34 protein-coding genes and 1 tRNA gene are annotated in these 56,947 nt (G+C 43.7%); 22 read left to right on the top strand and 13 right to left on the bottom strand.

Going from position 1 to position 56,947, the window contains the following annotated elements:
* A partial coding sequence (locus tag H524_RS0104015; RefSeq protein WP_027939294.1) for a transposase occupies positions 1-266 on the bottom strand: 266 nt, incomplete at its 3' end.
* 130 nt (positions 267-396) lie between these two features.
* Entirely contained in the window at positions 397-2,127 is a 1,731-nt protein-coding gene (locus tag H524_RS16375) for an AI-2E family transporter (RefSeq protein WP_052338901.1), read from the bottom strand.
* Between the two features lie 485 nt (positions 2,128-2,612).
* Between H524_RS16375 and H524_RS0104000 the strand changes: the two genes are divergently transcribed.
* Complete coding sequence (locus H524_RS0104000; protein WP_052338900.1) at positions 2,613-4,124, top strand: M48 family metalloprotease; 1,512 nt, start codon at positions 2,613-2,615, stop codon at positions 4,122-4,124.
* A gap of 113 nt (positions 4,125-4,237) precedes the next feature.
* Here H524_RS0104000 and H524_RS14185 read toward each other — a convergent pair whose 3' ends face one another.
* Positions 4,238-6,283: a DUF2066 domain-containing protein gene (locus H524_RS14185; protein ID WP_044121451.1), complete on the bottom strand. Its 2,046-nt coding sequence runs from the start codon at positions 6,281-6,283 to the stop codon at positions 4,238-4,240.
* 567 nt (positions 6,284-6,850) lie between these two features.
* Between H524_RS14185 and purM the strand changes: the two genes are divergently transcribed.
* The 3 genes from purM (at position 6,851) to H524_RS0103975 (ending at position 10,682) form a co-directional block, all read left to right on the top strand.
* Positions 6,851-7,903: a phosphoribosylformylglycinamidine cyclo-ligase gene (gene purM, locus H524_RS0103990; protein ID WP_027939292.1), complete on the top strand. Its 1,053-nt coding sequence runs from the start codon at positions 6,851-6,853 to the stop codon at positions 7,901-7,903.
* A gap of 943 nt (positions 7,904-8,846) precedes the next feature.
* Complete coding sequence (locus H524_RS0103985) at positions 8,847-9,320, top strand: hypothetical protein (protein WP_027939291.1); 474 nt, start codon at positions 8,847-8,849, stop codon at positions 9,318-9,320.
* A gap of 513 nt (positions 9,321-9,833) precedes the next feature.
* The gene (locus tag H524_RS0103975) at positions 9,834-10,682 is read left to right on the top strand and encodes a PM1101 family membrane protein (RefSeq protein ID WP_027939290.1); all 849 of its coding nucleotides are present in this window, start codon (positions 9,834-9,836) and stop codon (positions 10,680-10,682) included.
* A gap of 266 nt (positions 10,683-10,948) precedes the next feature.
* Here the strand turns inward: H524_RS0103975 and gmhA are convergent, their stop codons facing one another.
* Positions 10,949-11,542, bottom strand: coding sequence for a D-sedoheptulose 7-phosphate isomerase (gmhA, locus tag H524_RS0103965; RefSeq protein ID WP_027939289.1), 594 nt, complete (start codon positions 11,540-11,542; stop codon positions 10,949-10,951).
* Between the two features lie 404 nt (positions 11,543-11,946).
* Positions 11,947-12,870, bottom strand: a complete 924-nt coding sequence (gene dnaQ, locus H524_RS16370) for a DNA polymerase III subunit epsilon (RefSeq protein WP_052338899.1) — start codon at positions 12,868-12,870, stop codon at positions 11,947-11,949.
* A gap of 1,022 nt (positions 12,871-13,892) precedes the next feature.
* Here dnaQ and rnhA point away from each other — a divergent pair.
* Positions 13,893-14,357: a ribonuclease HI gene (rnhA, locus tag H524_RS0103955; RefSeq protein ID WP_027939288.1), complete on the top strand. Its 465-nt coding sequence runs from the start codon at positions 13,893-13,895 to the stop codon at positions 14,355-14,357.
* Between the two features lie 873 nt (positions 14,358-15,230).
* Positions 15,231-16,277: a transglycosylase SLT domain-containing protein gene (locus H524_RS0103950; RefSeq protein ID WP_169726126.1), complete on the top strand. Its 1,047-nt coding sequence runs from the start codon at positions 15,231-15,233 to the stop codon at positions 16,275-16,277.
* A gap of 384 nt (positions 16,278-16,661) precedes the next feature.
* Here the strand turns inward: H524_RS0103950 and H524_RS0103940 are convergent, their stop codons facing one another.
* The 3 genes from H524_RS0103940 to H524_RS0103930 form a co-directional block, all read right to left on the bottom strand.
* Complete coding sequence (locus tag H524_RS0103940; protein ID WP_027939285.1) at positions 16,662-17,696, bottom strand: LysR family transcriptional regulator; 1,035 nt, start codon at positions 17,694-17,696, stop codon at positions 16,662-16,664.
* A 324-nt stretch (positions 17,697-18,020) separates the two neighbouring features.
* Entirely contained in the window at positions 18,021-20,234 is a 2,214-nt protein-coding gene (gene ligA / locus H524_RS0103935; protein WP_044121450.1) for an NAD-dependent DNA ligase LigA, read from the bottom strand.
* Positions 20,235-20,548: 314 nt separating this feature from the next.
* On the bottom strand, positions 20,549-21,400 hold the full coding sequence (locus H524_RS0103930; RefSeq protein WP_027939283.1) for a cell division protein ZipA C-terminal FtsZ-binding domain-containing protein: 852 nt from the start codon (positions 21,398-21,400) through the stop codon (positions 20,549-20,551).
* Positions 21,401-21,930: 530 nt separating this feature from the next.
* On the opposite strand from H524_RS0103930, the gene cysZ reads away from it, so the two are divergent.
* The 3 genes from cysZ (at position 21,931) to H524_RS14175 (ending at position 25,282) form a co-directional block, all read left to right on the top strand.
* Positions 21,931-22,713 carry a sulfate transporter CysZ gene (gene cysZ / locus H524_RS0103925; RefSeq protein WP_052338898.1) on the top strand — a complete coding sequence of 261 codons (783 nt, stop codon included), beginning with the start codon at positions 21,931-21,933 and terminating at the stop codon, positions 22,711-22,713.
* A 210-nt stretch (positions 22,714-22,923) separates the two neighbouring features.
* On the top strand, positions 22,924-24,648 hold the full coding sequence (locus H524_RS0103920) for a putative PEP-binding protein (RefSeq protein ID WP_027939281.1): 1,725 nt from the start codon (positions 22,924-22,926) through the stop codon (positions 24,646-24,648).
* 88 nt (positions 24,649-24,736) lie between these two features.
* Positions 24,737-25,282, top strand: a complete 546-nt coding sequence (locus H524_RS14175) for a PTS sugar transporter subunit IIA (protein ID WP_052338897.1) — start codon at positions 24,737-24,739, stop codon at positions 25,280-25,282.
* A gap of 609 nt (positions 25,283-25,891) precedes the next feature.
* Here H524_RS14175 and pntB read toward each other — a convergent pair.
* A complete protein-coding gene (gene pntB / locus H524_RS0103905; RefSeq protein ID WP_027939280.1) occupies positions 25,892-27,397 on the bottom strand; it encodes a Re/Si-specific NAD(P)(+) transhydrogenase subunit beta in 1,506 nt (501 codons plus the stop codon).
* 20 nt (positions 27,398-27,417) lie between these two features.
* The gene (locus H524_RS0103900; RefSeq protein WP_027939279.1) at positions 27,418-28,956 is read right to left on the bottom strand and encodes a Re/Si-specific NAD(P)(+) transhydrogenase subunit alpha; all 1,539 of its coding nucleotides are present in this window, start codon (positions 28,954-28,956) and stop codon (positions 27,418-27,420) included.
* A gap of 1,539 nt (positions 28,957-30,495) precedes the next feature.
* Here H524_RS0103900 and queA point away from each other — a divergent pair.
* The 5 genes from queA to secF all read left to right on the top strand — a co-directional run bounded on the left by queA (position 30,496) and on the right by secF (position 37,343).
* Positions 30,496-31,635, top strand: a complete 1,140-nt coding sequence (gene queA / locus H524_RS14170) for a tRNA preQ1(34) S-adenosylmethionine ribosyltransferase-isomerase QueA (protein ID WP_044121448.1) — start codon at positions 30,496-30,498, stop codon at positions 31,633-31,635.
* Between the two features lie 25 nt (positions 31,636-31,660).
* Positions 31,661-32,782: a tRNA guanosine(34) transglycosylase Tgt gene (gene tgt, locus H524_RS0103890; RefSeq protein ID WP_027939278.1), complete on the top strand. Its 1,122-nt coding sequence runs from the start codon at positions 31,661-31,663 to the stop codon at positions 32,780-32,782.
* A 695-nt stretch (positions 32,783-33,477) separates the two neighbouring features.
* The gene (yajC, locus tag H524_RS0103885) at positions 33,478-33,813 is read left to right on the top strand and encodes a preprotein translocase subunit YajC (protein ID WP_027939277.1); all 336 of its coding nucleotides are present in this window, start codon (positions 33,478-33,480) and stop codon (positions 33,811-33,813) included.
* Positions 33,814-34,502: 689 nt separating this feature from the next.
* Positions 34,503-36,383 (top strand): protein translocase subunit SecD, encoded by a 1,881-nt coding sequence (gene secD, locus H524_RS0103880; RefSeq protein ID WP_027939276.1) that lies wholly within the window; start codon positions 34,503-34,505, stop codon positions 36,381-36,383.
* A 15-nt stretch (positions 36,384-36,398) separates the two neighbouring features.
* Positions 36,399-37,343: a protein translocase subunit SecF gene (gene secF / locus H524_RS0103875; RefSeq protein WP_027939275.1), complete on the top strand. Its 945-nt coding sequence runs from the start codon at positions 36,399-36,401 to the stop codon at positions 37,341-37,343.
* Positions 37,344-37,556: 213 nt separating this feature from the next.
* On the opposite strand, the gene smpB is transcribed toward secF, so the two are convergent.
* A complete protein-coding gene (gene smpB, locus H524_RS0103870) occupies positions 37,557-38,036 on the bottom strand; it encodes an SsrA-binding protein SmpB (protein WP_027939274.1) in 480 nt (159 codons plus the stop codon).
* Positions 38,037-39,201: 1,165 nt separating this feature from the next.
* Here smpB and H524_RS0103860 point away from each other — a divergent pair.
* Entirely contained in the window at positions 39,202-41,034 is a 1,833-nt protein-coding gene (locus tag H524_RS0103860; protein WP_027939272.1) for a methyl-accepting chemotaxis protein, read from the top strand.
* Between the two features lie 511 nt (positions 41,035-41,545).
* Entirely contained in the window at positions 41,546-41,815 is a 270-nt protein-coding gene (gene rpsO, locus H524_RS0103855) for a 30S ribosomal protein S15 (protein WP_027939271.1), read from the top strand.
* Between the two features lie 257 nt (positions 41,816-42,072).
* Here the strand turns inward: rpsO and H524_RS0103850 are convergent, their stop codons facing one another.
* The gene (locus H524_RS0103850) at positions 42,073-43,674 is read right to left on the bottom strand and encodes a sugar porter family MFS transporter (RefSeq protein WP_044121446.1); all 1,602 of its coding nucleotides are present in this window, start codon (positions 43,672-43,674) and stop codon (positions 42,073-42,075) included.
* Between the two features lie 1,266 nt (positions 43,675-44,940).
* Between H524_RS0103850 and pnp the strand changes: the two genes are divergently transcribed.
* The 6 genes from pnp (at position 44,941) to H524_RS0103820 (ending at position 56,145) form a co-directional block, all read left to right on the top strand.
* Entirely contained in the window at positions 44,941-47,100 is a 2,160-nt protein-coding gene (pnp, locus tag H524_RS0103845) for a polyribonucleotide nucleotidyltransferase (RefSeq protein ID WP_027939269.1), read from the top strand.
* Between the two features lie 847 nt (positions 47,101-47,947).
* Positions 47,948-49,330 carry a sodium-dependent transporter gene (locus tag H524_RS0103840; protein ID WP_027939268.1) on the top strand — a complete coding sequence of 461 codons (1,383 nt, stop codon included), beginning with the start codon at positions 47,948-47,950 and terminating at the stop codon, positions 49,328-49,330.
* A gap of 331 nt (positions 49,331-49,661) precedes the next feature.
* Entirely contained in the window at positions 49,662-51,032 is a 1,371-nt protein-coding gene (locus H524_RS0103835) for a sodium-dependent transporter (RefSeq protein WP_027939267.1), read from the top strand.
* A 425-nt stretch (positions 51,033-51,457) separates the two neighbouring features.
* Entirely contained in the window at positions 51,458-52,834 is a 1,377-nt protein-coding gene (locus tag H524_RS0103830) for a sodium-dependent transporter (RefSeq protein ID WP_027939266.1), read from the top strand.
* 703 nt (positions 52,835-53,537) lie between these two features.
* Positions 53,538-55,610 carry a transglycosylase SLT domain-containing protein gene (locus tag H524_RS16365; RefSeq protein WP_052338896.1) on the top strand — a complete coding sequence of 691 codons (2,073 nt, stop codon included), beginning with the start codon at positions 53,538-53,540 and terminating at the stop codon, positions 55,608-55,610.
* A 452-nt stretch (positions 55,611-56,062) separates the two neighbouring features.
* Positions 56,063-56,145 (top strand) — tRNA-Leu (locus H524_RS0103820).
* Positions 56,146-56,735: 590 nt separating this feature from the next.
* Here H524_RS0103820 and H524_RS14160 read toward each other — a convergent pair.
* The coding region (locus H524_RS14160) for a hypothetical protein (protein ID WP_044121445.1) at positions 56,736-56,947 on the bottom strand (212 nt) is incomplete at its 5' end.

Genomic DNA, 56,947 nt, shown 5'->3' with positions numbered 1-56,947 from the left:
CCGCAGTCTAAACCCTCGATTCTAGACAACAAATACAGCGCGAGAGCACCTTCATCGGTGAGAGTGCCTGGAGCAGAAGATTTCAGATCTTCTTGAGAAGCAGCATCTTTGCTAACAGACATGGCTGTAGCAAGAATTTGGGGGTCAGCGAGCCAGTTGCGTACTGACTGATCAGATACACAATGCTCTTTGGCCACTTCATTTACCTGCTTGCCTGAGAGCGCATCAGTAACAACCTTAACGCGAAACTCATTGGAAAAAGTCATAGGGAAAACCTCACAAGGAAATCCGCCCTATTATAATAGTTTCGTAAGGTGAAACCAAAAGGTCATCTTGAAAACTAGATTAACACATAGGGTTACAGGCGCTTTTTTTGTTCATGAAGAAGAAAGAATATTAGATACGATCCTTATCGTTAGACTTATCTGGCTCAGAAAAGTTCTTCTCAATATTCTTAATGCCTATCTCTCTTAAAGTAAGTACCGCTTCTTGTGCTGCATCCTCAGCTTTTTGCGGGTTGCCAAATTCATCATGTGGGTCGTTATTCGGCCAACCTGTAATCAGTGTTTTGACAAAAGTAGCCAGTGGAATAGCGAAGAACACTCCCCAAAAACCCCATAAATTACCAAAGATTAAAATGGCAGAGAGGATGGAGAAAGCATCTAAGTTCATTGCCTTAGAGAAGAGCATAGGGGTAAGTACGTTACTATCTAACAGCTGAATAACAGTGTAGATAACTAAAACCCATAAGAGCTCTGGGCTAAAGCCAAATTGGAATACAGCCACCATAACTACAGGCACTGCAATTACTACTGCACCTACATAAGGGATCACCACCGATAAGCCAACGCCTACGCCAAGCAAGAGCGCGTAGTTCATGCCCATGAGAATAAAGGCCACGCTATTAGCTGCAGCAATGATGACAATGTGCAGGATCTTGCCACGAATATAGCCTGAGATCTGGGCTTGCATGCTTGGCCAGAACTGACGCATCAGCTGCTGATTGTTTGGCAGAATGAAAGTCAGTGCACGCTTTTGTAGTTGTCTCTTGTTGTAGAGCATTAAGAAAGTAAAGATAGGCACAATGATGGCGTAAACGAGCCAAGTAAAGGCGTTTACAACTGATGGCATCAATTGTGTTCTCATTAAGTCAGCGATCTTATTGGTAGCTGCTACACGAATACGGCTGACATACTCCTCTAAAGTTGCAATTGTGAGCATGGATGGCATTGGCTCAGGTAAGTTGTTTAAGACTTCATTAAGCTCATGTGCCACACGAATATCAAAATCGTTAACAGTGAGGTTTATCTGTCCATCGCTACTAGTCACAGTGCCTAGAGAGTGCGTATTGTTAGCACCTTTGATGAACTTGATCTGATAGCCATCAGGATTAGTGTAGGTATGAGTGCTATTAGCTGCAGTGTTTTGGTGTGATTGAACTTCTGTTCCATGTGCACTTGCTACATGCTTAGCGCCATCTTGCTCAGTATTGGAGATGTAAATGATGGTGGTATCAGGGGTTACCTGAGGAGTGCTATGCGCTGTATCCTCCTTGGCATTACTTACATCTTTGTTATCGCTATTATTGCTCTCTTGCGAGGTATTAACTTGTGCATTTAGAGTGCTTTCATGTGCAGTTTGGGCAGGATCATCTGCCATGCTTTGAGCAGGATCATCTGCCATGCTTTGAGCAAGAGATTGGGTCTTGTCATCAACAGCATTCGTTTTATTTTCTGAGCCACTTAAGATGCTGCCAGTAAAGCTTTGCTGATCATATACAGCCTGTTTTTCAGGATCTACAGTGCTAAACGATACAATCGAGTTATAAAGCTCAGCACCCTGTTTAATCACATTAGGAGCTACTAACACGCATATGGTGATGAAGAAGGAGCTAAAGATGGTCATGACTATGCATGAACCGATCTTGCGTCCGATACCAAAGCGTCTTTTGAGTTTTTCAACTGGCCAGTCTAGACAGAATGCTAGACACAGAGCCACCACTAATGGGCCTACGAGCCACATAAAGTAGTAGACAGTGATAAATGTAGCTATGAGCACTACTGCAAATTCAATGGTGCCAGGCTGTGAGAAGTGTCGTTGATACCAATGCTTTAAGAGAGATAACATGCCGAGCTTTTGGCCTCTAGTTTTTCAACAACAATAGAGCTAGCGCATGGTTGTTGATAAATAGCCCTGATAGGCTGTGAAATGATAATTAATCTTAACAGGAACATAGTCTAGCGTAGCCATCTGATAAATCCTAGCTTTCTAAGAACTCTAAGACAAATAATTACTCATTTCTTTAAGCTTGTTAAGCCCCGACTCATATCCAACCTGACAATTGAGCCCAAGCGTAGCCTTTTTTAGGGAGCACAAAGCCTTTAACTTATTTTTATTGCTGTTAATTGCTCTTGCTTGATGCATGCTAAAGCTAAGCTAAGCATGTGTAGGTACAATGATGTGGTGTTTAACTATGACTTTGCGGTATGTTTTATTAGCACAGTTTAGTGACACCATGGTTATGTTCTCTAAAGTAGACTGGAGTCAACTTTTGGGCAGAGCGCTTTCTTTTTTAAGCGGGATCATTTATAAGCTGATATTAGGATTTGCTTATGCAGCAACGTTATTTATCAGGCCGTAAAGGCATTTTAAGAAAGGCTGGACAAAGTCTGTCTGCTGCAGCACTTGTGGTGCTGTTATCAGGTGGAGCTTATAACGTGTCCTATGCCAACGAAAGCGAAATCCTTATTCCTCAGATCGGTACAGCCGGCGTAATGGGTATCTCCGTACAAAAAGAAATGGCCATTGGTGATTTCTTTATGCGTACTGCTCGTAGCAATATGAATGTGCTCGATGATCCGGTGATGAGCGAGTACGTGACCTCTCTTGGTAATCGTTTGCTTGCTCATGCAGATGGCGTGAACTTTCCATTTGAGTTTTTCATGGTAAGAAACAACACGCTCAATGCATCTGCATTCTTAGGCGGTAAAGTTGCAATCAACACTGGTTTGTTTAACTACGCCAAGACTGAAGATGAGTTTGCCTCGGTTATTGCCCACGAAATCTCCCACGTAACCCAAAGACATATTGCCCGCTTTGTCGAATTAGCTACTGCATCTTCACGCCTGTCAACAGCAGGTATCATCGGCGCGGTGGCCATGTCGATTATTAATCCCGCTTTCGGTGTGGCAGCCATGACTACGGCTGTGGGTGCACAAATGCAAAGCCGCATCAACTTCACTCGTGATAATGAGTATGAGGCTGATCGTGTAGGCATTAGTCTTATGTATAAGGCAGGACTCAATCCTAAGGGTACGGTTGACCTCTTTAGAACCATGCTCTCACAGCAAGGTAATATTAATCCAGCATTTACCTTACTTATCGATCACCCGCTTAATGATATCCGTTTAGCTGAGGCGCAAAACCGTGTGACTCAATATGAGCGTCGTAACTATTCGCAAAATCCTGATTACGACATGGCAAGAGCACGTGTGGCAGTTAGATATAGTGGAGTATCAGGAGAGCAGCAATTAAAAACTCTTAAGCAAGCTCTCATGCAAAATGGCGAGCATAATTCAGCGGTCTATCAGAATTATGCCCTGTCTTTAGTTTGTTTGGAGCTCAAGCAATTAGATGAAGCACGATCATATTTGACTCATCTGCCATCTAAGTTACAAAACAACATCTTCGTGCTTGATGTAAAAACTGATATCGATCTTAAGGATGGTAATAGTGGCGCTGCTATTGAAAGACTGCAGCAGGCTTATCGCTACAAACCAAATAATCAGGCTGTAGTGATTAACTTAGCCTATGCCTATATAGAGAGTAATCAGTTTGCCAAGGCTAAGAACATTTTAGATAAGTATCTACGTAACAAGCCAAATGATGCTTTGGCGGTCTCTTTAATTGAGAAGGCATATTCAGCACTTAATGATAAGTGTTCTGCAATGCAATCACGTGCCGAGCTCTATGCAATCAGTGGCGGCTATTCACAGGCTATTGGTATGTATAACCGTTCCTTACAAGAATGTAGCGATAGACTCACTCGTGAGCGCATTAAGGCACGTGTCTCTCAAATCGTGATACAGCGTTCTTTTGATGAAGAGCTCATTAAGGGCCTCTAAAGATGCAATGAGCATATAGCCGTACTACCTCGCAATGTATAGCGACATAATGAAAAACCCCGCAATGCGGGGTTTTTCGTTTAGATGCTTTGTTTAGCGTCAAGGGTGTGTGCTTACATATCAGCGCCCTGAATAGCAGGGGTGCTACGGCTTGGTAAACCATCACCAACGCCCACCTCACTGTCTTTGCGTATGTTGGATGGATGAGCTGGACGGACTAAGTCAGGATTGATGCGGCTGTTTGGACGAACATCAGTGGAAGTGCCCACAAAAGTATCGTTGCTTGGGCGCACTGATACATTCTTAACAAAGTCGAAAGTCCATGGGGCTAAGTACTTAAACTCACCAGAGCGACGCATAGTAGCAGCAAGGTTATCTGGCTCTGAGTTAGTAGCAACTTCAAAGACTAAAAGACCATTGTCAAAGCCGATCACACGAGTATCGCCGTCAAAACCATAAGTGATGAAGATATTTCTGATCTCTTTAATATCCTGCAAACTACGTACATTGGAAATACGCATACGTACATAGCCATCACCTGGGCCGATCATGTCGATATCTACATTGTTCTTAGATAAAGCGCTTGGCTCATCAGACTCAGTTTGATTGGATTGATAGGTCATTAAGGCGCGGGCGATGTCACCGGCACCTAAGGCTGCTACCTCATCCATCAGACCTGAAATGGCTGACTGCGCAATTAAAGTACCGTCTTTGTAAAAGAGGTTCCACTTGAAGGTCATGCCACTTTCATTAGGCACGGAACTAATTGCAGCAGCAATGAAGTAATCAGCACCATAGCGAGCTGAGGCTGCAGCTAACACATCATCACGATGATCTAATACTGTGTTGACCGATACCTTTTGGATCTCCTCGATATCTAAGACTGGGAAGATCATACGGTATTTATACTCAGGAGCAGCGCCTAAGATCGCGGAGGCAAATGGGCTTAAGTTTTGACCGCTCACGAGGCTCATATTAGTGCCACCGCTAGAACCATCTAAACCAGCCATCCATACTAAGATAGGGTTAGACAGGCCGTTCCATGATGGAGTGCCCTTCTTTTTAATAATGCTCTGAGCCATAGGCACGCTAAAGCGCAGCACGAGGTTGCCATCAGCATCAGTGGTGAAGCTACGTAAGGCAGGAGCAACATCATCAATGGTGAGATTAGTTGAGCGGCCCATACCTAATGTAAGGCTGCTCTCTAAGCTCTTGAAGCCTTCGACTACAGCAGCGTCAAAGTCAGTAAGCATAGTGACACTGACTTCTTGGATCTGATCATTTGGATTGCCAGTGCCACCATCTGCTGCCTTTTGCTCTTGAGCTTGGTTTTCAAAGGTAAAGCCAGGCTCAGCTGGAGTAAATGCACCCTGACCATTTGGGTTATTGGTTGCAGGATAAAGTTGATCATTTACCTGTGCGCGGTTGGAAATTTCGGTCTTGCTCTGAGTTTGCAGATCCTCAGTAACAGTAGGGCCACCGCGAGTTGCTACAGGGACAGGGGCCTGAGCGTTAGCAGCAGGCGCATTGATGCTACCTTGAGGTGCTGCATTGCCAATAGTTGCATTTGCAGCTGGTGCAATCGCAGCCGCTGCCGAGGCAGCAGGTGCTGGAGCCGGAGCATTGGCATTCGGTGCTGCAGGTGCTACAGCAGGTGCATTGGCAGCAGGTGCTGGAGCCGCCATCGTTTGTGCCGGTGCACTAATCAGCGGTGCAGCTGCAGGCGCTACAGCGGGTGCAGGAGCTAAAGTGGCAGGGGCAGCTGCAGGTGCAGGTGCAGGAGACGCTGCTGGAGCTTTGGCCACAGGTGCATCGTCAGGAATATAAGGCTTAACTTGGCCGGCTACTGGGGCACTTTTCACTGTAGCACTTTTCACTGGGGCACTTTTAGCTTGAGCTGCAGCAGGTGAAGCACTGTTTACTTGAGCTGCAGCAGGTTGGGCGCTGTTTAATTGTGCGGGTGCTGTAGCTGCGTTTTGCGCTGCAGGGGTAGCGATATTAATGGTGTAGTTACGAGGCTGAACCTTAGTTTGTACAGCCTGCATACCTTGATCAGAGCTAATGGTGACATTGTTCTCAGCGGCATGTGCTATGGCGCAGACGTTGCCGAGCATGAGAGCTGCAGAACCTGCAAGCAGTGAAAACTTTTTGTTGAGCATTCAGATGCATCCTCTAAGTATCAGTGTGCCTGCTAAAGCAGACATGCCATGACTCATAAACAAGATCTTAGCCTGATTGTGAGTCTGTGTGATCTAAGATCTTAAAGATCAAGATCATTGTAGAGCTATTGTTACAGCTTAGATATAGCAAGATCTGTTCTAAGTGTATGTGTGATTGATGAAGTTAGTGATCTTAGCACATGCGCATAAGTGCATGGCGTGGTTTAAGTCACTATGCTTAATTATTCTGATCTATGGGCTATGAGAATCCTAAGAAAAGATCTTCATGGCTTGGTACAGAAGAACTCAAAGAAAAGCCCCTTTAGGCATGGGTACATGCCTGTCAGTGGAAGATAAGATCTTATGGATCATAGATGAGATCGTTTCTAAGATCGTTAAAAGATCTCCTTAAGATCGCCTGAATAACTGATGTTTAAGGCAAAGATCGCCGCTAAAACAGCCATAAAAAGGCCTTAGAAAGGCATTTTTTAGCTAATCAGGATGAGAATGGGGCGATTTCCTGTATAATCAAGCATCCATTTGTTTTTGAGGTAACTGAGGCAAAAAATGGCTGAGAACTTAACCTACAAGGATGCTGGTGTTGATATCGATGCTGGTGAGGAACTGGTAGAGCGTATTAAGGGCCCTGTTAAGCGTACCACCCGTCCAGAAGTAATTGGCGGCTTAGGTGGCTTCGGTGCTTTAACTCGCATTCCTCAGGGCTACAAGGAGCCTGTATTAGTTTCTGGCACTGACGGTGTTGGTACCAAGTTACGTCTGGCTATCGATCTTAAGCGTCATGATACTGTAGGCCGTGACCTCGTAGCTATGTGCGTTAACGATCTTATCGTTCAGGGTGCAGAGCCACTCTTATTCCTCGATTACTATGCAACTGGCAAGCTCGACGTAGACGTGGCTGCTTCTGTTGTAACCGGTATTGCTAATGGCTGTGAAATGGCAGGCTGCGCTTTAGTCGGCGGTGAGACTGCTGAAATGCCTGGCATGTATGAGACTGGTGACTACGACTTAGCTGGTTTTAGCGTAGGTGTAGTTGAGGCCTCCAAGATCATCGACGGCTCTAAGGTAAAATCTGGCGACACCATCGTTGCTATCTCTTCAAGTGGTCCACACTCTAATGGCTACTCTTTAATCCGTCACATCTTAAAGCTTGCAAACGTAAACCCAGATGCAGATAAGCTCCCATCAGGTCAGTCAGTTGCTGATGCTGTTATGGCTCCTACCCGCATCTATGTAAAGCCTCTGCTCAACCTCATTAAGAATGTTGATGTTCACGCAATGGCTCACATCACTGGCGGCGGCTTCTGGGAGAACATCCCACGCGTTCTGCCAGATAACACTGTTGCTACTATCGATGCTGCAACTTGGCAGTGGCCTGAGATCTTCGACTTCTTAAAGGCTAAGGGCAATGTTTCAACCTACGAAATGTATCGCACCTTTAACTGCGGTGTAGGTATGCTTGTGATCGTAGATGCTGCTGAGGCTGATAAGACTGTAGAGCTTCTTAACGCTGCTGGTGAGAAGGCATGGGTTGCTGGTCAAATTACCGCACGTGCTAATGCAGATGATAAGCAGGTTGAAATTCTCAACATGCAGGCTTAAGCTATACACATAAAGCACACTCTTGCCAGGAGGTGTGCACGAATAGGCTTTACTCGCTTTGAACGGCGGTAAAGCCTTTTTTATGCCCTTTTCATAGCATTTGCCCTATCAGCTCCCCTCTTCTAGTCGATAAATATCCCCTCTAAAGGCGCAACTAAGCCATTTTTCAATAAGCGAATAGCCGCGTTGGTATATTTACTTTCCTAATTTTAAAAATCCCATAAATAAGCGTTTTTTATATTTTTACGGTTAACAAGTAGTCATCTTGAGGCAGCTGACTTCAATTGACCTCAGTGCTCTTTAAATTGCTCTAAAAAGTGCATTAATCGCTCGAAAATCATCTTAAAATGTAAACATAAATGTGTATATATTAAATTACTTGTAATACAACTTAGAAAATATTTTCACGTGATCTTGCTCTGATCTCTGAAACATATAGGCAAAACTAAGATCTTAAAGTCAGATCTGAGATCTTGAGATCTCAAAATGATAGGTGACTTGATCGGTCAGATCTTGATAAGGGATCATGGCTATGATCTTAAAAGATCAAAATAAACGATCTTGAAAAACGATCTTGAGACTTTTTAAGATCGTGAGCTATCTACATGCCTTGGATCTCAAAACTCAGCAAAAGAACTTTTATATTGCCTCATTTTATGAGCTTGATGGGGGCAAACGCTCAGTATTTCTGATAATCTTGCCATTAAGTGTAATGTTCTTGTTTCTGGCGATCTTAAGCACTATAGCCTTATGTAAGTCATATTAAGGAGTTTGAAGATCATAAGAGCTATCAACACCTTACCTTTTTAGATGACATTTAACCCCACTATTTTCATCTGTCATCAATGTCACGCCAGATTGAAGATCACGCTTTTGTCGCTGAATTAGTTCAGCTAAGCACACTTGTGCAGCGGATATACGCTAGTTAATAGCGGAGGTGAATATGTCTGGATACAAGAGTGTCACCAATAGCACCGACCTTGCTCTCGCTTTATACGAAGATGCTAGAGAAATGGTTTTATCAGGCCCTTTAGCATCAGGTATTTATCATGGTTGTAAGAGCATCCGCCGTCTTAGGATTTGTGTTGTGCTGTTTGGCATTTTAGGATTAGGTTGTGTGTACTATCCTCAAGTGTTGCTGCCGGCATTGCTCGTATTTCCTGTGCTAATGGCAATATTCGTGTTGCCTCTTATCTACCTTAGCTTTGCTAACGTGTCACCAGGTATGGTCAATCGTGTGCGACGTCGCTACTTAGTTTTAAACTTTGATCCTGGAATGCAAAGTCTGCATCTTAAGAACCGTTGTGCTCGCTTTGAGGGAGATAATGTTGAGATCCCTCGTCGTCGACCAAGGGTTTGCCCGATGTATACCATTAATCCTCAAAGACATAAGTCTAAGGGCGTACATACTGCATAGAGAGGAAAGCCTATTTTATTGGCTTGTAGTTATAGCTGAGGATCATCACCCAAGATCTTAGTTAACTTACTTTTTTGTTCGCACAGTCAAAGCATAGGGACTTTATTAGCGCTCACAACGCAAGTTGTGGGCGCTAATAGTTTGTGGGCTACATAGATCTTGTGATCAAGACTGAGATCTTATGATCAAGTGATACCATCGCAAGCAACTTAATATCAGAATTTATTGTAAGAATGCCATGATAAGTGATGGTAATTAAGAACTCTAGATCACAACCCTACGATCTTATGCAAGATCGGCATCATCACCACAAGTGTACTTCCATGTAACTGTCGTCATTGCATCTGTGCTTATGGCGATGGAAGGCCGTTATTTTGCTGTTGCATGCCATGCAATAGAATATTATGTAGCTATGCTTAAGCTAAGTCTTTTACTAGACAATAGCCTAAAAATGATGAGTGAAAAGGGCAGTGCTCAATAATTTGTATAGCATTTGTTCAACGGAAGGTGCTAATGCCAAAATCACAAGAGTCCTCTGCGGCAGAGGCTAAAAGTAGACTGCATAAAGTGTTTGGTCGAAACAAGAAAGATGCTAGTGAAAATACAGAGGATCAGAAGGTAGAACAAGATCATGCAGCAAATGCTCAGGATCATAGTGGCAGTCAAGGTACTGCAGCTGATGATATTGAGTTAGTAGAGTGTGAGATCGTTGCAGATGCAGCAGCTGATGCTAAAGAAAAGGGCTTTGGACAGAAGATTGCTAAAAGTACAGCCAACTTACGTGATCACATTACATCTGGCTTTGCCAAGAAAGTAAAGAAAGTTAAGGTTGAGCATGATTCTGAGCTAAAAGATCGCTCTAAAAGTGCAGTTGATGCCGACGCTGAGGAAGTCATCGTGGTTGTTCCTGATAACCGTGCCTTAGTCGTTGTGCATACTAAAGAGGAACTTAATGAAGCCCAAAAGAGCGGTGCAGAGCGTATCTTAGTTAAGGGTGAGCTGGGTAAGAAGTTGCATACCTCCTTTAAAGCATTACGCTCAATTGGCTCATCCTCTTTAAATACCTTAGCTCTGGTAATTAGTGGAGCTGCCTTATTTGCTCCTTTTACTGGTGGCGTCTCTTTGGGCGCTGCAGGTACAGTGATGGGGACAGTAGGCGCTGCGCTAACCGCAACCGCAATTGCAGCGATTTCTGCAATTGGTCTTGCGCTAGTGATTGCCGTGTTTAAAGGTTATGAGGAAGTGCGTCTTGGTGGCGGAGGCATGGAGCTAGTCATCAAGAAAGGCAAGAAGAAAGATGGCGAGCCGGGTAATGAAACAACCGATACCGCCGATGAAAAGGCCGCAGCTGCCGATCAATGATAGGTTCGCTACTGGCGATAAAAAGGTTTCAGCCGATGAATAGGTTGCAGCTGATGAATAGGTTGCAGCCGATGAATAGGCTGCTGCTGATGGCAACCACGCATAAAACGAGGCATCTTATGCGCCTAAGTGAAGTCTAGATAGAAGTAGCTTGTCTAAAGGCCATGCTCCATACAAAAGATTAGATGGGGCTTACCTCTGCCCAAAGCAAAAGAGCCAGGCTTAAGGATAAGTCTGGCTCTTTTGGTTATATGCCTTAGATGGCATTAGTAGTGGGTATCAGTGATGATAGCTTCGATACCGCGAATGAAAATATGGATGATGGTGGTGTGTACTTCCTGAATACGATCAGCATAGCCACTGTGTGGCACGATCAGAGGGATATCGCACATATCCTTAAGAGTGCCGCCATCTTTACCTAAGAGGCAAATGCTCTTCATGCCCTTGTCTTTACATACCTTGCAGGCTTCAATAATGTTCTTTGAGTTGCCTGAGGTAGAAATGCCTAAGAAGATATCACCTTGAGCGCCTACGCCTTGTACAAAGCGAGAGAAGATGTAGTCAAAGCCGTAATCATTACCAACACAAGTGATATGGCTAGGATCGCAGATAGCAATAGCAGGCAGTGATGGGCGATCACCACGATAACGGCCAGTTAGTTCTTCTGCAAAGTGCATGGCATCGCACATGCTGCCGCCATTACCAGCGCTAATTACTTTACCGCCATTACTAATGCTCTGAGCCATCAGCTCAATAGCTTGTTCAATCTTTTCTACAGCACCTTCACTTTGGAGATAGTTATCTACAGTGTTGCGTGACTCTTCTAGATCTTTGCGGATATCAAAATCAATGCGTGACAAAGTCTTGTCTCCATGTGATGAGCTTGGATAAATTCCTGCACTTCTCTTTTGTAAGAGATTATGTGCCTCATTAAGATGATTATCCTAATGAGATAAGTATAAGGTCATTAGTTAGTTGTATGCAACTAACTTAAAGTGCATGCATATGAGCGCTTTTCTCATTGCGCAGTGCCAAGACAATGCTCTTGTGAGCCTATAGCTAAGCATAGTGCTAAGGCTATCCGATAAACTGCCTATAGCTAAGGATAGTGCCTAGGCAATTCGATAAACGTCTAGTAGCTAAGGACAGTGCTAAGGCAATGTGATACACGGCCAATAGCTAAGGACAGTGCTAAGGCAATGTGATACACGGCCAATAGCTAAGGACAGTGTGGGGTATTGGTTGTTAATAACAGTTATAGAGCTTAAGCTTGGCCAAGTACGCGGGCCTTCCACTCATTGTAGGCCTGCAGATCTTCAGCTTCGAGTGCTTCAAGGGCTTTGGTGAGCTTTTCATCTAAGAAGCGTTGCATTAGCTCGGCTTTTTGCGCACTAACACGGGCTTTGTATTCTTTCTTGCCTTCATCTTCACCTTTTTCAAGATAAGGGAAGGTGAACTCTTTAGACCAATTAGAGCCAGCAAGAGGATTGCCGTTCTCATCAGCGCCAGTTTTTACCGCTTGACCAAGACTTAACATGGTAGAGAGGTTTTTAGCGTGGCGACAGTCTTCAACATTCATGACCTTAAACTTAAAGCCTTGAGGTCGTTTCCAAGTGCCGCTAGTGCCTTTAGAACTCTCGATCTTTAAGTCAAAGGTAGACTGACCACCTGTCATAGCAAGATAAACTTCAGCCAGCAGCTCAGCGTCAAGTAACGCGCCGTGTTGTACACGGTGTTTGTTACTTACGCCAAAGATGTTACATAAGTTATCTAAGTTAACTAAGTGACCAGGGTGGAGCTTTCTTGCCAAGCTAACAGTATCAGTAACTGTAGCAATATCAGTGGTCTTTTCAGTAAGACCCATTAAAGAAAACTCTTTATCCATAAAGGAAGTATCGAACTTAGCGTTATGGATTAAGAGCTCAGAGCCACGGATGAAGTCAATAAAGTCATGGGCAATATCAGAAAACTTAGGCTTGCCTTTGAGCATGTCCCAAGTATAGCCGTGAACCTTGGTTGCCTCTTCATCAATAGGACGTTCAGGATCTAGGTAGACCTGTAAATGTCGGCCGGTGATCTTACGATCGATGATCTCAACACAACCGATTTCAATAATACGGTGATCTCCAGGAGTTCCGTCATCAGACTTACCTGTAGTTTCGGTATCGAGTGCAACCTGTCGTTTCACAAAGCCTCCGCAGCTTGGCAAATAACTTAATGTACAGATGTATTGTACCAAATGCCTACATCAGCATTGCATGATCTGTAAACATCAATCTTATCCATCTTATATAAGCTTATGCTTGCCTTTGTCTATGAAAGAACATGCCTCTGCCTAGAGGGCAAATGGTGAGGCAAGGGAGCAAAATATGTCTTATTATGTGTGTAATATAAAATGTGCAATACTGTAGGCAGCAAAACCATATAATCCACGGGCTTTGTCGCTCAGTGGTGGCAAGCAAAATGTGGGTATTGCAAAGTTACAATTTTTTTGCTTTTGTTATCGGATACGATATATATCGGGTTTTATCTGTTTTATAGTGTCTAAAAAAGAGTGCTTTCGTGAAACGTTCACCAAAATGAATACAAAAGAGGGCATTGGCGATAAAGTTGATCAGATAAACGATCTTTTTTTCAAAAAAGTTCCCAAGTTGATCTGACGATTCTTTGAAAATATGATGTATATCTCATTTTAAACGCGATAGATAAGCGCTTAGTGTCTTTAAATGACCTAAGTTTTGTATCTAGACTAGATACGTTATTTTGTTTTTATGAGTTGCGATAAAACGTTATATATAAGCCATTTGTCTTGTATACTAGTGATAGCATTAAGCGGCGCATTTTATAGCGTTTTGTTAGGGTAATAGAGTGTCTTTTGTTATAATGCAAACCGATTCAATGGGGTGTTACTTTTAACACAACCTTTAGAGCCTTTTAATGGCAAAAGTTGACCACGTTTATTAAAACTGAGCTTGGTGCCCACGATTTAGTAAATGCAGGGAAACATCTTGCTAAACCCAAAAACGCCTAACGCGTTTTGTGAGCATATTGAATCTTTAAACTGGGTTTTTCACCGCATAAAAGCTGATGTAGAGCTTTGGTATCGCTCCAGCTACCCTTTTTAAGGTTGCGGACGTCGCCTGATGGCTGTGGTATTGCCGTTTGGCGTGGTTATAGGTCCGATGCGGAATCTTTTTATGAGAGTATCGGATGAAAGAAGTTTTTGTTTTCACTGACGGTTCTTGTCTTGGCAATCCTGGCCCTGGTGGCTATGGTGCGGTACTAAAGTATAAGAACATGGTGAAAGAGCTGTCTAACGGTTATGAAAGAACCACTAACAATCGCATGGAAATCCTTGCAGTTGTAGCAGCTCTAGGCTGTCTAAGAGAGCCTTGTGCGGTACATATTACTACCGACAGTCAATACGTTAAGAATGGTATCTCTTCTTGGATACATGGCTGGAAGAGAAATGGGTGGCTTACTTCAACTAAGCAACCTGTGAAGAATGTTGAGTTATGGAAGCAGCTTGATGAGCTGGTTGCAAGACACAATGTTCAGTGGCATTGGGTTAAAGGTCATTCAGGTCACGCTGAGAATGAACGCTGCGATGAACTTGCCCGTACTGCTGCTTCAGGTCAAAACGCTCCTTTACAAAAGGACGATACCACCCCTTAAAGATATGGTTACAGTATCTTTTCCTTTCTTAAGGTGTTGAAACTCTAAAGCTTTACAAAAGACTTTACTAAGGGAATTAAGCTCTTGGATGATCCATATTTGGTTCATCACCTGTTACGCATGCAGGATAAGAGCATTTCAATGAGGAACCTAATCGAGGTTTCCTGTCTTTCAATTGGATTTTAGTCGCATCGTGCGACTTGGTTTAATTTAAGGCTTAGTTAGTTTAACGATTAGTTGGGCTCTTGCATTAAACCACTATTAGCTTGAGGGCAGCTCTGCTCTTATTAAATGAGCAGACACACAGTCTCAAGCACGCATGTACAGTTCATTACGCGAATTTTCAGCTTCAATAACAATCACAAGCTGTTTACAAGCTGCTTAGCTCATTGCGCTAAAGCACTTAGGGTAGTTTTTTTTCTAAAACATGCCTTTAGTGCAAAACATGCAGGGATTTGAATACAAATGAAAGGTTTGCATTCAAAACTTTTTACCGTGTATGTAAAGGTGCTTGTGTAGCTAAAAGAGTTTAATTTCGCGCCAATGCTGATACAACCAGGTGTTCTAGCGTAAATCTAGAGCTTGAAAGTTACTTTTAAGCTAAAAAATAGCTTGCGCTAAGTTTGTCATGTTTTTTCAAGACTAAGATGCGACAAACCAAAAGAGCACGAGGTTCTCAAAGTTCAAATTCACAGTACTTAATGGTCAAACTTCTTTTGCCAAGTACTGATTGAAAAAGCTTTGGGATGCTTTTTTTACAGTCCTTATCTTCTCTTTTGGGTCGAGTTACGTGCTCACCTTAATGCGTTTTCAAAGAGATAAATTGGACTGCTGCGTGTTAAACAAATGGCATTTATGCCAAGTGATGGTGGAATGATTAAGAAAACCTTTATTGTTTTTCTCAGCTCAATCCTGTTCTTTGTCGCCGGCTGTACTACTGATAGCTATATCGACAAGAAATCTTCTGAATCTGAAGTAGCAAATGTAACTGAAGCTACTCAAGTAACTAAGAGCGCTGAAGAGCTCTTATTTAACCCATCTAAGGATTACGGCTCCTTATGGGAGAGCGATCTCTTTGCTGATGATCGTTTTACTTTAAAGATTAAGCTTAGTGACTCTGAAAAGCGTGAAGCTAAGAAACTGGCCCGTTCCTTTGAGTCTCATATGGATCGCGCCAAGATCTTTATGCATTACCTGCTCACTGAGCTTGAGGCTCGCAATCTGCCAGCCGAGCTTGCAGCTGTTCCTCTTGTAGAGAGCGGCTTTAAGGTTCGTGCTCGCTCCTATGCTGGTGCCCACGGCCCATGGCAGTTTATGCGCCGTACTGGTAAGAGCTTTGGCCTTAAAGTCACCTCTCATTATGACGAGTTTTACGACTTTGTTACTTCTACTCAGGCCTCTTTATCTTATTTAGAGCACCTGTACAAAGAGCTCAACCAAGATTGGGAATTAGCTTTAATTGGCTACAATCAGGGTGAGTTTGGCGTAAAGAAGGCAATTCGTGCAGCTAAGCGTAATGGCGTTAAGAACTTAAGTGCTGAGAATTTACCACTGACTCGTGGTGCTCGTACTTACTTAAAGCGCTTTAGAGCCTATGCAGCAATCTTACAAGAGCCTGAGGCTTTCGGTGTATCACACCCTGAGGTAGATAACCGTATCGCTTTCAAGCGTGTTGCAATTGGCGATCGCGTGCACTCCATGTCAGAGGCTGCTAAGATCGCAGGTGTTGAACTTGATGATTTAAAGCACCTCAATGCAGGTTTCTTAACCGACTCTTTAAAGTCTGAGAGCCACCGTGGTCTGTTAATTCCATCAGAGCATGCTCTGCAGTTTGAGCAGGCTTTAGGCTTAGTAAGCGGCTCTCCTGTTGGTAAGGCCTATACTAAGGTTGCTAAGCACAAGCCTCACACTAATGGCTAAACAAAGCTAGCAAGGTAGGTAGAAGCGATATATGGCTTTTACCCGCCCAACAAAAAAAAAGACCCAGGATCACCAACATGATCCTGGGTCTTTTTGTTTTTAGGCAACCTAAATCAATAGTCATCAAGAAGTTTTGCCTTTGTCAGCTCTTAGATCTTATGACTATATACAAGATGGCGATCTTATTAACCTGGGCACAGATGCGATCTTATGACCATATACAAGATTGCGATCTTATTAGCCTAGGCACTGATGCGATCTTATGACCATATACAAGATGGCGTTCTTATTAGCCTAGGCACTGATGCGATCTTATGAACCTGTAAGTGTGCGTGATCTTGTGGGATATGGTGCTACAAGAGATAAGATCGCAGATGGTACTGATTACAGCGGGATTTGATGGCCAGTGTAGGTAAGGACATGAGACGAAGTATCGTCAGTGCTCATACGGTTGTTAGAGAGATTGCGCTCTAACAGATCATCGCTATTATAGACACGACCACGCTTAGAGCCCATCTCAGTTAAGATCGTGCAAATCTCTTTGAGCTCATTGAAGTTAATGTTTTTACGAGCGTACAAACACAGTGGCTTTTTGACCGCCTTGTTTTGATAGATTAGCTCATAGCGGAAAGTTTTATTGGATGCCTGATAGTCTCCTCTAAGTAGAGATCTATCAATGATAAGAGCAGAGTTTGGCCTCTGCAAAATAAGTTTGCGGCCCTCTGCTATGGATGATACGGCCTCAATTTGCACCTCATTAGTAAGATGCAGCATCTGTATTAAAGAGAACTGCTCATCAAGCAAATGCTCTTCTTCACATACAGTAAAGAGCTTTAACTTATTAAGTTCATCAACATCAAGCTTAAGCTTGGATACGCCAGAGTGTGGGATGTCTGTAGAATGCGAGATCTCTGCATACATCTTAGATGAGAAGAGCTTGATACTAGAAAAAGACTCACTACCACTCAAACGCTGACCATCTGAGACGAAGGCATTAATGCAACCGTTACCAAATTGCTCATAGAGCTCATCATGAGAACCATAGATGATAGAAAGCTCCAGGCCAGTACGATTAAGCACCAGCTCTTTAAGCCTACCCGGCATCTTGTCTTTATCCATTGAGGAGAGCAGGCCTAGTCGTAGCGTAGAGCCAAGATTGCGGTTTACTCTTTGAACCTTCTCAGTGAGCTCCTCGACCTCTTTGAGGATGTGTCCTGCGCGATCATACAAAAGCTTACCTGCAGGAGTCACTTCAAAGCTGCGACCAATACGGTTAATCAAGGTAACATCAAGCTCTTTTTCTAAGTTCTTAATTTGCATAGATAGAGCAGGCTGAGTGATAAAGCACTCTTTAGCTGCCTCGGTAAAGCTATGCTTATCTACTAAACAAATGAAGTAGCGAAGCTGTTGTACTTGCATTAAGACAACTCCAAACTAGAAAAAGGGCCACACAAACTATCAGGGTTTGCGCAAAAATGCCAATTAAAGCGTATACCATCAACGTTTGCGCAAAAACGCCAATGTAAACGCATACCTTTAGAGGTCGGCGCTGTTAGGCTACCTTTATTAATTTGGGTAGCCATACAGACTTAGTCGCCTAGCCTTAGCTATCCTTAGCTTTTGGCTTGGCCGCACAGGCGGAGACTGAGAAAGCCTTTAGCTTGGCCGCACAGACTGAGCTTGAGTTTGCCTGAGCTAGCCTTGCGGTAGGTTGCACAGTCTGGGCTTGAGCTTGCCTGAGCTTTAGATAGTGATGTTGTTCTCTTTGAGAATGTTTAAAAGGTCTTCTTCACTGTAGACAGTAATGCCAAGCTCATTTGCCTTATCAAGCTTAGATCCAGCCTCTTCACCTGCAACCACAGCAAAGGTCTTTTTAGAAACAGAACCTGAGACTTTAGCGCCTAAAGACTCTAAAAGCTCTTTAGCCTTATCGCGCTTTAAGGTAGCTAAGGTGCCAGTAAGTACGAAAGTCTTGCCTAAATATGGCTTATTGTCAGCGTTCATATCGCTAACTTGTTCGCACTCGCTGAGCTCTAACTTAGCCTCGTTGATAAGACGATCGATAACAGTGATGTTATGTTCTTCTTTAAAGAAATCGACAATGTAACGAGCGGCTACTGAGCCAATGTTTGGAATGCTCTGCAGCTTCTTCTCGTCAGCGGCCATTAAATCCTGAATGGTGCGGAAATTAGAGGCAAGGATCTTAGCAGTGGTGGTGCCGACTTCACGAATACCTAAAGCATAGATGAAGCGGTTTAAAGGACGCTTTCTTGAACCATCGATATTAGCAATGAGCTTCTTAGCTACAGTCTTGCCTAAGAAGCGAGTCTTGCTCTCTTCATCCTTGCTTGCCGACTCAACTAATAGCTTTTCAAGCTTATCTTCAGTAAGAGTGTATAAATCGGCAATGTTGTGAATGAATTGCTGATCGATTAAAGCCTCGGCCAAACGCTCGCCTAAGCCATCGATATCCATAGCAGCACGCTCTACATAGTGCTCGATAGCCTGACGCTGCTGTGATGGGCAGAATAGGCCACCGGTACAACGGTAGGCTACACCATCACCCTCGCGCTCTAAGGCAGAACCGCACTCAGGGCAAACGCTTGGGAACACCACATCAGTTAGGGTAGCGCCTTCACGCTTTTCTAAGACAACACCTGCAATCTGTGGAATTACGTCACCGGCACGACGGACGATAACCATATCGCCAACCTTAATGCCTAAACGCTTGATCTCAGATTCGTTGTGCAGTGTGCAGTTAGAGATGGTTACGCCGCCTACATATACAGGGTCAAGACGGGCAACAGGGGTTACTACACCCGTACGTCCTACTTGGAAGTTAACGGCCAAAAGCTTGGTCATCTCTTCTTCAGGTGGGAACTTATAGGCAATAGCCCAGCGAGGAGCTTTAGCAGTAAAGCCCATCTCTTCTTGCATCTCTATGCTATTGACCTTAAGTACGGTGCCATCGATGTCGTAGTTTAAGGATGGACGCTGTGCACCAGTGTCGTTGTAGAACTCTCTTAAGCCCTCAAGGCCACGCACTACTCGAATAAGAGGATTTACCGGTAAACCTAAGCTCTTAACGTACTGCAGACGGCCATACTGAGTGTGCGGCATGATAGTAGAGTCTGATGACCTAGAATCAAGGCCACCTTCTTTTAAAGACTCAGGCTCATCATCCATGTAGCACTGACCAATATAGTAAGCATTGAAGGTGAGCGGACGTGAGGCAGTAATCTTTGGATCTTGTTGACGTAAAGAACCAGCTGCAGCATTACGTGGGTTAACAAAGGTTTTTTGGCCGCGCTTAGATGCCTCTTCGTTCCACTTTTTAAAACCGTCGCGTGGCATAAAGATTTCGCCACGAACATCTAAATAGTCAGGAATCTTTTGAGCAGCAAATTCATCTTGAATGCCTAAAGACTCTCGCTGCTCTTTAGTGAGTAAGCTCAGCTTTAAAGGAATAGAGTGAATGGTTTTGACATTAGCAGTCACATCTTCACCAGTGGTGCCATCACCACGTGTTGCTGCACGAACTAAGATGCCCTTTTCATAAATGATGGAAACAGCCAAGCCATCGAGCTTTGGCTCTACGCAGTACTCGACCTCAGAGCCAGATGACTCAAACATACGCTTGTTAAAAGCGCTCAGTTCTTCATCATTGAAGATATCGCCTAAGGACATGAGCGGGAATTTGTGCGCAACTGGGGCAAAGGTATTTAAGAGGCCATCACCAACACGTCTTGTTGGAGCGTCGGCATCTTTAAAGTCAGTCTTGGCCTCGATTTCCTCAAGCTGACGATATAGACGATCGTACTCAGCATCAGGAACGATAGGGTTATCAAGAACATAGTAAGCTTTTGCATAGCGGTTGAGCTTCTCAACAAGCTCACGATAGTTCTCGTAAGTTGGCTCTTCGTTCTGAGCTTCAATCAAAGAAAGTAGATCGTTCATCCAAAAAACCTCAGAGTGCATGACTAAGCAGCAGTGCAATTAGAGACAGCGCTAAGCTGATAGTTAATGCTTGGCAAGTGCAACAGCTGCTGATTGATTATTCGTCCATAATGGCGAGTATCAGTAGTTAACTACTAACGTAAGAGTACATGTTACAACGCCTAAGTGTGAAAGTACGTGTAACGCAAAAATTTCCTAGCTTATCTGTCTATGGCTGCTTTGCCTGACTATAAAATGCTTTGGTCATCTTACGTTTGCAGATATGAAAACGCCGCAGTATCTGCGGCGTTAGGAAGTCAGTAACTAAGCTTTAGTTAGCTACCAATAGTGTTCAAACCCTCATCGTAGTCTTGCAGCTCTGCTGCAATTGCATCTAAGTGGCTAGCCTCAAGTGGGCGGCGATGCTGGTCTTCAATACGACCACCAAGACGATTGATGAAGATTTCAGTAGCCATACGTAAGGCCTTAAAGTAGGCAAAGCCCTTACCCTTAGCAGGCAGACTCATATAAAGAGCAATAGCTGAGGTCTGATAGTTCTGCATATTCTCAGGGAAGTAATATGGCGCTTCCATAGAGCAGATACGGAATACCTCATTTTCCTTAGTAGAGGCGTTTTCATAGACAAAGTAAATCTTAAGATTGTCTTTGATAAAGCCCTGAATGAAGCCGTATTGATTGCACAGCTCTTCGATGTCCTCGCCTAAATAAGGCTTACCAGGCTCAGCAGATAAGATAATCTCGTAAACACTTAAAGGAGTGGATCGGCCATTGTTGCCTTTAGACAGGTTAACCTCTTCAATACCAGCATCAGCAGCAGCTTTCTTCATGTTGTTGACGCTTACAGAGGCATTGTTCTTTAAGCCACCAATGCTGTCATCATAGTCATATGGTAGTGATACTTTATGCGCTTGATGTTTAGCTGATGGGCTGTTAATTGGCTCGATGTCCATGTCATCAGCTTTATCAGAGCTTGGGGTGTCAGCAGTAACGATACGTACTTTGCCAACGTGCTCAGACTTAGAGAGTTCTTGATCGCGCTTGTTGTTCTTCTTAAGACGGCGGTTTTGTGGCTTACCTGAGAACCATAGTCCGTGCATTATAAAGAGGAATATACATACAGCACCCACAATCAAAACAATGGAGCTTGGGTCGGTGAATGAAGACATCTGATACCTCTAATGCAAAAAACACAACGGCTAAGTAGGGAGCTGATTAAACCACAAGATAGGTCATCAATAAAGATGCTAGGAGCAAGAAAAAGCTAGTAGGAGACTAAAGAATAGTTCCACTAACGCGCTTACATAAGCGCTCCACATGTGTCCGGTCATTATAACCTAAATAATTAAGCCAATTCTTAGGGACAAAGAATTGCGTCAATCAACACTAATATCCAAAGCCATATGGTTCTTAAGCGCAACATGACTGACTTAATCGTGAATGCAGCTCTTAGCTTATGGGGATTTAGTTCATTTAAATGTGATGTAGCCTTAAGTTAAGCAAGATAGTGGGTACGATTTGGTGCATTTAGTCAGAAAAGAGACTTTAACTAAGTTTTAGCAAAGACATATAGGCTAATCTTTAGCTCACATTAAGATAGGTCACTGCTTGGCACTTGCTATAAGTAGTGATGGTTTAATGCTGATAAGTTGATGATGGTAAAAGCTGTCTAGATTTGGTCACGCAGGAGTATGGGGCAATGAGCAATCAAGCGATAGGTAATTCTGAAATCGGAATTTCAAGCATGTTTAATTACATTCAGGAGGGCTTTAGACTTGCCTTAACACCTGAATGCCGTCTGTATGTAATCATACCGATCCTCATTAATATCGTGGTGCTTTCAGCTGGAGGCTATCTGCTCTTTAACGTTATTTACAGCTTCCTTGAGAGCTATGTAAATGCTTTGCCAGAGTTTTTATCCGCTCTTGCCTATTTAATTCAGCTGATTCTCTTTTTATCGATTGGCTTTGTCTTCGTCTACATCTTTTCTATGGTAGCGATCATCATTGCCTCTCCTTTTTATGGCTTGCTTGCTGAAAAGGCTGAGTCTTTAATTCGCGGTGAGAATGCGCTTGATGGCGATGAGGGATTTGCTGCCATCATTAAAGATGTGCCTCGTATTTTAAAGCGCGAACTTCAAAAATTAGGCTTCTATCTGCCACGCTTATTAGTCTGTGTCGTGATTTCTTTTATCCCTGTGGTTAATCTCTTAGCACCTTTTGCTTGGTTCCTATTAGCCGCATGGATGATCGGTATTCAATATGTGGACTATTCATACGATAACCACAAGATTCCATTTAAGCAGATGCGTCAGGAGCTAAGCCATCAGCGTCTTGCTACCTTTACTTTTGGTGCCTTAATTTCATTAGGCATGAGCATCCCTGTATTAAACTTGCTACTTCCTCCTGCAGCTGTGTGTGCGGGCGCTCGATACTATGTAGAAATGCAAAAGCGTTTTTCTATAGATTCTGTGATGCGCTAAATGCTGGTAAGATAGACTACATGCCTATAATGATGTACTAAGCTAAGACATAGTGCCTAAATTACTTTTAAGCTGTTGAAAGCACTGTATTTAGATATTGGCTTTTGTAAGCACAAGGCATAGTTAGTACATTAATTGCGGCAATGACGCTCAAAGAATCTTTTCTTTGCAGTGTGTTTGTGTCTATGGGCAGCGTTTTAGGAGGTTGCAATGTATACCATGTCTGGAGTGACTGTATCAGAGGGCGTAAGCGAGGGCGTTGCTTATGTACTATCTGACGGGTCTGAGGCTCATTCAGTTGATGTAGTTGCAACCTTTAGTGCCTCTGATGAGTGCCTTAAGTATCGTCGAGCTAGCCGCGACTTTGCCGCTAAGCTCAATAATGCTGCAAACGGAACAGTTCCAGATAAAGTACGTGACCTCTTTGGTGCTGTAGCTTCATACATCACTAATAACGCTAACATCAATGAGATCGATGCTCTTATCTATGATGGCAATAGCGCATTAGATGCCGCTAAAAGCGTGCTTTTACCAAAGATTGCTCGTTTTTCAGAAGCAGCCTCTTTTGATGATGAGGATAATGAGCACAAGTCATTACAAGATCAAGAAGATGATTGGGAGATGCAAGTGTCTTCCAATGAGTTGCGCTCTTTAATGCGCGACTTCATTGGTACCATTAGTGCCTCTCCAAGCGCTAATGATGATGTGCCTAAGCTCAATCGTCCAAGCGTCATTATTGCCAACGATTTAAGCCCAGCTCGCTTCCTCGCTTTACGTACCGATATGGTAAGAGCTGTGGTGCTTGAAGGAGGGCAGGCCTCTGGTCACTTAGGCACAGTGCTAAGAGATTTGTGCATTCCTGCTGTATATGAGGTTAAAGGCGCTTTAACCATTAAAAATGGTGAAGACCTCTTAGTTGATGCTACCCGTGGTACCGTTTTAGTTTCTCCTCCACAAGAGGCAGCTCGTTCCTTAATTGAGCAGCAAGACTACTACACTGCGCAAGAAAACGATGTGGTTATTGAGGACAATCCAGCCGTAACCGTAGCTGGCTCTTTAGGCGCTATTGGTGAAGTTGACCATATGGCCCGTTGCATTAACCACGGACTAGGTCTGTTACGTTCAGAATTCCTCTTTTTAAGCTATCACCATCGTCCAACTGTAGACGAGATGGTGGCAACTTTCAGCGCTATCTTTAATCGCGTACCAAAGAAAGCCCCTTTAACTGCTCGAACCTTTGACTTTGCAGGCGATAAGCAACCGTTATTTAGTGTCGAGTTAGATGAAAGCGGTGCTTTACGTAAATACGGCGCAAAGGTTGGCTCTAAGCTCATTAAAGATGAGATTAAGGCCATGTTGCTTGCATCTGTAGGTAGAGAGATTTATATCGTCTTCCCGCTGATCACTCGTATTGGTGAGGCTCGTTCATTACGTGGCTTAATTGATGAGGCTGTAGCTGAATTAAAAGCTGAGAATAAGCCAATTGGCAATCCTCATCCTGCCTTAATGATTGAAACTCCTGCTGCTGTGCTCTCTGCACGTGCTTTTGCTGCTTTTGGCGAGATGTTCGTTATCGGCACTAGTTCTTTATCTGAGTATGCTGCTGCACCTCGTCCACCTGAGGAGTATTTCACTCCTGCCTTAGCAAAGATGATTGCTATTGCCTGTAAGGCAGCTCGCGATGAGGGAGTAAAAGTAGGTATGGCTGGTCGCTTTGCACGTCGTACTGAGCTATTACCATTGTTCCTCTCATTAGGTGTAAGCTATATCACCACAGATGCCACCTCACTGCAGAGTGTCAGAAAGGAGTTACAAAAACTCACCGATAACGGCGCTACTCCTGTGTTTAAAGATGAAGTCTATGCTCAGGTTATGGAGGCCTCATCAGCCCGTGAGCTGCATGATCTTATCTTCCAAGATAACGCTTCTGCCTAAAGAATCAACATACAAGTACTACTTTCATCATGCCTATAGCTTTCTAGGCCTTTACCATTTGATAAGAGTTAACAACGGAGAATATTAAATGGGTTTCTTCTCGCAATTATTCAAACGCTCCGAGGGCAGTTCTTCTGCATCTTATGAGGCACCAGTTGTTAATGTAAATGCTGATGTTACTTTATATGCTCCAGTCTCTGGTACTTTGATGCCGCTAGGTGATGTCCCTGATATCGTGATCTCAGAAATGGTAATGGGTGAGGGCGTTGCAGTAGTGCCAGAGAGCGAATCAGTTGTTGCTCCTTGTGATGGCATCATCTCGCGACTGCTGCCAACTAAGAATGCGTTTGCAGTGCGTATGGAGAATGGTCTAGAGGTCTATGTAAGTTTTGGCGTTGAGTCCATGGAGACTCAAGGTGAAGGCTTTACTGTAAAGATGGCCATTGGCGATGAAGTTAAGAAAGGCGATGTCGTACTCATTGCAGACTTACGCACACTCTCTCAGAGACTTAAGTCCACCATCGTGTCCATGATTGTAATACGCTCCTCAGGCAAGCTTGATAAGGTAGTTCCTGCCTCAGGCAAGGTCACTGCGGGTCAAAGTGCTGCAATTTGGATTAACCTTAAGCACTAACAAGCCTCCTTGTAAACTAAGCAGCTGCGCTTATCTCAATAACCACATCTACAGCACGCAGCTGCATCAATACCCATCGTATCCCCATACAGTTGCATCAATACTCATCGTATCCCCATACAGCTGCATCAATACCCCTCATATCCCACACAGCAGCATCATGCTCAAGCTGCGTCTAGCAGCCACTATCAGTTCATTGCAGCTTATTGCTGAGCCACGCACTCATTCAGGTATAGCCAATTCATTGCTGCGCTCATTCTTCTTTAGATTTTTGATCTGGGGCCTCATTATTAATCTTTAGTTTTTTAGCCTGTTTTTGAGCTTTTTCATAGACTTCTGCCGCAAACTCAAAACTTGCATAAGCCTTCTGTGCGCTGCTATCGTGTGCTCTAAAGCTAAGGTAAGGGGGGCTTACAGCTATGGCCTTAAGATATCTACTTTCTGATAAAAAAGCAGAATGTACTTTGTCGATTTTAGGAAGGTAGTTATAGAGCTTGGAGCTATTGATGATTTGGGGTTGGTGAAATGAAAAAAGCCTGTCAAATGACAGGCTTTTTTCTAGGCCAGCCTCATTAGAGACTGGCTTTAAATTGCTATGAAAGCTGAAGATTAGATGTTAGCAACGATCTCTTCAACAGTCTTCTTAGCATCGCCGAAGCACATGAATGAATTATCCTTGAAGAATAATGGATTCTGTACGCCGGCGTAACCAGCATTCATAGAACGCTTGAAGATAACTACGTTGCGAGCCTTCCAAACCTCAAGAACTGGCATACCAGCGATTGGGGAGTTTGGATTCTCTAAAGCGGCTGGGTTTACGGTATCGTTAGCACCGATAACGAGTACGGTATCGGTATCTTCGAAGTCATCATTGATTTCATCCATTTCAAGAACGATATCGTATGGAACCTTAGCCTCAGCAAGTAATACGTTCATGTGACCAGGTAAACGGCCTGCTACTGGGTGAATAGCGAAGCGAACGGTGGTGCCACGAGCCTGTAACTTCTCAGTTAAGGATGCAACAGCAGCCTGAGCCTGTGATACAGCCATACCGTAACCTGGAGCGATGATAACTGAAGAAGAGTTCTTTAACAGATCAGCAACTTCAACAGCCTTTAACTCATGGTACTCGCCGATTTCCTCGTCGGAGTCTGCAGCAGCACCTTCGTTACCGAAGCCACCAGCAATAACAGAGATGAAGGAGCGGTTCATAGCCTTACACATGATGTAAGACAGAATAGCACCTGAGGAACCTACTAATGCGCCAGTAACGATTAAGAGGTCGTTTGACAGCATGAAGCCTGATGCAGCTGCAGCCCAACCTGAGTATGAGTTCAGCATTGAGATAACAACTGGCATATCAGCACCACCGATAGCAGCAACTAAGTGCACACCAAAGGCAAATGCGATAAGAGTCATCAGAACGAGTGGGATGATGGATGGGGTATCAGCAGCCATGAACCATACGCAGAGCAGTACGGATACGATGATGCCAGCCAGGTTGAGGTAGTGACCGCCAGGCAGCATTAAAGGTGCTGACTTGAATACGCGTAACTTAAAGGTACCGTTGAGCTTACCGTAAGCAACGATAGAACCAGTGAAGGTTACAGCACCGATGAAGATACCTAAGAAGATCTCGATAAGGTGGGTGTTTAACTCACCAGAGGTCATCTCAGCAGCGTGGCCAGCTGCAGCTGCAGCCTGCTCAGCAGCTTCCATCATAGCAACGATAGTTGCCTGAGAAGCGCCAACAGGGATAGAAACAGCGTCAGATGCAACAGCGCCTAACTCGAAGTAAGAGTTGAAACCAACTAATACAGCAGCTAAACCTACAAATGAGTGCAGACATGCAATCATTTCTGGCATCTGGGTCATTGCTACACGCTGAGCAACGTAGATACCAATTGCAGCACCGATGATCATAGCTACGACGATTAAGCCGAAGCCAAGACCGGTTTCTACCTGAGCAAAGGTTGCAAGCAGTGCGATGCCCATACCGAACATACCGGATAAGCAACCGTACTTAGCAGTTTCCTGCTTAGATAAGCCAGCTAAGGCTGCGATGAAGAGCAGAGCGGCCAAAATATAGGCCATGTGAATTGGACCTGCTACCATTTTTTATATTCTCCTGAACCTTATGCCTGTTTCTTGAACATAGCCAGCATACGGCGAGTTACAGCAAATCCACCGAAGATGTTGATGGAAGCGATGAGAACGCCGATAAATGCAAATAAGGCGATGATGAAGCTGCCAGAGCTAATCTGGAGCAGAGCGCCAACAACGATAATGCCTGAAATAGCGTTAGTAACAGCCATTAAAGGTGTATGCAGAGAATGGGTAACATTCCAAACTACGTAGTAACCTACTACACATGACAGTACGAATACGGTGAAGTGTGGTAAGAACTTCTCAGGGGCAAACAGACCAATAAGAGCGAACAGAACGAGGAAGATACCTGCAACAGTGCCCTTAAAGGTATTTGAAATCTGACGCTGCTCAACCTTCTGAACAGGAGCTGCAGCAGCCTGCTGTGCAGGAGCGGCAGAAACGCTGATTGGTGGAGGTGGGAAGGTGATTTCGCCCTGCTTAGTAACACTCATGTTACGTAAGATCACATCTTCAAAGTCGATGTCGATGTTGCCATCCTTGTTCTTAGAGAGGATCTTAACGAGGTTTACTAAGTTGGTGGAGTACAGCTGTGAAGACTGTGCTGGCAGACGGCATGCTAAGTCGGAGTAACCGATGATCTTAACGCCATTCTCGGTAACGTGAATCTTGCCTTCCTGGGTCAGTTCGCAGTTACCGCCAGTTGCAGCAGCAAGGTCAACGATAACTGAACCTGGCTTCATGGACTCAACCATTTCCTTAGAAATGAGTCGTGGAGCCTTCTTGCCTGGAATAGCAGCGGTAGTGATGATGATGTCTACATCTTTAGCCTGAGCAGCGAAGAGCTCCATCTCAGCCTTGATGAACTCATCAGACATTACCTTTGCGTAACCGTCAGATGAACCGCCTTCTTCATTCTTAAAGTCTAACTTTAAGAACTCACCGCCCATTGACTTAATCTGGTCGGCAACTTCAAGACGGGTATCGAATGCGCGAACAATAGCGCCTAATGAGTGAGCAGCACCGATAGCGGCCAGACCTGCTACACCTGCACCGATAACCAGTACCTTTGCTGGAGGAACCTTACCAGCAGCGGTAACCTGACCAGTGAAGAAACGACCGAAGTTGTGAGCAGCTTCGATAACAGCACGGTAACCAGAAATGTTAGCAGTGGATGACAGAGCGTCCAAAGCCTGTGCACGTGAGATACGTGGGACCATGTCCATTGCCAGGACATTGACTTTCTTCTCGTTGAGCTTCTGTACGAGCTCAGGATTCTGTGCAGGACGGATGAAGCTTACTAAGGTTTGACCCTCTTTCATAAGCTTAATTTCATCGTCGGTTGGTGCATTGACCTTGAAGATCATGTCGCTTGACCAAACTTCGCGACCGCGAACAACCTTTGCACCTGCAGCGCTATAGGCAGCGTCGTCAAAGCTGGCGTCGGCACCGGCACCGGACTGAACTGCAACCTCAAAGCCCAACTTGATGAGCTTGGTTACGGTATCAGGAGTGGCGGCCACTCTTGTCTCGCCTTTCAAGCTCTCTTTTGGAATACCTATCAGCATGGCTTCTTCCTGTTAAAAATGAATTACTTTACTTCTTACCAAAGTCAATGACTAACGGTTTCTGACTTAATAAGTCAGCAAGAAAATTACATCTGGAAATGATGCTACGAAGCGCGGCAAACAGCAAGATTTTTAAAGTCAGATTTAGAGCAAGCACACAAAATAAAAGGCGTGTTTTGCAAGCAATCATGATCGAGAGCTTGCTTAGTCAAATCTTACTTTGCAAACCTTAAGAGCATGCATCTAACAATGATCGACACAAGGCCAAAACATCATTAAGTGCACTTCTTTAGGGTCACTCATATTCAAGCGGCAAAATGCAACGCAAAATGTAGTATCAAATTTATAGCTTAGCTAGACAAAACTAAATGTTGCTAGACCAAGCTCAATGAATGCTCAAGAGCAATGGACTTATAGTCCTCGAGACTAATAGGCCATAGGGCCATAAGTCCGTTGCTCTACTGGCGATCACTTAAACAAGATGTAAAACTCTTAGTTAAGCTTTAAACCTTACTCTGCCAAGAGTGAGGTCACTGCTTTGATAATGCGGCGTGATCTTATGACAAGGCATCTAAAAAGGGTATGTTTTGAACGTGGTTTTGGGGCGATTTCGCTCTAAAACTATGTCAAATCTTTTTAAAGAGTGATCTAAATCAAACTTTGCCTTAATCATAGTGACAACAAGACATTATGGCACAGTTTTAAGTTCTGAACTTTCGGCTAGATCTCATAAGTGAACAATGGTTTTACAAAGCGCTAATTATGCTTAGTAATTTGTTGCTACATCTGACTTGGCAGCTATAAAGAAAGACAAAGAGCTTATCAAAAGGCACTCTTTAGAACGCTAATTTAAGTTAAAACTACCAACTTAGATTTACATGTCATATCAAAATGGCGATCGTGACACTAAAAAGTCTACCTGTGCTCTTATGGACTTATCAGAGAGGAGTGCCACTAGTTTTATGGTATTAGCTTTGGTGTTGCTAGTAGCTTGTTTCGGTTAATTGTTCTTAGCAATGGCGTGGGCTTTTGAAGTTTTTGCATTGAATACGGCTATAAAAGCATGGACAATGCGCATCCCTGGCAAGTTACGACGTAGGTTAATTACTTTATCCTCAAGATCACAGCTTGATAGTGCCTAAAAATGGCGTTTGTGAGATGTCTTTTGTGTTAAAATCGCTTGATTTCGATTTAGAGATCAAAAGGGCGCAGGGGCGATAAATTACATTTGTTTGTATCTACAAGATCACAGGATCATGAGCTTGCTGATTTTGACTATCGATCCGTTACTGATGCGCTCTAGTGCTATATAAGCTGAACTAAGTGTTAATTTGGATGAAGGCCTAAAAGATCAGAGTCTGTACTGTATATATATGCAGAGTGGTTAAAGCAGATATCTAAGATTGAGGCTGTCTTTAAGTTATTAAGACATAAGTCCTTTTAAAGATGTTAGGTCGGAGCTTAGTTTGATTGAGTGGTGGCAGTGCTCAATTGCTTATATAAGATCATTGACCCCCGTTTAAGCATCAGGGTGAACAATTGTTACGCAGCGATTTTAACTTCGATTTGCCTACAGAGCTTATCGCCAATTTCCCATCTAAGGAGCGCACTGCCTGTCGCATGCTATGTCTTGACGGCAATTCAGGTGCTACTGAAGATAAGATCTTTATCGATCTGAAGTCTTATTTAAAGCCTGGTGATTTGCTTGTTTTTAACGATACCAAGGTTATCCCGGCCCGTATCTACGGACGAAAGGATACTGGCGGTAAGTGCGAGTTCCTCATTGAACGTATCTTAAATCCTAAGCAAGCATTAGCTCATATTAAAGCCTCAAAGTCACCAAAGGCTGGATCAAAGCTTTACGTAACTGATGCACATGGTTTAGATAAGTACGTGCTCAACGTCCTAGGTAGAAACGGCGATCTCTTCCACATTAGCTGTGAAGATGAATACGAGATTTTGCCTATCTTGGATGATGTAGGTCATATTCCGCTTCCTCCATATATTGAGCGTGCGGATGAGCAAGAAGATCGTGAACGGTACCAGACGGTTTACTCTCGTGAGCCAGGTGCTGTCGCAGCACCAACTGCAGGTTTGCACTTTGATGAAAAGCAGCTTGATGATCTGAGAGCTTACGGCATTGATATGGCTTTTGTTACCTTGCACGTAGGTGCAGGTACTTTCCAGCCGGTGCGCGAGGATGACATTCTCAAACATCATATGCACAGTGAGTATGTGCAGCTGTCTCAAGATACTGCCAATAAGGTGATTGAGACTCATAAAAGAGGTGGCCGTGTTATTGCCGTTGGCACCACTGCAGTTCGCTCATTAGAAAGCGCTGCTTTATATGCACAAAAGCATGGCTGCAAAGATGAGATCGCCAAGTTTAATGACGATACTTCTATTTTTATTTACCCAGGTTATAAGTATCGTGTGGTAGATGCTCTTATCACCAACTTCCATTTACCTGAGTCAACTCTCATTATGCTCGTGTGTGCATTTGCAGGTTATAAAAACACTCTGCACGCCTATGAGCATGCTGTTAGTGAGCAGTATAAGTTTTTCAGTTACGGTGATTGTATGTTCATTACTAAGCGTACTGAAAATATGGATCTGCCTCCTTCATGTACAGCTCAAGAGGCGTTGGCAGCTGATGGCTTCCCAAAGAATAAAGAATAACTACAAGCAAAGTATTACTTAGATTATGGACTTTAAGATTTTAGCGCGTGACGGTAAAGCACGTCGTGGCGAACTCCACTTTGAGCGTGGCATTGTTCGTACTCCAGCATTTATGCCTGTAGGTACTTTAGGTACTGTTAAAGGTCTGCGCCCTGAGCACGTAAGCGAGCTCGGTGCTGACATTCTTTTAGGTAACACTTTCCACCTGTGGTTAAGACCAGGTACTGATGTCATTAAGGCTCATGGCGATCTGCACGACTTTATGAAGTGGGATAAGCCAATCTTAACTGACTCAGGAGGCTTCCAGGTCTTCTCTTTATCTGGCATTCGCAAAGTAACTGAAGAGGGCGTACAGTTCCGCCATCCAATTAATGGCTCTAAGCTCTTCTTATCTCCTGAGATCTCCATGCAAGTGCAATATGATCTTGGCTCTGACATTGTGATGCAGTTTGATGAGTGTATCGCTCTGCCAGCTGAGCAAAAGCGTATGCGTGAGGCTATGGAGCTGTCACTGCGCTGGGCACGCCGCTGTCGTGATGAGTTTGATCGTTTAGGCAATAAGAACAATCTTTTCGGTATTATTCAAGGCGGTACCGATGAGGGCTTACGTGAGGCTTCTTTAAAGGGCCTTACTGATATTGGCTTTGATGGCTATGCTATCGGCGGTTTAGCCGTAGGCGAGCCAATGCCTGTGATGTATAAGGCTTTATCTCACATCGCTCCAATCATGCCAGAGGATCGTCCTCGTTATCTTATGGGCGTAGGTCGTCCTGTGGATATTCTTGAGGGTGTACTGCATGGCGTGGATATGTTCGACTGCGTAATGCCTTCACGTAATGCACGTAACGGCCACTTATTCACCTCTCAGGGTGTAGTGAAGATTCGTAATGCCAAGTATCGTATGGACACTTCTCCACTCGATCCAAATTGCGATTGCTACACATGCCGTAACTTCTCTAAGGCTTATTTACATCACCTTGATAAGTGCAATGAGATTTTAGGAGCTCATCTGAACACTATTCATAATCTCCATTACTATGAGCACTTTATGGCTGATATTCGTGCAGCTATTGATGCAGGTACTTTAGAGAAGTTTGCCGATGAGTACTACAAGGCTCAGCAGCTTGGCGATCGTATTGAGTACTAAGAGTGCTATTTGTCTTGACCTTAAATACCCAAAATCTGACCAACTCCCATGGGCAAGCCCATGGGGTTACTGCGTATCAAGGTTAACCTATTTTCGTAACTTGGCCACAGTGAGCACTTTTTGACTAGTCTTAGATGGTCACTCTTGTAAGTGGTTAGCTACCATACACAGAGATTGGTTGTATGGTACTTTGTGTATAAGTGTGGATACTTGCAAGGTTTGCAGGGTAATTGTGGTTAAGTGATGGTTTTTAAGGTCTCATTTTGCTAAAGATTAACTCAATGTGTGATGTCTACTTAGGCTTATACATGTCTTTTTTAGCAGATTCATAATAGAATATGGGGCTTGGTTTAGTTGACCTAGTTAGTGCTTGAGCGTGTAATGCTTAAGTCCTCTAATAGAACAAGGGCTAAAGCTAAGTGGCTCATTAAATACAGAATCGGAGCTTGAAAAACTAAGATTCTTACTCGAGCTAACTTATTGGCTTGGTGGCAGATAGAGTGACGCAGTGATTTGTACTTTGCTACATTTGCCCCGGGTTTTTCTTGGTATGATTGTGTATTTATGCTCATACCAAGGTCATAGGCAACATATAAAGGCCATAGTAGCTTGGTTGCCCATAAGTAGGTTTTAGTAGATCAGCCTATTTATGTGTTCTAATTATTTTTGTCTTTAATCTTTGAAAGGGAATCGAAATGGACTTTATTTCAAGTGCATACGCTGCAGAAGGTGCCGCTCCACCACCAGGTGGCGATATGAGCATGCTCATCATTCTGGTTGTCTGTATGCTCGCTGTTTACTTCTTCGTTATGCGTCCAAACAACAAGAAGCGTAAGGAAATGCAGAACCTGCTCAACGGCCTGTCTGTTGGCGATGAGGTTTTAACCAACGGCGGTATCGCTGGCAAGGTTGTTAAGCTCCCAGACAACAAAGAGTACGTCATGGTTAACGTTGGCGGTGAAGTTGTCATGCAGATGAAGCGTAACTACATTGTTGCTGTGCTGCCAAAGGGCACTATCGAGTCAATGTAAGATTCTTTATAAGTTACTACCATGCACTTAGTTAAGCTAATCAGATCAACTGTATACATGCCTCGTGCGTTGTGTAAGACGCTCGTGCGATTGTGTACAACTGCACCTGATGGCCATGGGTGTAGGGAGAAGTAACTTAAATGCTATGAGCAAGCAGACCTTGTAAGACAGGATGAGCGCTTAAGCCACAGGTTAAAGCAGCTAATTCAGGTATTACAAGGTTTGTTGTTTTTAGTGGTATTTGGATGTTGCACATTACCTGCCTTGTCTAATATGCACAATTAACAGAGTGTTAAGTCTTTCAAGGTTGTAAAGTGTCAGATCCAAAGCCTACTATGTAGGCTCACAAAAAATAAGCATCCGATGTCTATTATCGGGAGCTAATGATTTAAATCCTCGTGTAGGTGTTCATGGGCCTTATCGGGGTGGTTGCAGGATGCTTGAGTTGCTTAAAGCAGCTTAAAGCTATATTACTGCAGCGAAGCAGCTAGAAAAGGGTTAAGTGCATAAGATACATTCTTATTAGGAAAAGAATGATGTTTGAGACTTTAATTACTACTAGTTGTCTTGAAAAAAGGTATGGCATTTAGCTTCAGATGAGTACATCTTTAGCTCCCGAGGCTATTCATGTACTGTCTTTAGTAAAGCCAGTCCTTACCATGTCACGAAGCTAGCTTTTGAGATAAAACGTGATAAATAAATTTCCTTGGTGGAAGAACTTCTTAATCTTTGCGGCTATCGCAATAGGTTTCTTCTACGCTCTTCCAAATATTTACGGTGAGGATCCTGCACTGCAGGTTTCTGGCACTAACGGTAATCCGGTTTCTCAAGAGGTCGCTGCAGAGGTTGAAAATCTGCTTAACAGCAAGAACATCAAGGGTGTTTATGAGCTGGATGAGCAGGGTCAGCTGTTAATTCGCTTTAGCAATACTGACGAGCAGATCATGGCAAAAGATCTGGTTCAGTCTTACTTAGGCGATCGCTATATCAGCGCTTTAAACCTCGCTCCGGCTACTCCGGCCTTTATGCGTGCCTTAGGTATGAATCCACTTAAGCTCGGTCTTGATCTGCGTGGCGGTGTTCACTTCTTAATGGAAGTGGATATGGACGAAGCCATGAAGAAGATGAGAACTCAGCTTGTTTCTGATCTGCGCAATGAGCTGCGTCAGAACAATCTGCGTTTAACCGGTGCTCGCGCTGAAGGCAATGATGTAGTTATCTCATTCCGTGATGCTGCTACTCGTGACAGCGCTGCTGAGCTGTTAAAGAAGAATCACCGCGACTTCGTTTTCCAAAACTTTGAGCGCAATGGTTCCTTCTACATTAAGGCAGCCATGACTGAGGCCCGTCTGTCACAGATCCGTACTAACGCCGTTGATCAGAACATTAACATTCTGCGTAACCGTGTTAACGAGCTGGGTGTGGCAGAGCCTTTAATTCAGCGTCAAGGCGCTGAGCGTGTGGTAGTTGAGCTTCCTGGTGTTCAGGATACTGCTCGTGCTAAGGAAATCTTAGGTGCCACTGCTACCTTAGAGTTCCGCTTAGTTAACTCCAACGCTGATCTGAATGCTGCATCTCAAGGCCGCATTCCTCCAGGCACTGAGTTGCATGAAGATAAGAATGGCTACCCTGTGGTATTAGAAAAGCGTGTGATCTTAACTGGTGACCACATCGTTGATGCATCTTCATCTACCGATGAGAATGGTCGTCCACAAGTTAACATCTCCCTTGATGCACGTGGCGGTTCCATTATGTCCGAGTTCACCAAGGACAATGTGGGCAAGGCCATGGCTACTAACTTTATTGAGTTCAAGGTAGTTGAAAACACCGACCCTAATGCTCCAAAGCCAGGTCAGCCAGGTTACAAGCCAAAGTTCAAGAAGGTTGAGCAGATCATTAACGTTGCTACTATTCAGTCACGTTTAGGCTCTAACTTCCGTATTACTGGCATCGACTCAGCTCGTGAGGCTCATAACCTCGCTTTATTACTGCGTGCTGGTGCTCTGATCGCTCCTATTCAGATTGTCGAAGAGCGTACCATTGGTCCTTCTTTAGGTCAGGAAAACATCGATAACTCCTTAAGAGCAATGCTTTACGGCTTTGCTGCTTTAGGTATCTTCATGATTCTGTACTATAAGGCCTTCGGTTTTGTTGCCAACTTAGCCTTATTCTTCAACTTAGTATTAGTTGTGGGCATCATGTCCATGGTTCCAGGTGCCACCATGACACTCCCAGGTATGGCTGGTATCGTGTTAACTATTGGTATGGCGGTGGACGCGAATGTGCTTATTTATGAGCGCATACGTGAAGAAATACGCCTAGGACGCTCGGTACAAGTTGCTATCAACGAGGGCTATGCCCGTGCTTTTGGTACCATTGCTGACTCTAACATCACTTCTTTCATTACCGCTCTGATTCTGTTCATGGTTGGTACTGGTGCTGTTAAGGGATTTGCCTTAGTACTTATGATTGGTCTGGCCTCCTCTATGTTTACCTCAGTTACCGCATGTCGTGCTGTGGTTAACATCATTTGGGGTGGCAAGATGAATCTCAAGAAGCTCAGTATTTAAGAGGACAGGAAGACAATGTTTCAGTTTATTAAGGACACAACTGTCATCCCGTTCATGAAGATCAAAGGCATAGTTGAAATTCTGTGCCTTGCTTTAGTTATTGGCTCTATTGCTTCCATGGCAGTTAAGGGCATTAACTGGGGATTAGATTTTACTGGCGGTATCGTAGTTGAGACTCATTACACCAATCCAATGGACTTAGAGCAAGTTCGTAAGGCTTACTCAGCTGAGGGTATTGAGGGTGTAGTTCAACACTTTGGTTCTACTCGTGACGTTATGATTCGTGTAGCTCCAAAGGAGGATATCAATCAGCAGTTAGTTACCAACAAGATTCAGGCTGCTTCTTTAAAGATTGACCCTGAGGCTACTACCACTCGTTCTGAGTACGTAGGTCCTTCTGTTGGTGCTGAGCTCGTTGAAAGTGGCTTAATTGCTATTGTGGTATCTTTAATCGCTATTCTTGCTTATATTGCATTCCGCTTTGAGTGGAGAATGGCTACTGGTGCTGTGATTTCACTTGCTTACGACGTTATCGTCGTTATTGGTTGCTTCTCATTTTTACAGATCGAGTACGACCTTACCGTGTTAGCTGCAGTTTTAACTGTGGTTGGTTACTCTCTGAACGATAAGATCGTGGTGTTTGATCGTATTCGTGAAAATGCCAGCAAGTTATCTCATGACTTAGATATGGATAGGCTGTTTGACGTTTCTTTAACTCAGACCTTAGCTCGTACCATCATCACCTCAGGTACTACCTTAATCACTGTTTTCGCCCTGTTAATCTTTGGCGGTGACATGATCTTCGGTTTTGCCTTAGCTTTAGCTATCGGTATTATTTTCGGTACTATCTCTTCTATCTACGTTGCATCTACTTGGGCTCTTTTATTAAAGATTGAGCGTAAGCACCTCATTCCTAAGAAGATCGACAAGAAAGAGATCGAAATGGAAACCATGGACTAAAAGGCGATCATTACTAAAGATCGAACATGATCTGAAGATCGATCATGAACTTTGGGGCCTAGCTTGACTGTAGCTACGCCCTTTAGATTAAAGATCGCCAAAGCTAAATTTAGTCTTAAAAAAATACAAACCCCGTACAAGTTATTAGCCTGTACGGGGTTTTTTCTTATGAAGTGTTGTAAATGACTAAGATCGTGTCTTAGTTTGTAGAGCCTACTGAGCTTTCTTGAAGACGCGAGCCTTCTCACGCTGCCATTCACGCTCTTTAATAGAGTCTCGCTTATCGTGCTCTTGCTTACCACGAGCAAGTCCTAACTCAAGCTTAGCCCATGAACCTTTCCAGTATAGACGCAGCGGCATGAGGGTATAACCCTGGCGCTGTGACTGTCCCATGAGCTTATTAATCTCACGGCGGTTCATGAGTAGAGTACGGGTACGAGTTGGGTCGCACACTACGAATGCACAAGAGGTCTTTAGTGGATTAATGGTAGCGCCAATGAGCAATACCTGTCCTTCTTTGACCATGACATAGGCCTCGGAGATATTGGCCTTGCCTGCACGTAAGGATTTAACTTCCCAACCTTGTAATGACAGTCCTGCCTCGTAGCGCTCTTCGATGAAGTAGTCGTGTTTTGCACGGCGGTTTACAGCAATTTCAGTGCTGTTGTTGCCGTTTTTCTTTTTACCAGCCATAAGTAAATCTCGGAGCTAAGCACCATATACAAATAGTTATCCAAGCTCAGAGCCAACAATGAGTGGATCAAGAGCATCTATGTGGTGCTATCAATGAGGAGGGATTAGCTAAAGGATGCAAAGTAAGTGCTTATCTAAAGAACACTAGTCAAGTGCTAATCTATAGAGTGCTAAGCGAGTGCTTATCTATGCGCCCTAGAGCCAAATGCCCGACGTGTAATCTTATCATTCAGTAGCTACAAAAACAACGCAAAGCAAGATGTATCCTAACTTTGTAAGCCATGTACGCACTGCGCATGGATTTAGGTTGCTTTACAAGATCATAAAGGCCCATTCATAAATGGGCTGTAGGTTGCTTTGCAAGATCATAAAGGCCCATTCATACAAGGGGTGTAGGTCGCTTTACAAGATCATAAAGGCCCATTCAGAAGAGGTATGTATGCTACTTTTCAAGATCATAAAGGCCCATTCAGAAGAGGTATGTATGCTACTTTTCAAGATCATAAAGGCGCTTTCGGTGCCACTATATGAGCCAAGTTACAAAAGATCGTACAGTGCGGTGGATTTGACATGATGCGACGAAAGGTTTTACAGATTGGCCTAAATAGGCCATTGTGATCATAATGAGAGGCGTTTTACTGACATTTTGTGGGCATAGTGTTTGCACCGTAGAGTGCTAATTTTTGGATGACAACACTTTACTGCACTACTGAGGATCGTTGTGTTCCTTTGTTTAGGTAATTAGCACCGCTATTGTGATTGATTTGTGCGTTCCACATTTATTTATCAAATTACGAAAGTGTCATTTATACAAATAGTGCTAAGATAAGCAGATTAATGTTGTATCAAGAATATAAGACGTTGCAGTTTCTAGGCCTCAGGAGAGAATGGGCTGAAAGTTCAACGCAAAGAGTTTTACAACATCCATATTGTTGCTCATCACTAGTGTCTACCTAATCTTAACTTAAGCGTTTGCTTTTTAAAGAAGATACTGCTTGATGCTATGCAATCATTGACATACATAGGAGTGCGCATCTACGTTTGCGCAAGCTTTGTGTCCTGCATACTAATCAGCGCTAGGTATAAGCATTTGCATTTAAGTGATGTTGGCTAGAAAAAGATTTAGATCAGCCCTTTCGGTGCTGAAACGACAGCAGGATTACTTATGTCTGAGATCAATACATCTTCAACAAATAACAAGGTTGAAGGCGCTTTAAACGATACAGATGCAAAAGTAGCAAATCCAATTAAAGATACCTCTGCGTTATCTGATAAGGAATTTGCTAAGACGACACAGGTAAACCTTTCTCGTCCTCACCTGCCGTTCTTCTCTTCTCTGTTCAAGATGCGTTTTTCCGACATGTCTATTATTCATAGACTTTATATGTGCGTCGGTTTAACCTTCTTCCTCTTCTTTGTTGCTACTACCGTTGTGATTGTTATGGCTCAATCACAGGTTACTGATACCGATGCACGCAGTGGTGTGCGTGCCGTATTACGTACTTCTGATGCTATTAGCAGCGACATCATTCATATTGAGCAGAATGTACGTCAAGTTGTTTCTGGTTCAGGTAATGTTGGCAATTTATCAACCAAGATCAATGACACTGCCTCTATCTTGAAGAACAATTTACAAAAGCTTCAATCTCAGGTTGATCGTCTCAACAATGAAGAGTTAAGCCGTAAATTTTCTAATGATTACATGTCCAATTTAGATGGCCATATCAACGGTCTGTTAAACAGTACTGCTGCAATCATGAGCACGTACAAGAATCAGCCAGAAGAGGCACAAAAGCTCGCTTACGAACAGCTCACCAACCATTCCATGCCAGTTTTATATGAACTGCGTATGCTCATTACTGATTTAAATAGCGTCAGTATGTCACGACAGGCTGAGGCTGATCGCATCATGGTGTGGATCCAATACGCCTTAGTTTTAGGTGTAGCTATCTCTTTAGTGGTTGTGATCTTAACCAATATCACTATTCGCCACTCATTACGTCGTGACACTGGTCTTTTATTAAAGCGCCTGATGTCTATGGCTCGTGGCAACCTGAGTGATAGAGTAGATCTGCAGGCTCGTGATGAGATCGGTTCTATTGCTCGCTTAGTTGACTTAGTGCTCGACAATACCAACGGTACCTTAAGATTAGTTAAGAGCGACGTTAACAAGCTCTATCAGATGGTTAACACCAATCAACGTTCGATTGATGCAACTAATGAGGCTATCTCTGTACAGCGAAATACTGCACAGAATGTAGCTACTGCTACTTCTGAGATGGAGCAGTCAGTTGATAATGTTACCGAGTTTGCAAAAGCAACCTTAGAAGAAGTTAAGAGTGCTGAGGCAGCATCCGATACTTGCCGTCGCACCATGCAAGATAACATTACCACCACACATACTCTCTCAGATCGCTTAAGAGCCTCCTCTGAAGCGATTAATAAGATTCACATGATGAGTACTCAGATTGAGTCCATCGTTAAAACCATTGCTGAAATTGCAGATCAGACTAACTTGCTATCTTTAAACGCAACTATCGAGTCTGCACGTGCTGGTGAGTCTGGTAAGGGCTTTGCGATCGTGGCTGACGAAATTCGTGAGCTAGCTATTCGTACTGCTAAGAGCACCAAGGAAGTTTCTGATACTATCAGCCACCTTGAGGCTGCAGTAACTAACTCAGTTGAGGTGATGGCTACGTGTGAAAGCGAGATGGAAAACTCTCTGCAGCAAAGCTCACTTGCTAACTCCTCAATTGAGGAGATTATGGGTATTATTGCCACCATTTCAGATATGTCTGAGCAGATTGTGGCCTCATGTCAGACGCAAAGTAGCTCTGCTGCTGACATTAACTTATCCATTGCCCATATTTCCAAGCTTGCTGAGGATAGCTATGAGCAGATGTCTGAGCTTCAGACCAACATGCATCAGCTTAATGACTTAGCTACCAATCAGGCTAATGTAATTGGTAAGTTCACCTTAGAGAGCAATGGCAGATAAACTACCAAAACCACTGCTTACCTAAGCTTAAATCAATTCAGGCATAGGCCTATACACAGGGGGCATAGCTGCACACAAGAGGGGCTATGCCCTCTTTGTTTATGCGCTCTAGGTTCGATACCGGCTCCAAGCGTTCGTGCGCTATAGCCACTAGCCAATCTCGAGCGAATATGCGCTCTAGGTACACGCCAATCCCATGCGGCCGTGCGCTAAAGGTACAAGCCTAGCTCACGCAACTTCATGCACCTGATAAAATGCCAAGATTATCAACTATGCCTTGATAAGCCCCATAAGATCACAGCTTATTTGCGAGGATCAGATGCGAAATGAAAAGAGAAAACGGTATAAGGAAATGCGGCACCTAAGATCATAGCTGTAGTGATCTTTAGGGTGCTAAAAGTAGCGATTTTACTTGATTTTCGTCAAAAGCATGATAGACTGTGCCCTCGTAGTTTACCCTTCCTGAGTTTGTGATCGGAAAGGGCGCATCTTTTCACAAAGGAGCATTTCCATGTCTTTATCTGTTGAGCAGAAGGCCAAGATCGTTACTGAGTTCGCACGCGGCGAGAACGATACTGGCTCCCCAGAGGTTCAGATCGCTTTATTAACCTACCGTATTGCTGATTTACAGCCTCACTTCCAGGCACACAAGAAGGATCACCACTCACGTCGTGGTCTTCTCCGCATGGTAGCTCAGCGTCGTCGTCTCTTAGACTACTTAAAGAGCAACGACCACCAGCGTTACTTAGATATCGTTGAGAAGTTAAAGCTGCGTCGCTAGGCTTAGGCCTGCGCTTCAGCGCAACGAGCCGCATTGCGCGGCTTCTGAAAGCTTTAGTGCTTTCAAAAAAGGGGCGACCACTAGGTCGCCTTTTTTTATTGCCTAAAATCCGCCTCAAGTATCTAAGATGCCATCAAAGTATCAAGGCAAAGATGCTGATTGTAGATAGTGTGGAGCAATTAACAGTTGGTTTTAGGCAAAAATAAAGGGCCTACAACTTAAGTTGTAGACCCTCGGACAAGATATGCGAGTATTGATTACTTCACGAGGTTGGAGGCAAGATCCTCTAAAGTCTTACCCTTGGTCTCTGGCATGATGAAGAGAGCCCAAAGTAGCTGCAGTAACATCATGAGGGCAAAAAAAGCGAACATATAGCCAACGTCAAAGTTAGCAATAAAGATTGGGAAGACTAAGGTCAGTACGGCAGCAAAAATCCAGTGGGTAAATGATCCTACTGCCTGACCAGCTGCACGGAAGTGTGCCGGGAAGATCTCAGAGACGAATACCCAAATAATGGTGCCTGAGCCTAAAGCATGAGCTGCAATGAAGAGGATCATACAAATTAACAGCATGCTAGATGTAAAGCCAAGACGATCTGATGCCTGGGACTTGAGTTGTACAGCGGCGCTAGCTAATTCTTGAGCATTAGAGGTAGGCTCAATATTAATGCCTAAGCCATTTTCTTTAAGCTGATCATTTACTGCCAAGAACTTTTCTTTAGCAATAGCAAACTCTTGCATCTTGTTCTGGCGATCTTCTTCAGTCATATAGATGTTTTCATTGGTAGTCTGCTCTAAAGCTGCTGATCCATTGAGCATATCAATAGAGGTGCTTACCACTTTAAGATCGTTAAAGTGCAAGAAGGCGTAGGTACAAACGCTTAGCGATACTAAGTAGCCAATACAGCCTAAGATAAGCAGGCTACGACGGCCGATAACATCAATAAGCTTGAGACCAATGAAGGTGAAAATTAAGTTAGTTACACCTAATGTGATAGAGGCACTTAAAGGATCTTCAATACCTGCTAAAGATAAAAGGCGTGGTGCAAAGTAAAGAATGATATTAATGCCAGAAAGCTGGTTGAAAGCGGCAATCAAGAAAGCAAAGATGATTGGATACATAAGCTTCTTGGTAAAGATGTCGCTAACTTTAGCTTGTTGAGAGTCTTTAAAGGCAGCATCCTTTACTTCGGCAATTAATTCGTCGATTTGTGCATCTGAATAGTCTTCATTAATGCGCTTAAATACAGCACGGCCAGCAGCCTCATCATTCTTATTGGTGATTAAATAACGAGGGCTCTCAGGCAGAGGCAAGCACATAATCATATAAAGCAGTGCAGGTACAGCCTCAATACCTAACATGTAGCGCCAAGCAACAGTATCGTCGAAGATAAGGCCAATAATGTAGTTAGACAAGAAGGCCATTAAGATACCGAATACGATGTTGAACTGGAAAAGAGCAGTGAGACGACCACGGTGCTTAGCAGGGGAGATCTCTGAAATAAACAGAGGAGCAGCCACAGTAGAAATACCGATGCCAACGCCACCGATGAATCTAAAGAAGGTAAATGACCACAGATCCCAGGCTACAGCTGAGCCAACCGCAGATACAAAGAAAAGCACACCGTTAAAGATTAAAGTCTTCTTACGGCCATACTTATTAGTTGGCAGACTGCCGCACAGAGCGCCAAGCACAGTTCCCCATAAGGCAGAGCTAATGGCAAAGCCGTGCATGGCTCCTGATAAGGACCATAAATTTTGAATCTTGGCTTCTGCACCAGAGATAACAACGGTATCAAAACCGAACAGAAATCCTGCTAGGGCTGATGAAAGCGCCCATAGAAACATTTTGCTAGACATAGACATTCCTAATTGCAGATAACTGCACAACAACAAAGTTTCAATTAACAAGTCGTGATAGGTGAATCGCAAAGCCTATATATGCGATTTATCTAAGTTGTTCGCATTATATGAAATGAATCTGCAAATACATGAAAAGATTGTAATGCGCTGCAAAAATATGATCTATATTTCATTTTTATGTGAGGTTACCATCAAATTTGCGTACATTAAATGTAAATATTTGCAGTGTTGCATCATTTGAAACAAAGCAAATAAGCCAAATATAATTTGATATCAATTTTATTATGCAAAATTTGCAGTATTTGCATATTGTTACATGAGGTGCAATCAAATTAGCAAATACCGTAGATACAAGAAACTATGTGTGGAAGAGCCATAGACTCTCCTTTTGCATATATTCAATCTGCATTGCTCTATTTGGCTTTTTTATTGTGAGATATGGTCATATGGCGAGGAGCTGTTTAAATAAGATAAGACGTGGTACTTGTTGTCTACTTGCTGTTGCAAATAGTTGCTTGAGATATCTGTATGGGACAGATGAACGTCTTTAGAGGATGTCTAAAGGGTCAATTGAGGCCGGGATTGTGTTGTGATAGACGAGAGAGATGGTCTATTTGGCTTTTTTGCAAGCGCTGTAGTGTAAAAATTTTGGCTTAAACGACACTATCAGCAAAAGTTAAGTGCCTTTAGTGCTTGTTTTTCTTATAATATCTGATTAGCTGTTTTTCAGCTTTCAAATTTGTTTTGCTCATCGGAGTACAAGCTCGTAGAGATTGCCCTGAGCACGGTCTTGTTCAGCCGTACTCAATTTAGGGTCGGGAACTGTTAGCAAATGGCTGATTTTGTTGCACTTTCAGCTATTTGCTAACAGTTTCTTCGTGCTGTCGATGTGTCAACACCAAAAGAACTCTATTCGAACTGTAAATCGTCTGGATGTTTAAGTTTTACCTTTATTAAGCCTATACGGCATAGCTTACATCGCGCTTAACCATTTGAAGCGTCATGTGAGAATGTAGCTTAGAGCATTAACTCGATGCTAGAAAAAGAGCAAGAGCTTTATGCTAAGGACATTCTCAAGCATAGGGTTAAGAGCATGAGGACTTAACAGTAGCTTAGTGCTACTGCTAATAGGCGCAGCCTGCTAGTTATTCTCTTTTAGCTATGCGTGTTTAAGACTGTAAGTTGTTGTGCATTAGTCTGTTGCTTAGAACAGCAGGGTATGGCCTCAAGGTAATGAAAACTTCCAGACCGGAGAATTATTTAATGAATTTACAGCCAATCACCCGCAGTTTTAAGTATGGTCGTCATACCGTTACTTTAGAAACAGGTGCAATCGGTCGTCAGGCTGACTCTGCCGTTATGGCATCCATGGACGACACCACCGTTCTTGCTACCGTAGTTTGTAAGCGCAAGGACGCAGTTGAAGGTCGTGACTTCTTCCCTCTTACCGTTAACTATCAAGAGCGTGCTTATGCTGCTGGTAAGATCCCAGTAAGCTTCTTCCGTCGTGAAGGCCGTGCCTCTGAGGGTGAGACCTTAATTGCTCGTCTTATCGATCGTCCACTCCGTCCTTTATTCCCAGATGGTTTTGTTAACGAAGTTCAGGTTGTTGTGACTGTAATGTCTGCAAACCCTGAGGTTCCTACCGACATCATCTCCATCATCGCCGCATCTGCAGCTTTAGCTACCTCTGGTCTGCCATGGAATGGCCCATTAGGTGCTGCACGTGTTGGCTTCATCGATGGCCGCTATGTATTAAACCCAATCACTTCTGAGATGGCCGTATCTGACCTCGACCTCGTTGTTGCAGGTTCTGAGAAGGCTGTAGTGATGGTTGAGTCTGAGGCTAAGATCCTCTCTGAGGACATCATGCTTGGTGCTGTGATGTATGGTCATGAGCAGCAGCAGGTTGTTATCAAGGAGATTGAGGCATTCAAAGAGCAGGTTAACCGCCCAGTATGGGATTGGCAAAAGCCTGCTGAAGACGAAGAGCTCATTAAGACTGTTCAAGACTTATCTCGCGATGCTATTGGCGAGGCTTTCTACATCGTTGACAAGCTCGAGCGTCAGGAGCGTTTAGCCGCTATTTCTGAGGAAGTTACCGAGAAGGTTACCTCCATGAAGGAAGAGTGGGCAGAGATGCAGCAGAAGATCGCCACCATCCTCTTTGAGCTCGAGCGTACCACCGTACGTGAGCGTATCTTGGCTGGTGAGAAGCGTATCGATGGCCGTACTTTACGTATGATCCGTCCTATTACCGTTGCTACTGGCATTCTGCCTCGTGTTCACGGTTCTGCTTTATTCACCCGTGGTGAGACTCAGGCTATTGCAGCATGTACCTTAGGCTCCGAGCGTGAGGCTCAGACCTTTGAGGATATGACTGGTACCCGTACCGATCGCTTCATTCTGCACTACAACTTCCCTCCATACTGCGTAGGTGAGACTGGTTTAATCGGCTCTCCAAAGCGTCGTGAAATTGGTCACGGCCGTTTAGCTAAGCGTGCTTTACGTGCTGTGCTGCCTGATGCTGATAAGTTCCCATACACCATCCGTTTAGTCTCTGAGATCACTGAGTCTAACGGTTCTTCATCCATGGCTTCTGTTTGCGGCGGCTCTTTAGCTTTATTTGCAGCAGGTGTTCCATGTAAGTCTGCTGTTGCCGGTATTGCAATGGGTCTGGTTAAGGAAGACGATCGTGTTGCTGTATTAACCGACATCATGGGCGATGAGGATCACTTAGGTGATATGGACTTCAAGGTAGCTGGTACCACCGAGGGTGTTACCGCACTGCAGATGGACATTAAGACCGACGGTATTACTCGTGAGATCATGCAGCAGGCCTTAACTGATGCACACGCTGCACGTATCCACCTCTTAAAGATTATGTCATCAGCTATGCCTGAGCCAGAGACTGAGCTTTCTCCATTTGCTCCACGCATGGTAATGATCAACATTCCAAAGGATAAGGTTAAGGACGTTATCGGTAAGGGCGGTTCAAATATCCGTTCTATCCAGGCTGATACCAATACCTCTATCGACTTAGGCGACGACGGTACTGTACGCATTGCTGCAACTTCCGAGGCTAATGCTAAGGCTGCCATTGCACGTATTAAGGAACTCACCGCTGAGGTTGAGGTTGGTGCTGATTACGTTGGCCCTGTTGTACGTATTACTGAGTTCGGTGCATTTGTTAACATCCTCCCTGGCCGTGACGGCTTAGTACACGTATCTCAGATTGCTGATGAGCGTGTTGAGAATGTTGCTGATTACTTACGTGTTGGTGACCAAGTTCGTGTACGCGTACTCGAGGTTGAAGAGTCAACTGGCCGTATCCGTCTGTCCATCAAGGCTTGCCAGCAAGATGGCCTGAACAATAAGGCTCAAGAAGAAGCTACCGAAGAGACTGTAGAAACTCAAGAGTAGTTCACTTCATAAGAACAATATGAGCATAGCTGCCTAGGTAGGCGCTACCTTGAGGCTATGCTTACCTCTACATGAGGATAAGGGCATCTTCTAGCAATAGAAGGTGCCTTTTTAATTTTTAGAGCGCAATTTCAACGGTGGATGCATTAGATCGCGATTTGCACACTTTGACGTTAAATACTTCAGTTTAGAGCATAGTTTTTTCAAAAATTGCGTGTGCTTAGGCTTTATTTGAGATTTGCTCTGAAGAGTAGGGAGATTATGGCTATGGGGGCATTCAAAGTGCAGAGTAAAAATAGTGCACTGTGGATGAAAGTAGGGCGATGAGGTGAAAATTGAGTGAAAATTGGGTGATTTTGGTAAAATTTTGATTGGAATTGGCGGTTTTTAAGGGCTTTTTACGTATTTTTGTTATAACTAGGCAGCCTAGGTTTGCATTATCTTGGGTCAAAACATGGTTCAAATTGCATTGATTTCATAAAAATACTGAAAAAAAGGCAAAAATAGTGCAAACTAGGAAGACTTAGTATAGGTTGCGCACTCAAATGAGACTCGTGATGAGTTTTGAAGCTGCGCTATGAGCTAAGTTTGCGCATTGCTACAAGCCTTTTAAGATGCCATGCTCAATGTCGCTTGTAAGCTGTGATAGTTATTAGGCACGGCTAAGATGTAGAGACATGGAAATTTAGCTTTAGCAGCACTCTTAGCTAGTACTAGCCTGTTTAAACGGCTAGTCAAGGTTCCTTACTAAGCAGGCGTTCTTTGTTTAAAAATCTCTATACCCATGCATTGCATATATAGATGAGCTTTAGACAAAGACTCAGTAAGTCAACTAAGGATCCCTTTTATGGCAACCCGTGAACACTTCTCATCACGCTTAGGCTTTCTTTTAATTGCTGCTGGATGTGCTATTGGACTTGGCAATGTATGGCGATTTCCATACATTACAGGACAGTACGGCGGTGCCATCTTCGTCTTTATTTACATCTTCTTCTTAGTTGTACTTGGTCTGCCTCTGCTCATGATGGAGCTTGCAGTAGGCCGTGCATCACGTCGTTCTCTTGCTCGCTCTTTTGAAGAGTTATCACCTAATAGCAAGTGGCACTACAACAAGTTCTGGATGATCGCTGGTAACTATGTGCTGTTATCTTTCTACAGTGTGGTTACAGGCTGGATGCTCTATTACTGCGTTAAAGGCTTTACTGGCGAGTTCGGTGTGAACTCCGATGCTGCAACTGCAGGTCAGTCCTTTGGCCACATGCTCGCATCCCCATCTGACATGCTCATGAATATGCTTGCTGTAGTAGCAATTGCATTTACCGTTTGCTCTATGGGTTTAAGAAAGGGCGTTGAGCGTATTACCAAGCCGCTGATGATCTTATTATTTGCGCTGCTCTTCTTCCTTGCTATACGCTCATTTACCTTAGATGGTTTTGCTGCAGGTATTGAGTACTACTTAAAGCCAGATCTTTCTAAGATCACTGATGGCGGTGCTGCTCGTGTCTTTGAGGTACTCTCAGCTGCTATGGCTCAGGCATTCTTTACCTTATCAATTGGTATTGGTGCTATTCAGATTTTTGGTACTTACATGGATTCTCAGCGTACTTTAGCCTCTGAGGGTCTGTCTATCTTATGCTTAGACACTACTGTAGCTCTGATCTCCGGCTTAGTAATTTTCCCAGCTTGCTTTACCTATGGTGTAGAACCAGGTCAGGGCCCAGGTCTGATTTTCGTTACCTTAGTATCTGTATTCTCACACATGGCTAACGGCGCATTATGGGGTGGTTTATTTTTCCTCTTTATGCTCTTTGCCGCTCTGTCTACTTTAATCGCCGTATTTGAGAACATTATTGCTATCTCTATGGAGCTGTTCTCAACTTCACGTCGTCGTGCAGTTATGGGTAACTTCGCAGCCATTTTAATCATTGGTCTGCCATGTCTGTTTGGCTTCAACCTCTTATCTTGGATTCAACCATTAGGCGAAGGGTCTACTATTTTGGATCTTGAAGACTTCATTGTTACTTACAATATTCTGCCTTTCGGCGCACTGATTTATGCTGCGTTTGTAACTTGGCGCACTGGTTGGGGTTTCGATAACTTCCTGAAGGAGTGTAATACCGGTAAGGGTATTAAGATGCCTTCATGGGGTCTGAAGTACTATCGCTTCGTAGTTCCAGCAGTAATCGTTTTCCTTATCCTTAATTCTTATTACAGCATTTTTATTGCGTAACACAGTGCGTAAGGTCTAAAAGACTGAGGCGCACAAAGATGTGCGCCCGTCATGAGACCTCATCACGATAAGCTTTGCCTCGTGCACTAGTTTAGGAAACTAAACTAACTATCGAGATGTCGCGACTGATACCTCCATCAATATGATGGACTGGGCGCACCTGATATAAATTGCAAACTCAGGCGCGCCCTTTTTTTTAAAAACAGTTGGGTGTAGCTATCTAATCAGCTAAGCGCTAGTAGCCCATGTCTAAGCTTGCTTTGCATGGCCTCATTAGCCTTTTAATGATCAAGATATGTCCTTTGAGTTTGCACCTTTTGGAAAAGTCAAAATGGCCAGAGAACAGTTCTCATCACGTTTAGGTTTCTTATTGATCGCCGCAGGCTGTGCTATTGGACTTGGCAACGTATGGCGTTTCCCATACATCACAGGCCAATACGGCGGCGCGATCTTCGTGTTGATTTACTTAGCCTTTCTGTTCTTAGTCGGCGTGCCTCTGCTTACTATGGAGTTAGCAGTTGGTAGAGCGTCGCGACGCAGTTTAGGCAAGTCCTTTGAGGAACTTACTCCTGGTAGCAAGTGGTATTTAAATAAATTCTGGATGATTCCAGGCAACTATATCTTGATGTCTTTCTACTCAATGGTAACTGGCTGGATGCTCTACTACATGCTCAAAGTAGGCTCAGGCAGCATTGATGTAGGTATCACTCAGGCAGATGCTGGTGCGGTATTTGGTGGCTTACTTGCATCACCTGACATCATGATGATCTGTACTATTACAGTGGTTGTCAGCTCATTTGCCGTGTGTGCTTTTGGTTTGAAGCGTGGTGTTGAACGTATTACCAAGCCAATGATGTTGTTGCTCTTTGCACTGCTCATCTTCCTTGCAGCTCGTTCATTTACCCTGCCAGGCTTTGCTGATGGTGTTTCATATTACTTAATGCCTAATTTTGACAATATGCAAAAAGAGGGCATCTTAAACGCTCTTTCAGCTGCTATGGGTCAGGCATTCTTTACCTTAGGCTTAGGTGTTGGCTCCATTCAGATTTTCGGTTCATACATGTCCAGAAAATACTCTTTGGGCTATGAAGCACTCACTATCACCATTTTAGATACCTCTGTTGCTCTGCTTGCTGGCTTAGTTATCTTCCCAGCTTGCTTTAGCTATGCAATTGAGCCAGGCCAGGGCCCTGCCTTAATCTTCGTTACTTTAGTAACCGTGTTCTCTAACATGGAGTACGGTGCGATTTGGGGCGGTATTTTCTTCCTGTTCTTACTCTTTGCTGCTTTATCTACTCTGATTGCAGTATTTGAGAACATCATTGCTATCTCAATTGAGGTATTTGGTATTTCTCGACTCAAGTCAGTGATCTATAACTGCATCACTGTGTTAGTGCTCGGTGTGCCTTGCATGCTTGGCTTTAACTACTGGTCAGATATTCAGCCTTTTGGTGACGGTAGCACCATTATGGATGTATACGATTTCATCCTCTCAAAGAACATTCTGCCTTTTGGTACCACCTGCTACATCTTATTTGTTACTTTAAAGCGTGGCTGGGGCTTTGAGAGCTACTTACGTGAGACCAACGATGGTATCGGTATCAAGATTCCTAGCGTTGCTCTTAACTACTACCGTATTGTTCTGCCAATCATCATCTTAGCTCTGTTTATTCAGGGTTATGTTGAGGTCTTTGGTAAGTAACTTTTGTACACAAACGTAGTTGTGAGACCAAAAACTCATAGCACGTTATTCACTTTTTAAACCTTTCATGTGCCAAGAGCATACGAAAGCTAACAACCTAGTCTAAAGATCACCATTTTATTGGCGCTTCAAAGGCTTCGTTGGCGGCAAAAGTAAGGCTCTTGGCTGTAGATCAACTTAAGGAAGCTTTTCTCTGCGCAAAAATGCAGCTTACTGATCACTAAATGATCGTTGGTTGAAGCTTTTAGCAAGATCACTATTATGTTAGCAATCATGTAAACCTGATTTGATAATCGACAAGGTTAGTTAAGGCTGTCGCTTGAGCACTTACATTAAGTTTGATGTTGTGCTTAAAGATGCCTTAATTGTATGAAATACAAAAGCTAGGTCTTGTTCGAGCAGCGCAGGTATTCTTAGGAGTTTTTATGTCTCAACGCGAACAATTTTCATCGCGCTTAGGCTTCCTGCTCATTGCTGCAGGATGTGCGATTGGTCTTGGTAACGTTTGGCGTTTCCCTTATATCACCGGACAGTACGGTGGTGCCATCTTCGTTATCATGTACCTCATTTTCCTGCTGTTAATCGGCGTTCCACTCTTAACTGTAGAGCTTTCTGTAGGTCGTGCTTCACGCCGCTCTATTGCTCGTGCTTTTGAAGTGTTAGAGCAACCAGGTGCTAAGTGGCATTGGAACAAGTTCTGGATGATTCCAGGTAGCTATATCCTGATGTCTTTCTATGGCGTTATTACAGGTTGGCTCTTGTACTACTGTTTAATCACCGCTACAGGATACTTTGAGGCTGGTACTACTCAGCAACAGGCAGTCGTTGAGTTTGAATCGCTGCTAGCTAATCCATATATCATGTTCGTCTGCATGATCTCAGTAGCTTTCATTGCCTTCTCTATTGTTGCTTTAGGCGTGGTTAAGGGCGTTGAACGTATTACTAAGCCACTGATGCTTGTACTTTTCGGTATGCTCATCTTTATGGCTTTCCGCTCTGCATCGCTGCCAGGTTTCTCTGAGGGTATCTCTTACTACCTCAACCCTGATTGGAGTTCCATTGAGAAGAACGGTCTGATGCAGGCTGTTTGGGCTGCCTTAGGTCAGGTATTCTTTACCCTTTCTGTAGGCCAGGGTTCTATTGAAATCTTCGGCTCTTACATGGATAAGCGCCACTCTCTGACCTCAGAGGCTGTGCTGATTGGCTGTTTAGATACCTCTGTTGCTCTGCTTGCTGGCTTCGTTGTATTCCCAGCTTGCTTTAGCTACGACGTTGAGCCAGGTCAGGGTCCATCCTTACTCTTTATCACCTTAACCACTGTATTTTCTAACATGGAAGGCGGCTGGTTCTGGGGTGGTTTGTTCTTCCTCTTCATGCTCTTTGCGGCACTGTCTACTCTGATTGCTGTGTTCGAAAGTATCATTTCCATGACCATGGACTTATTTGCAATCAGTCGTGTACGTGCGGTGGCGTATAACTTCCTCATCATTACCTTGATGTCAGTACCATGTATCTTGGGCTTTAACATCCTAAGCGACATTCATCCTCTTGGTGGATCCTCTACCATTATGGATCTGCAGGACTTCATCGTATCTAATACTGTTCTGCCTATCGGCTCTATCGTATTTATTCTCTTTATTACTGCTAAGACTGGTATGGGCTTCAAGCGCTATCGTGAAGAGTGTAATACCGGTAATGGCCCTAAGATTCCACAGTGGTGCTACTGGTACTTCCGTTATGTACTGCCATTAGTTATCGCTGTCATTCTCTTCGTGGGCTACTACAACATCTTCTTACTGTAGTACCTCATAAAAGAGCCATCTGAAGTAGAAACTAATCTCTACTCAAAAAATAGTTAACGTAGCTATTGGTGTCTACCCAAAAAGCCCTGTGCAACTTGTTGTACGGGGCTTTTGCATTCATTGATCAGCAAAAACAGTACATCATTAAGTTGATTACTATGCATGTCCGCAATTTATGGAGTGATGTGCACGAACTCAATGGCAATTAGAGGAGAGATAAGCGCGGCCTCAATGGCAAACCATGTAGCGATGCGCACGGATTGAATGGCAAACCATGTAGCGATGCGCACGGATTGAATGGCAAGTCATGGAGCGATGTGCATGGACTCAAAGCCCAATCATAGAGCTATGAGCATGGACTCAATGGCCAATCATGTGTATTGTGTGCAGCTTTGAGTATTGGCCGTCTTGATACGCACCGTGACGGTGAGATAGAGGGGTCTTACATGCAGCTTAAACGCATTTGTATGCGACTTATAGCCACTTTGAGCCTATTTGTATGACCACAATGATGCGTGTTTGCAATAAGCGTACTAAGTTGATGGTTTTCATATACAATGAGTTTGGTTTTGTTTTACCTTAGTCGGTCAAAATGCCTGTAGGAAGCTTTCTATAGTGCATGATTCCGTGTGTGGGCAGGAAGAAAATGAGAGCACTGAGTTTTAGTCGGGTGTTTCAATCGCTCTTAAGCTGCGGTTGTGTTTTGTGTTTCAGTGCCATTGTCACAAGTTCTCCAGCATTAGCAGCTAATGCCTCTAACAGTCAGGCATCAATTGACAGTGAAAGTCAGCAGGTTGATGCTCAAACTATGGAAGAGGCCATGCGCGAGTCAGCAAAGAAGTACTCTTTAGACTTCTTTGACCCAGTGCAAAAGAGCCATGTGAGCGCTATGCGCGATGCCTATATACAAGCAGAGAACGCATTTAAGCGTGGTGATGAGGCTTTAGGCTTGAAGATTCAAAAGGAAAAGCTCAAAGGCTATCCACTTAATCTGTGGCTGAATTACTACTATCTTGCCTATAACATTCGTGATGAGAAGATCGAGCCAGCCTTAAAGTTCATTCAAAGTAATGAGCATGAGCAGCTTAGCGAACTACTCAAAGACCGTTATGCTCGTTACTTATCTGATAATCGTGACTATAAGAATTTATCACGCCTCATTGGTCCAAAACCTTTTGATGATAAAGCCGTAAGTGACCTTAGCTATGCTCAAAAGTCACAGATGTGCCGTTTTTATGAGGCAAACTGGCCTTTATCTAAGGCTAATGAAGATGCCTTGCACTTTGCTACTCGTATCTACTTAGATTTAAAAAAGCGTCCTACTACTTGTAATGGCTTAATGGCATTGTTTGATGCTAAGGGCTATCTAACAGATAAGCTTATACTCAAGCGTTATGAGGATGCATATATCCTGCGCTACTACCAAGATACGACCGAAACATTAGCTAAGCAGCTTGCTAATAGTAGCTTTGCTGAGCGTGTAAAGGCTCAGATGGAGCTTTATGAGGATCCATCTAAGCTCTTTGAAAAGGTAAAAGGTAATGGCTCAACAGACCATCGTGTAGCTGTGCTAGCCTTTAGCCGCTATGCCAATATGGAGCCAATCTCAGCACGTAATGACTTTGAAAAGTTCATTAAGACTTATGACCCTTCAGATGCTGAGCTTGTCGATATCTATCGTATCTTTGCTTTAAGCTTCTTAGGCCGCCGCTTTAGCCAAGATGATATGAAGTGGGTAGATAAGAACTTACCTGAAGTCGCATGGAATGATGAGCTCAAAGAGATGCGTCTGCGTCGTGCGATTTACTTTGCTCAATGGGACAACGTTTACGTTTTAGTTGATAAGCTTCCAGCTGACGTTAGACAATCTATTAATTGGCGTTACTGGAAAGGCCGTGCTGCCTATGAGTTAGGTAAGGAGGATGAGGCTGATCTCATCTTATCCGAGGTAGCAAAAGATCGTTCATTCTTTGGCTTCTACGCAGCTCAAACCTTGAAAAAGGACTATGCCTATAACTACGTGAAGCTAGATGATAAGTTCTCATTTCCAATGGACATTGCCCACAATAAGTCTGCAGTGCGCTTTTTAGAGCTGATAGCTTTAGATGATGACAATGCAATCTTTGAGTGGCGTGAGATTGCAAAGCGCTCACCAGAGCGTGAGGGTATGATCATGGCGCAATGGGCATTGCAAACTGGCAACATCAAGTACGCTATTGATTACGTAGTCTCCTCTCAGCGCTGGGATGCTTTAGATTATCGCTTCCCACTTGCTTACAAAGAGCTATATAAAAAGGCTGCTAAAGATAGTGGTGTAGACTTGTCTTTCTTATACGGTATTTCACGTCAAGAAAGCATGCTTAATCATGAGATTAAATCATGGGCGGGTGCTGTTGGTTTAATGCAGCTCATGCCAGGCACTGCACGTGATATTGCTAAGAAAGAAAAGTGGCAGTACAAAGGTCCTAAGTCCTTAATCGATCCTGAGACCAATATTAAGTATGGTAGTACCTATCTGCAGTGGATGCTTAATCGCTTTGATAATAACCGCGTTTTAGCTGCTGCAGCCTATAATGCAGGCCCTGGTCGTATTCCGCAGTGGAAGTCAAACGATGGCATTTACCGTGATAGCGCTATGTATATCGAGACCATTCCTTTTGAGGAAACTCGAAAGTATGTACAGAACGTACTGCTCTACGATGCAATCTATAACTTCCTCTTAACAGGTAAAGAAGGTCAGCTCATGCGCCCAAGCGAGCTTACCTACGTCTATTAATAGCGCACCACGCGCTAATCAAGATAATGCTAGAGCTACTTGTACGGAGCTCTAGCAATAGCTCCCGCCACTTGAGCTTTCTTTATCTTTGTCCTCGTGTTCTAGCATTAGTCCTATCAACAAATCACTAAGACAAGCAAAATAATCCTACTCTCCATGGTTGTGTCATTAGATCATGGCTTTTAGCGCTACGCCATGACTTGCATAAGAAGGCTCAAAAGGAAGCTTTTAGGCATTCGACAGAGCCGAACAATATCTCAAAGGCCATATTTGGGCATAGTGATGGTAGCAAAGTATTAGAATTCTACTTGTTGAAAATGGCTTATTTATCGAATAGGTGTGCAATTTTGTGAAAAATCTTTCAAAAACTTTAAAAAACCGCTTTACTTGGATTTAAATATCCTTATAATGGCCCGTGTTGAAACGACATCGGTTCAACAACAATCTACAAAGCCCAGGTGGTGAAATTGGTAGACACGCTATCTTGAGGGGGTAGTGCGCGAGCGTGCGGGTTCGAGTCCCGCCCTGGGCACCAATTCAAAGCAGCAAGATTTTAATCTTGCCTCGCAAAGACGCTTACTGACAAAGCTCACAAGAGCTGCGGAAGTAGGCTTTTTTTGTTTTTGGGCCCTCCAAAAAAATATCCCATCTACCACTGCCCATTTTTCTGCGGCAAAAATAAGCAAACATTTCCCAATTTAAACCTTAATCCAAAGCCAAAAAGCATTCCCCAAGCATTCAAATTGTCATTATCGCATCGCAATAGTCTTAATGGCAGCAGTACGCGAATGCAGGTAGAACTCATCTAAGGATCATTTGCTTTGCTGATGCACTTAGCAGCATGTGCAACCTAGCGTGGATGGCAGCAGGCTTGTCTAGGCTACCCTAGGCCAGGTCAGGTCAAGTCAGGTTAGGTCAGGTCAAGTCAGGCCAGGTCAGGTCAGGTCAGGTCAAGTCAAGTCAGGCCAGGCAAGGCTAGGTACTCCTTTGGTCAATGTTTTTTATAGATCTAGGGAGCTAGGCATACTGGCCTGATGAGGGGCTGCAGCATATGCATGCTGCGCCCCTTTTGGCTTTATAAGCTAATCTAAGTCTGAGCGATACAGGTAACCTCTGTTACTATAGCTATATCTCCGGCACTTCCTCTAAATCTTCTGAAACACTGACAGGCATATCTATAGTCTGTCCAAGTTTTGCAACTGTCATCACTGATCTAGGCAGCTCAATCTTTAACTGTCTCAACAAAAATTCTTGGGCTCCAACAATTGGCTTCCATATCATGCCCGCTTTATACTGCTCTACCGTAATGCCGTTTAACACACGCAACACTTCTTTAG

The sequence above is a fragment of the Anaerobiospirillum succiniciproducens DSM 6400 genome (assembly GCF_000482845.1).
In the GTDB taxonomy this organism is placed as follows: Bacteria; Pseudomonadota; Gammaproteobacteria; order Enterobacterales; family Succinivibrionaceae; genus Anaerobiospirillum; species Anaerobiospirillum succiniciproducens.
This window is presented reverse-complemented; position numbering and strand designations above follow the sequence as displayed.

What these genes read in the sequence shown, in the direction of transcription:
- H524_RS16375 (WP_052338901.1), bottom strand. Translation starts at nt 2,127, where the DNA reads ATGTTATCTCTCTTAAAGCATTGGTATCAACGACACTTCTCACAGCCT.
- H524_RS0104000 (WP_052338900.1), top strand. Translation starts at nt 2,613, where the DNA reads ATGCAGCAACGTTATTTATCAGGCCGTAAAGGCATTTTAAGAAAGGCT.
- H524_RS14185 (WP_044121451.1), bottom strand. Translation starts at nt 6,283, where the DNA reads ATGCTCAACAAAAAGTTTTCACTGCTTGCAGGTTCTGCAGCTCTCATG.
- purM (WP_027939292.1), top strand. Translation starts at nt 6,851, where the DNA reads ATGGCTGAGAACTTAACCTACAAGGATGCTGGTGTTGATATCGATGCT.
- H524_RS0103985 (WP_027939291.1), top strand. Translation starts at nt 8,847, where the DNA reads ATGTCTGGATACAAGAGTGTCACCAATAGCACCGACCTTGCTCTCGCT.
- H524_RS0103975 (WP_027939290.1), top strand. Translation starts at nt 9,834, where the DNA reads ATGCCAAAATCACAAGAGTCCTCTGCGGCAGAGGCTAAAAGTAGACTG.
- rnhA (WP_027939288.1), top strand. Translation starts at nt 13,893, where the DNA reads ATGAAAGAAGTTTTTGTTTTCACTGACGGTTCTTGTCTTGGCAATCCT.
- H524_RS0103950 (WP_169726126.1), top strand. Translation starts at nt 15,231, where the DNA reads ATGATTAAGAAAACCTTTATTGTTTTTCTCAGCTCAATCCTGTTCTTT.
- H524_RS0103940 (WP_027939285.1), bottom strand. Translation starts at nt 17,696, where the DNA reads ATGCAAGTACAACAGCTTCGCTACTTCATTTGTTTAGTAGATAAGCAT.
- ligA (WP_044121450.1), bottom strand. Translation starts at nt 20,234, where the DNA reads ATGAACGATCTACTTTCTTTGATTGAAGCTCAGAACGAAGAGCCAACT.
- H524_RS0103930 (WP_027939283.1), bottom strand. Translation starts at nt 21,400, where the DNA reads ATGTCTTCATTCACCGACCCAAGCTCCATTGTTTTGATTGTGGGTGCT.
- cysZ (WP_052338898.1), top strand. Translation starts at nt 21,931, where the DNA reads ATGAGCAATCAAGCGATAGGTAATTCTGAAATCGGAATTTCAAGCATG.
- H524_RS0103920 (WP_027939281.1), top strand. Translation starts at nt 22,924, where the DNA reads ATGTATACCATGTCTGGAGTGACTGTATCAGAGGGCGTAAGCGAGGGC.
- H524_RS14175 (WP_052338897.1), top strand. Translation starts at nt 24,737, where the DNA reads ATGGGTTTCTTCTCGCAATTATTCAAACGCTCCGAGGGCAGTTCTTCT.
- pntB (WP_027939280.1), bottom strand. Translation starts at nt 27,397, where the DNA reads ATGGTAGCAGGTCCAATTCACATGGCCTATATTTTGGCCGCTCTGCTC.
- H524_RS0103900 (WP_027939279.1), bottom strand. Translation starts at nt 28,956, where the DNA reads ATGCTGATAGGTATTCCAAAAGAGAGCTTGAAAGGCGAGACAAGAGTG.
- tgt (WP_027939278.1), top strand. Translation starts at nt 31,661, where the DNA reads ATGGACTTTAAGATTTTAGCGCGTGACGGTAAAGCACGTCGTGGCGAA.
- yajC (WP_027939277.1), top strand. Translation starts at nt 33,478, where the DNA reads ATGGACTTTATTTCAAGTGCATACGCTGCAGAAGGTGCCGCTCCACCA.
- secF (WP_027939275.1), top strand. Translation starts at nt 36,399, where the DNA reads ATGTTTCAGTTTATTAAGGACACAACTGTCATCCCGTTCATGAAGATC.
- smpB (WP_027939274.1), bottom strand. Translation starts at nt 38,036, where the DNA reads ATGGCTGGTAAAAAGAAAAACGGCAACAACAGCACTGAAATTGCTGTA.
- H524_RS0103860 (WP_027939272.1), top strand. Translation starts at nt 39,202, where the DNA reads ATGTCTGAGATCAATACATCTTCAACAAATAACAAGGTTGAAGGCGCT.
- rpsO (WP_027939271.1), top strand. Translation starts at nt 41,546, where the DNA reads ATGTCTTTATCTGTTGAGCAGAAGGCCAAGATCGTTACTGAGTTCGCA.
- H524_RS0103850 (WP_044121446.1), bottom strand. Translation starts at nt 43,674, where the DNA reads ATGTCTAGCAAAATGTTTCTATGGGCGCTTTCATCAGCCCTAGCAGGA.
- pnp (WP_027939269.1), top strand. Translation starts at nt 44,941, where the DNA reads ATGAATTTACAGCCAATCACCCGCAGTTTTAAGTATGGTCGTCATACC.
- H524_RS0103840 (WP_027939268.1), top strand. Translation starts at nt 47,948, where the DNA reads ATGGCAACCCGTGAACACTTCTCATCACGCTTAGGCTTTCTTTTAATT.
- H524_RS0103835 (WP_027939267.1), top strand. Translation starts at nt 49,662, where the DNA reads ATGGCCAGAGAACAGTTCTCATCACGTTTAGGTTTCTTATTGATCGCC.
- H524_RS0103830 (WP_027939266.1), top strand. Translation starts at nt 51,458, where the DNA reads ATGTCTCAACGCGAACAATTTTCATCGCGCTTAGGCTTCCTGCTCATT.